At 70.0% G+C, this 42,268-nt stretch carries 40 protein-coding genes and 2 pseudogenes; 24 read left to right on the top strand and 18 right to left on the bottom strand.

Annotation, left to right across the window (positions count from 1 at the left end; genetic code table 11):
- Positions 1–75: 75 nt before the first annotated feature.
- From ABD883_RS09855 to ABD883_RS09840, 4 genes are all read right to left on the bottom strand, one after another.
- Positions 76–348, bottom strand: coding sequence for a DUF1016 N-terminal domain-containing protein (locus ABD883_RS09855; protein WP_345031746.1), 273 nt, complete (start codon positions 346–348; stop codon positions 76–78).
- A 58-nt stretch (positions 349–406) separates the two neighbouring features.
- The gene (locus tag ABD883_RS09850; RefSeq protein WP_425548432.1) at positions 407–988 is read right to left on the bottom strand and encodes a CueP family metal-binding protein; all 582 of its coding nucleotides are present in this window, start codon (positions 986–988) and stop codon (positions 407–409) included.
- A gap of 90 nt (positions 989–1,078) precedes the next feature.
- Entirely contained in the window at positions 1,079–1,858 is a 780-nt protein-coding gene (locus ABD883_RS09845; protein ID WP_345031740.1) for a cytochrome c biogenesis CcdA family protein, read from the bottom strand.
- Positions 1,855–2,469: a TlpA family protein disulfide reductase gene (locus ABD883_RS09840; RefSeq protein WP_345031737.1), complete on the bottom strand. Its 615-nt coding sequence runs from the start codon at positions 2,467–2,469 to the stop codon at positions 1,855–1,857. The genes ABD883_RS09845 and ABD883_RS09840 overlap by 4 nt, the downstream gene beginning before the upstream one ends.
- Positions 2,470–2,686: 217 nt before the next feature.
- On the opposite strand from ABD883_RS09840, the gene ABD883_RS09835 reads away from it, so the two are divergent.
- From ABD883_RS09835 to ABD883_RS09805, 7 genes are all read left to right on the top strand, one after another.
- Positions 2,687–3,619 (top strand): cation diffusion facilitator family transporter, encoded by a 933-nt coding sequence (locus ABD883_RS09835; RefSeq protein WP_094450692.1) that lies wholly within the window; start codon positions 2,687–2,689, stop codon positions 3,617–3,619.
- A 74-nt stretch (positions 3,620–3,693) separates the two neighbouring features.
- Complete coding sequence (locus ABD883_RS09830; RefSeq protein ID WP_345031733.1) at positions 3,694–4,407, top strand: response regulator transcription factor; 714 nt, start codon at positions 3,694–3,696, stop codon at positions 4,405–4,407.
- Positions 4,404–5,516, top strand: coding sequence for a sensor histidine kinase (locus ABD883_RS09825; protein ID WP_345031731.1), 1,113 nt, complete (start codon positions 4,404–4,406; stop codon positions 5,514–5,516). Before ABD883_RS09830 ends, ABD883_RS09825 begins: the two co-directional genes overlap by 4 nt.
- 95 nt (positions 5,517–5,611) lie before the next feature.
- Positions 5,612–5,935: a heavy-metal-associated domain-containing protein gene (locus ABD883_RS09820; protein WP_094450695.1), complete on the top strand. Its 324-nt coding sequence runs from the start codon at positions 5,612–5,614 to the stop codon at positions 5,933–5,935.
- Positions 5,936–5,968: 33 nt separating this feature from the next.
- The gene (locus tag ABD883_RS09815; RefSeq protein ID WP_345031727.1) at positions 5,969–8,188 is read left to right on the top strand and encodes a copper-translocating P-type ATPase; all 2,220 of its coding nucleotides are present in this window, start codon (positions 5,969–5,971) and stop codon (positions 8,186–8,188) included.
- The gene (locus tag ABD883_RS09810) at positions 8,185–8,820 is read left to right on the top strand and encodes a DUF305 domain-containing protein (protein ID WP_345031725.1); all 636 of its coding nucleotides are present in this window, start codon (positions 8,185–8,187) and stop codon (positions 8,818–8,820) included. The genes ABD883_RS09815 and ABD883_RS09810 overlap by 4 nt, the downstream gene beginning before the upstream one ends.
- Before the next feature lie 55 nt (positions 8,821–8,875).
- Positions 8,876–9,928: a type II glyceraldehyde-3-phosphate dehydrogenase gene (locus tag ABD883_RS09805; protein WP_345031723.1), complete on the top strand. Its 1,053-nt coding sequence runs from the start codon at positions 8,876–8,878 to the stop codon at positions 9,926–9,928.
- A 23-nt stretch (positions 9,929–9,951) separates the two neighbouring features.
- Here the strand turns inward: ABD883_RS09805 and ABD883_RS09800 are convergent, their stop codons facing one another.
- From ABD883_RS09800 to ABD883_RS09790, 3 genes are read right to left on the bottom strand one after another with little or no spacing between them, the layout of a single operon-like run.
- Positions 9,952–10,317, bottom strand: coding sequence for a beta/alpha barrel domain-containing protein (locus ABD883_RS09800; RefSeq protein WP_345031721.1), 366 nt, complete (start codon positions 10,315–10,317; stop codon positions 9,952–9,954).
- A 48-nt stretch (positions 10,318–10,365) separates the two neighbouring features.
- Positions 10,366–10,833: a beta/alpha barrel domain-containing protein gene (locus ABD883_RS09795; RefSeq protein WP_345031719.1), complete on the bottom strand. Its 468-nt coding sequence runs from the start codon at positions 10,831–10,833 to the stop codon at positions 10,366–10,368.
- A gap of 28 nt (positions 10,834–10,861) precedes the next feature.
- A complete protein-coding gene (locus ABD883_RS09790; protein WP_345031716.1) occupies positions 10,862–11,269 on the bottom strand; it encodes a four-helix bundle copper-binding protein in 408 nt (135 codons plus the stop codon).
- 221 nt (positions 11,270–11,490) lie between these two features.
- Here ABD883_RS09790 and ABD883_RS09785 point away from each other — a divergent pair, with 221 nt between their 5' ends.
- The 3 genes from ABD883_RS09785 to ABD883_RS09775 are packed head-to-tail and all read left to right on the top strand — an operon-like array spanning position 11,491 to position 12,283.
- Positions 11,491–11,700: a heavy-metal-associated domain-containing protein gene (locus ABD883_RS09785; RefSeq protein ID WP_345031713.1), complete on the top strand. Its 210-nt coding sequence runs from the start codon at positions 11,491–11,493 to the stop codon at positions 11,698–11,700.
- Complete coding sequence (locus ABD883_RS09780; RefSeq protein WP_175406998.1) at positions 11,697–11,852, top strand: hypothetical protein; 156 nt, start codon at positions 11,697–11,699, stop codon at positions 11,850–11,852. Before ABD883_RS09785 ends, ABD883_RS09780 begins: the two co-directional genes overlap by 4 nt.
- A complete protein-coding gene (locus ABD883_RS09775) occupies positions 11,852–12,283 on the top strand; it encodes a cation transporter (RefSeq protein WP_345031709.1) in 432 nt (143 codons plus the stop codon). The genes ABD883_RS09780 and ABD883_RS09775 overlap by 1 nt, the downstream gene beginning before the upstream one ends.
- 112 nt (positions 12,284–12,395) lie before the next feature.
- Here the strand turns inward: ABD883_RS09775 and ABD883_RS09770 are convergent, their stop codons facing one another.
- From ABD883_RS09770 to ABD883_RS09760, 3 genes are all read right to left on the bottom strand, one after another.
- Positions 12,396–12,716, bottom strand: coding sequence for a hypothetical protein (locus tag ABD883_RS09770; protein WP_345031706.1), 321 nt, complete (start codon positions 12,714–12,716; stop codon positions 12,396–12,398).
- A 59-nt stretch (positions 12,717–12,775) separates the two neighbouring features.
- A complete protein-coding gene (locus ABD883_RS09765) occupies positions 12,776–14,683 on the bottom strand; it encodes a metal ABC transporter permease (RefSeq protein ID WP_345031703.1) in 1,908 nt (635 codons plus the stop codon).
- Between the two features lie 151 nt (positions 14,684–14,834).
- Entirely contained in the window at positions 14,835–15,881 is a 1,047-nt protein-coding gene (locus ABD883_RS09760) for a metal ABC transporter substrate-binding protein (RefSeq protein ID WP_345031700.1), read from the bottom strand.
- Positions 15,882–16,082: 201 nt separating this feature from the next.
- On the opposite strand from ABD883_RS09760, the gene ABD883_RS09755 reads away from it, so the two are divergent.
- Together ABD883_RS09755 and ABD883_RS09750 are read left to right on the top strand one after the other, a co-directional pair.
- Positions 16,083–16,508 carry an acyl-CoA thioesterase gene (locus ABD883_RS09755; protein ID WP_345031697.1) on the top strand — a complete coding sequence of 142 codons (426 nt, stop codon included), beginning with the start codon at positions 16,083–16,085 and terminating at the stop codon, positions 16,506–16,508.
- A 137-nt stretch (positions 16,509–16,645) separates the two neighbouring features.
- Positions 16,646–17,517: pseudogene (locus ABD883_RS09750) on the top strand (phosphotriesterase family protein).
- Positions 17,518–17,617: 100 nt separating this feature from the next.
- On the opposite strand, the gene ABD883_RS09745 reads toward ABD883_RS09750, so the two are convergent.
- Positions 17,618–18,859 carry an aminotransferase family protein gene (locus tag ABD883_RS09745; protein ID WP_137320247.1) on the bottom strand — a complete coding sequence of 414 codons (1,242 nt, stop codon included), beginning with the start codon at positions 18,857–18,859 and terminating at the stop codon, positions 17,618–17,620.
- Between the two features lie 180 nt (positions 18,860–19,039).
- Between ABD883_RS09745 and ABD883_RS09740 the strand changes: the two genes are divergently transcribed.
- A complete protein-coding gene (locus tag ABD883_RS09740; RefSeq protein WP_137320246.1) occupies positions 19,040–19,984 on the top strand; it encodes an NADP-dependent oxidoreductase in 945 nt (314 codons plus the stop codon).
- A 25-nt stretch (positions 19,985–20,009) separates the two neighbouring features.
- Here the strand turns inward: ABD883_RS09740 and ABD883_RS09735 are convergent, their stop codons facing one another.
- On the bottom strand, positions 20,010–20,912 hold the full coding sequence (locus tag ABD883_RS09735) for a DMT family transporter (protein WP_175406996.1): 903 nt from the start codon (positions 20,910–20,912) through the stop codon (positions 20,010–20,012).
- The gene (locus tag ABD883_RS09730) at positions 20,834–22,669 is read right to left on the bottom strand and encodes a glycosyltransferase family 2 protein (protein ID WP_345031690.1); all 1,836 of its coding nucleotides are present in this window, start codon (positions 22,667–22,669) and stop codon (positions 20,834–20,836) included. Before ABD883_RS09730 ends, ABD883_RS09735 begins: the two co-directional genes overlap by 79 nt.
- Positions 22,670–22,799: 130 nt before the next feature.
- Here ABD883_RS09730 and ABD883_RS09725 point away from each other — a divergent pair, with 130 nt between their 5' ends.
- Positions 22,800–23,753 carry an SCO6745 family protein gene (locus tag ABD883_RS09725; RefSeq protein WP_345031687.1) on the top strand — a complete coding sequence of 318 codons (954 nt, stop codon included), beginning with the start codon at positions 22,800–22,802 and terminating at the stop codon, positions 23,751–23,753.
- A gap of 15 nt (positions 23,754–23,768) precedes the next feature.
- Here ABD883_RS09725 and orn read toward each other — a convergent pair whose 3' ends face one another.
- Positions 23,769–24,371, bottom strand: coding sequence for an oligoribonuclease (orn, locus tag ABD883_RS09720; protein WP_345031684.1), 603 nt, complete (start codon positions 24,369–24,371; stop codon positions 23,769–23,771).
- 211 nt (positions 24,372–24,582) lie between these two features.
- On the opposite strand from orn, the gene ABD883_RS09715 reads away from it, so the two are divergent.
- Genes ABD883_RS09715 through ABD883_RS09705 form a run of 3 tightly spaced genes read left to right on the top strand, consistent with a single transcriptional unit; the run spans position 24,583 to position 28,933 of the window.
- Positions 24,583–26,226, top strand: coding sequence for a DUF8094 domain-containing protein (locus tag ABD883_RS09715; protein WP_345031682.1), 1,644 nt, complete (start codon positions 24,583–24,585; stop codon positions 26,224–26,226).
- A 56-nt stretch (positions 26,227–26,282) separates the two neighbouring features.
- Positions 26,283–27,236, top strand: a complete 954-nt coding sequence (locus tag ABD883_RS09710) for a tetratricopeptide repeat protein (protein WP_345031680.1) — start codon at positions 26,283–26,285, stop codon at positions 27,234–27,236.
- 8 nt (positions 27,237–27,244) lie between these two features.
- Positions 27,245–28,933, top strand: a complete 1,689-nt coding sequence (locus ABD883_RS09705; RefSeq protein WP_137320241.1) for a DUF8094 domain-containing protein — start codon at positions 27,245–27,247, stop codon at positions 28,931–28,933.
- A gap of 48 nt (positions 28,934–28,981) precedes the next feature.
- On the opposite strand, the gene ABD883_RS09700 is transcribed toward ABD883_RS09705, so the two are convergent.
- Together ABD883_RS09700 and ABD883_RS09695 are read right to left on the bottom strand one after the other, a co-directional pair.
- Positions 28,982–29,371 carry a hypothetical protein gene (locus ABD883_RS09700; protein WP_137320531.1) on the bottom strand — a complete coding sequence of 130 codons (390 nt, stop codon included), beginning with the start codon at positions 29,369–29,371 and terminating at the stop codon, positions 28,982–28,984.
- Between the two features lie 65 nt (positions 29,372–29,436).
- The gene (locus ABD883_RS09695; protein ID WP_345031677.1) at positions 29,437–29,787 is read right to left on the bottom strand and encodes a hypothetical protein; all 351 of its coding nucleotides are present in this window, start codon (positions 29,785–29,787) and stop codon (positions 29,437–29,439) included.
- Between the two features lie 147 nt (positions 29,788–29,934).
- On the opposite strand from ABD883_RS09695, the gene ABD883_RS09690 reads away from it, so the two are divergent.
- Positions 29,935–30,846 (top strand): glutamate ABC transporter substrate-binding protein, encoded by a 912-nt coding sequence (locus ABD883_RS09690; RefSeq protein ID WP_137320239.1) that lies wholly within the window; start codon positions 29,935–29,937, stop codon positions 30,844–30,846.
- Here ABD883_RS09690 and ABD883_RS09685 read toward each other — a convergent pair.
- Entirely contained in the window at positions 30,840–32,228 is a 1,389-nt protein-coding gene (locus tag ABD883_RS09685; protein ID WP_345031675.1) for an MFS transporter, read from the bottom strand. The two genes, ABD883_RS09690 and ABD883_RS09685, sit on opposite strands and share 7 nt — an antisense overlap.
- 82 nt (positions 32,229–32,310) lie before the next feature.
- Between ABD883_RS09685 and ABD883_RS09680 the strand changes: the two genes are divergently transcribed.
- The 6 genes from ABD883_RS09680 (at position 32,311) to ABD883_RS09655 (ending at position 41,289) form a co-directional block, all read left to right on the top strand.
- On the top strand, positions 32,311–33,552 hold the full coding sequence (locus ABD883_RS09680; protein WP_345031673.1) for a cysteine desulfurase family protein: 1,242 nt from the start codon (positions 32,311–32,313) through the stop codon (positions 33,550–33,552).
- Complete coding sequence (gene mnmA, locus ABD883_RS09675) at positions 33,549–34,802, top strand: tRNA 2-thiouridine(34) synthase MnmA (protein WP_345031671.1); 1,254 nt, start codon at positions 33,549–33,551, stop codon at positions 34,800–34,802. The genes ABD883_RS09680 and mnmA overlap by 4 nt, the downstream gene beginning before the upstream one ends.
- A gap of 183 nt (positions 34,803–34,985) precedes the next feature.
- On the top strand, positions 34,986–36,965 hold the full coding sequence (locus ABD883_RS09670; RefSeq protein ID WP_345031669.1) for a prolyl oligopeptidase family serine peptidase: 1,980 nt from the start codon (positions 34,986–34,988) through the stop codon (positions 36,963–36,965).
- Entirely contained in the window at positions 36,962–38,086 is a 1,125-nt protein-coding gene (locus tag ABD883_RS09665) for a hypothetical protein (protein WP_345031667.1), read from the top strand. The genes ABD883_RS09670 and ABD883_RS09665 overlap by 4 nt, the downstream gene beginning before the upstream one ends.
- An 85-nt stretch (positions 38,087–38,171) precedes the next feature.
- The gene (ligA, locus tag ABD883_RS09660) at positions 38,172–40,670 is read left to right on the top strand and encodes an NAD-dependent DNA ligase LigA (RefSeq protein ID WP_295690909.1); all 2,499 of its coding nucleotides are present in this window, start codon (positions 38,172–38,174) and stop codon (positions 40,668–40,670) included.
- A gap of 190 nt (positions 40,671–40,860) precedes the next feature.
- Positions 40,861–41,289 carry a magnetosome magnetite crystal formation protein family gene (locus ABD883_RS09655; protein WP_137320233.1) on the top strand — a complete coding sequence of 143 codons (429 nt, stop codon included), beginning with the start codon at positions 40,861–40,863 and terminating at the stop codon, positions 41,287–41,289.
- Positions 41,290–41,588: 299 nt separating this feature from the next.
- On the opposite strand, the pseudogene ABD883_RS09650 reads toward ABD883_RS09655, so the two are convergent.
- Positions 41,589–42,268 (bottom strand): annotated as a pseudogene (locus ABD883_RS09650) (hypothetical protein); the annotation flags it as partial.

Raw genomic sequence — 42,268 nt, 5'->3', positions numbered from 1 at the left:
GGTGGAGTACGAGGCGATCATGAAACCCGCTGCGAACCTCGCAGCGTGAAACCCAAACTGACACTTAAACGTGCATCAGTCCCGTTCATATTGCAGGTTCCGGGGCGAGAAGCCCCGCATCTGCGGGAACTCGGCTCGCAGGTCTTCGGCTAGTCGGCTGATGGTTTTGCTGCCCCAGCCTTGCTGTTCTTGGCGGAGGAGAATTTCCTTCCCGATCGACCAGTACAGCTGGATCAGCTCAGTGTTGACCGTCCGCTGCGCCCGTGTCTGGGCCTGGTGGACACGCTGCTTGAGCGCCTCCAGCGTGTGGCGATAACCATCGGGAAGAGCGACATCTGCAGAAGCCATACGCCTTATTGTCCCGGCATCCGGGGTCTGCTGCGGGAATCGCTTCGCCCACCGGGTGTTAGACGAGTTGCAGGTCGGTGATGCAGGTGGCGCCTTCGTCGGTGGTGGTGAAGTCCGAGGTGCCTGTCCGGCCGTCGTAGCTGATCTCAATGGTGCCGTCGATGTCGCTGGGCACCCAGAAGCCGACGAACCCGTTGTCGAAGGTGGTCGCCTGCTCGTCGACCACGACGTCCCCAGTAGTGCTGTCGGTGATTTCGACGTCGACGGTTGCGTTGCTGAGCTCACCCTGGCAAGTGGTCAGGCTGTGATAGAAGCAGTCATGTGTCTGCTCGACGTAGGGGGCGATCGACAGATACGACAGGTTCTGCGGCAGGTCCAGGACCACTTCCTGCCTGTTGTCGGTCAGCACCAGCTCATCGGGATAGACAGATGCGATCAGGTCTGCTGGTCTTTCGGCTGTCTCGAGCCGGTCCAGATGATCGATGATCTCGACGGCATCCATGTCGTCGAGGTCGTAAGTGTTAAGGAACTCAGCCTGCGAGTCGGTGCTTGGTGATGGTTCGGCGTCTGCTGCCGGCGCGCATCCTGCCAGCACCAGCGAGAGTGTCGCTGCAGCGATCGCTACTCGTTTCACGTTCATCTCCTTGTCGTTCGGGCCGGTGCCCGAGGGTCAGCATGCGCAGGAGTGACGGCTGCCCACGCGTGGTCTCACTGGATGGTCGGGGGTGTGTCAGATGATGGTTTCGAAGCCGCCGATCATGCCTTGCAGGCTGTTGACCCATTGGGTCCAGACGCCGCTGACGAGCAGCACGCCGATGATGATGAGCATCGCCCCGCCGATCCGGCTGATCAGGAGGTGGTGGTCTCTGGCCCACTGCAGCCTGCCGGTGCCCTTGACGATGAGCACGGCCACGACGATGAACGGCACTCCCAGCCCGAGGCAGTACATCAGCGTCAGCAGGGCACCGCGCCAGATGCCGTCGGTGCCGGTTACCCCGAAGCTGGTCGACAGCGCCAGCACCGCCGCGAGTGTGGGACCCATGCACGGGGCCCAGCTGAACGCGAAGGTGGCACCCAGGGCGGGGGCGCCCCACAGCCCGGCCGGTGGACGCTTGGTGATGCGGGCGGTGCGCTGGAACATGCCGATCCCGCCCATGAACACGATGCCGGCGATGATGACGACCACGCCCATCACGCGGTTGAGGACATCGGCCCACTGGCTGAGCAAGACACCGGCGAGACTGAACGCCAGGCCCATCGACACGAAGACTGTGGCGAAGCCGGCAATGAACAGGGAGACCCCGATGACGACCCGGCTGATCTTCCGGTCGGTCAAGGCGGCGGCGCCCAACCCGGTGACGTAGCCGACGTAGCCGGGGACCAGCGGCAGGACGCACGGGGAGAAGAACGACACCGCCCCGGCCAGGATGGCCACCGGGATCGCCAGCAGCATCGGACCGGACAGGGCGGTCTGCGAAAAGGTCTCACCGATGGAGGCTGTGAGTGTCATGCCGACTCCTCCAGCACGTCACCAATCAACGCTTTAAGGGTCGACGCGTCCACAGCTCCCATCACCCGCGCCGCCGCCCTGCCCTGAGCGTCCAGGACGACGGTGGACGGGACCGCCTGCGCGGGCAGCACCGAACCGAGCGCCGCGACCCCGAGGCCGTCCTGATCGAGCATGGACGGAAACGTCAGATCGAACGTCCTGGCGAACGCGTCGGCGGCCGGTGCCTCATCGCGAACATTGATGCCCAAGAACTTCACGCCGTCTTCTTGGTACCGCTCGTAGTTGGCCTGCAACGCCGGTGCTTCCTTGCGGCACGGGGGGCAGGCCGCGTACCAGAGGTTGAGCACCACCGGGGCCCCACGCCAGTCGGCAAGGGCGAAGGCGGTGCCGTCGGTGTACTCGCCGGCCAACTCGATCGGCTCACCCCGCTCACCGATGGGGAGTTGGGTGATGACGCCGGCCCCGGAGATGTAGCCCTGCTCAGTGACCTCCGGCACCTGGTCGGCCAACTCGTCGGGATCGCTGCCGCACCCGGCCAGACCGAGCGCGAGGAGGACGGTCAACGAGCCTGACCGGCGGATCATCGAACGACGCGACAGAGGTGAGAGCATCCTTCTTCTTCGACTCGCAGGAAAACGATTCCCTCCATTCTGGTCGAGCTGCCGATGGTGAAAGGACCAGGCTTCTTGAAGATTTGACGAAGATTGCCCTGGTGACAGCCCCGTCGAGGTGAGGTGGGTTACATTCGGATTAGCGTGCGGCCCGACGATGCCGTGCGCTGTCTCCCCGGAAGTTCAATTCCCCTGACAGGTCAACGCGGAGGCCAGGATGAGCGAACACAGCGGACATCTGCCAGTCGACGGAGACCGCAAAGCCCTCCGGATCTCCGGGTGGCTGACGGGAGTGTATTTCGTCATCGAGCTGGTCATCGGGCTGTGGTCCGGGTCGGTCGCGGTGATCTCCGATGCCTTCCACACGTTCTCGGCTGTCGGCGGGGTGCTGATCGCGCTGGTCGCCCAGCGTCTGAGCCAACGCCCCGCCACTGCGCAGGAGACTTTTGGGTGGGCCCGCGCGGAGATCATTGGGGCGCTGTTCAACGGACTCTTCCTCGCCCTGATGGCCGCCTACGTGTTCTACATGGGTGCCATGCGGCTGGCCGATCCGATCGAGCTGCCCACCACCGTGATGCTCTGGGTGGCCACCGGTGGCATTGTCACCGAGCTCATCGCGTTCTGGTTGCTCTACCAACGTCAGAAGACGAACCTGAACATCAAGGGCGCGTTCTGGCACATCCTGCAGACCTTCGTCGGCAGCCTCATCATCATCATCTCCGCGGTGGTCATCCGACTGACAGGCTTCCTCGCGATCGACCCGCTGCTGGGCATGGTCTTCGGCGTGGTGCTGCTGTGGGCATCGTGGACCATCATCCGGTCAGCTCTGAGAATCCTGCTCCAGGGCACCCCCGAACACCTCGACCTGCCGGCAGCGATCACCGCGCTGGAGGAGATCGACGGGGTTGAGGACGTCCACCACGTGCACGCCTGGACCATCACCTCAGGGCGCACCGTCTTCTCCGCGCACCTGCACGTGGTCAACCCGGCCCAGCATGAGGCCGTGCTGGAACAGGCGACCGATTTGCTCACCGACCGGTTCGACATCTACTTCTCCACGCTGCAGATCGAGCGCACCTGCCCGGCCGAGGCCGCCACGAGCATCGACATCACCAGACCCCCCGAGCGCGGGACAGACCCGGGCATTTGAAGGTTTGACGAAGATTCCGGCCGCAGCGGGCGCTGAGGGCTGTGTGCCGCCAGCACTGGGGACAGACTGGGTACATGCGGGCTGAACGAACCGACCACCACTCTGGCGGACGCATCGTCGTTGCCGAGGATGAAAAGCCTCTGGCGCAGATGGTGGCGACCTATCTGAGCCGAGACGGCTTCCACGTTGAGCAGGCACACACCGGAGTCCAGGCGCTCGACAGCGTCAGGGCCGAGGAGCCGGACGTGCTGATCCTCGACCTCGGACTGCCCGGGCTCGACGGAATCGAGGTCTGCCGTCGCGTGCGGGCGATGTCGGAGTGCTACGTGCTGATCCTGACCGCCCGGGGGAGCGAGAACGACAAGCTCCTGGGGCTTGCCGCCGGCGCGGATGACTACATCACCAAACCCTTCAGCGTCCGGGAACTGGTCGCCCGAGTCCACGCCGTGCTCAGGCGTCCCCGCACCGGAAACCCACCCCAGGATTCCGTCCGCGTCGTCGGTGATCTCACCATCGACCTCGCCGGCCACGAGATCCGGCGGGCTGACGCGGTGCTTCCCCTGACGCGCACCGAGTTCAACCTGCTGGTCGCCTTGTCTGCAGCACCCAACCGCGCGCTCTCCCGCCGGCAGCTCATCGACGCCGTCTGGGACACGTCGTGGGTCGGCGACGAACGGATCGTCGATGTCCACATCGGCCATCTGCGGCGCAAGCTCGGCGAGGAGCCCGACGGTGGCGGCCTCATCGAGACCGTCCGCGGCGTCGGATACCGAATGGTGCCCCGATGAGACTGCGCAACTCCGGCTTGGCCGCCCGCCTGTTCGCCACCCAGCTGATCGTGGTGGCGGCAAGCCTGCTCGGAGCGGTGGCAGTCGCCACCCTGGCCGGGCCCCCGCTGTTCCACGAACACCTGGAGCTGGCCGGCATCCCGGGAGGATCCCCGGAACTGTTCCATGTCGAACAGGCCTACCGCGACGCGAACCTGATCACTCTGGCAGTGGCCCTGGGCACCGGTCTGGCCTGCGCGCTCCTGGCCAGCTTTCTGCTCTCCCGCACGATCCGCACCCCGCTGGAACAGCTCACCGCTGCGGCAGCCGAAGTTGCCCATGGCAACTACGACGTGCGCGTTCCGGTGCTCGGCGCCGGCGTCGAGCTCGATTCCCTGGCCCGGGCGTTCAACATGATGGCCGACCAGCTGACACGCACCGAGGAAACGCGGCAGCGCATCCTGTCCGACCTCGCCCACGAGATGAGCACCCCGGTCTCGGTCCTCTCCGTCTACCTCGAGGGGCTGCAGGACGAGGTCGTCGAGTGGAACCCCACCACCGACGCCGTGATGGCCGAACAGCTGGCACGCCTGACACGCCTCGTCGAAGACATCGACGATGTCTCCCGCGCCGAGGAAGGCCGGATCGACCTCGACCCGGCCCCCCTGCCCCTCGCCGACCTGCTCGAAACTTGCGCCGCCGCAGTCCGGGAGAACTATGCGGCCAAGGGAGTGACGCTCACCACCGCGGCCGACGCCGACGTCCTGATCGCCGACCGGCAACGGCTGGCACAAGTCCTCGACAACCTCCTGTCGAACGCCCTGCGCCACACCCCACCGAAGGGAACCGTCTCCCTCACCGCCACCGGCACCAGCGACACCGTGCTCATCCGCGTCACCGACACCGGCGACGGCATGACCGCCGACCAGCTCACCCACATCTTCGAACGCTTCTACCGCGGCGACACCGCCCGCGACCGCGACCACGGCGGCTCCGGCATCGGCCTGACGATCTCCCACGCCCTCATCGCAGCTCACGGCGGCACCCTCACCGCCTCCTCCGCCGGCCCCGGACACGGCTCCGAGTTCACCATCGAACTGCCCCGCACCCCTGGAAAGGCCTACCCGTGAGAACAAACACCTTTACTCACATACCCCCCGGGGGTATAGTCGGGGTTGTTGGAGGCTCTCTCCACCTCTCCGAGCCCACTAGTCAGGAGCACATCATGACCGCATCCTCCCGCCAGCTGCCCCTCGCATCGGCAGGATGTGCCTGCTGCGCACCAGCCGACACCGCCACTACAAACGCAACCGGCAGCAGTGCTGAGCCGGTCTCCACGGTCACGCTCGCAGTGGAGGGGCTGACCTGCCAGGGCTGCGCCTCGCGGGTAACCAACGTCGTGCAAACACTGGATGCGAACGCCCAGGTGGACGTCACGCTGGTGCCCCACGGCCAGTCCACTGTCACGGTGAACAGCAGCGCACCGGTGGACTCTGCGGCGCTGCAATCGGCGCTTTCCGCGGCCGGTTACCCCGCAGCAGAAGCCTGATCGGCTACCCATCCCCGACTGTGAAGGACAACGATGAGCAATCCGGAGCACCACCACCAGCACCACGACGATCACCTCGACGCGGGCAGCCACGGACAGGCGATGCCGCAGGGACACGGGCACTCAGCCCTCGATGAACGCCCGGCACCGGCCCACGGTGGTCATGCCGGGCACGACCATGACGAGCATGCAGGCCATGGGGAGCACGCCGGGCACAGTGTTGCGATGTTCCGGAACCGGTTCTGGGTCAGCCTGATCCTGTCGGTGCCGGTCGTCATCTTCAGCCACATGGTCGCCGACCTGCTCGGCTACCAGGTGCCCGAGTTCTTCGGCTCGGCCTGGATCGCCCCGGTGCTGGGCACCGTCATCTACGTCTACGGCGGCATGCCCTTTCTCAAGGGCGGGCTCAATGAGCTGAAATCACGGCAGCCGGGGATGATGCTGCTGATCGCGATGGCCATCACGGTGGCCTTCGTCGCCTCCTGGGCCACCAGCTTGGGCATCGGCGACTTCATGCTCGACTTCTGGTGGGAGCTGGCGCTGCTGGTCACCATCATGCTGTTGGGGCACTGGCTGGAGATGCGCGCACTCGGTGCGGCATCCGGTGCGCTCGACGCGCTGGCCGAGCTGTTGCCCGACGAGGCGGAGAAGGTCACCGAGTCCGGGATCGTCACCGTCCCGATCGCCGAACTGCAGACGGGTGACACGGTGTTGGTCCGGTCCGGGGCCCGGGTGCCTGCCGACGGCCGCATCATCGACGGGCACGCCGAGTTCGACGAGTCCATGATCACTGGTGAGTCCAAACCCGTCCCGCGTGAGCTCGGTGACAAGATAGTGGCCGGCACCGTCGCCACGGACAACGCGGTGCGTCTAACCGTGGAAGCCACCGGCGGCGAGACTGCCCTGGCCGGCATTCAGCGGATGGTCGCCGACGCGCAGGCATCGTCGTCGCGGGCGCAGGCGCTGGCCGATCGTGCCGCAGCGCTGCTGTTCTGGTTCGCGTTGGGGGCCGGCATCATCACTGCGCTCATCTGGACGCTGCTGGGCGCGCCCGACCAGGCCGTCATCCGCACCGTCACAGTGCTGATCATCGCCTGCCCGCACGCACTCGGACTGGCAATTCCGCTGGTGATCTCTATCTCGACTGAGAAGGCCGCCCGGTCGGGCCTGCTCATCAAGGACCGGCTCGCGCTGGAGCGGATGCGCTCGATCGATATCGTGCTCTTCGACAAGACGGGCACTCTCACGCAGGGCGCCCACGCCGTCACCGGGACCGCGCATGTGTCAGGAATCAGCGAAGGCCGCGTGTTGGCGCTGGCCGCCGCCGCCGAGGCCAACAGCGAACACCCGGTGGCACGTGCGATCACCGCAGCGGCAGCCGAAAACCCGGAAGCGGCCGCGGCGCGCCTGCAGGCACGCGAGTTCACCGCCGCCGCCGGTCGCGGGGTCCGCGCCGTCGTCGAGGGTTCCGAGATCACCGTGGGCGGTCCCAACATGCTGCGCGACTACGGACTGGAATCACCAGCCGAGATCGCAGCCGATGTCGAGGAATGGACGCAGCGCGGTGCCAGCGTCCTGCACATCGTCCAGGACCGGACCATTATCGGCGCGGTCGCCCTGGAGGACCAGGTGCGGTCGGAATCCCGGGCCGCGGTCCACGCCCTGCAGGAACGCGGTGTGAAGGTCGCGCTCATCACCGGTGACGCGCAGCAGGTCGCCGACGCCGTCGGCCGCGACCTCGGCATCGACGAGGTCTTCGCCGAAGTGCTCCCGCAGGACAAGGACTCCGCCGTCATCGACCTGCAGAACAGGGGACTGTCGGTGGCGATGGTCGGCGACGGCGTCAACGACGCCCCCGCCCTTGCCCGGGCCGACGTCGGCATCGCGATCGGGGCCGGCACCGACGTGGCGATGGAATCGGCCGGCGTCGTGCTGGCCAGCGACGACCCGCGAGCAGTGCTGTCGATGATCGATCTGTCGCGGGCCAGCTACCGCAAGATGATCCAGAACCTGGTCTGGGCGACCGGCTACAACGTCCTCGCCGTCCCGCTGGCCGCCGGAGTCCTGGCCCCCATCGGGTTCGTGCTCTCCCCGGCCGTCGGCGCGATCCTGATGTCCCTGTCGACGATCATCGTCGCGCTCAACGCACAGCTGCTGCGCCGCACCGAACTCAACCCGGCATGGCTGGCACCGACCCCCGCCGAGACGTCCCGACCAGAAACCGTCCACCACAAAGGAAAGGTCACATCATGAAGCGCACACCACTGGCAGTTGCGGCAGCCGTCGCCGGCACGCTGATCCTCTCGGCATGCGCCGGGAACGCCGACCCCGCCGGCACAGGGGAAGATCCCGCCCCTGCGACCTCGGTCGTCACCGATACCGCCGGCTCCGAAGGAGAGATCTCCGAGGAGCACAACGATGCCGACGTGATGTTCGCGCAGATGATGATCCCGCACCATCAGCAGGCCGTCGAGATGAGCGAGACCCTGCTGGCCAAGGACGACATCCCGCAGAACGTCGCTGACTTCGCCCAGGGAGTCATCGACGCGCAGGGGCCCGAGATTGACCGGATGAACGCCATGCTCGAAGCCTGGGGCCAGGAACCCATGGGCGACATGGGTGACTCGGGCGGTCACGGCGGTCACGGCGGCATGAGCGGGATGATGAGCGAAGACGACATGCAGCAGCTCGAAGACGCCACCGGCACCGAGGCCGCGAAGCTGTACCTGGAGCAGATGACCAGACACCACGAGGGTGCCGTCGAAATGGCCGAACAGCAGGTGTCCGACGGGCAGAACCCGCAGGCGATAGCGCTGGCCGAGCAGGTCATCGAAGACCAGGAAGCAGAGATCCAGGAGATGAAGACGATGCTCGACGAACTCTGACCCGCGGGCGACGAGCCCACCGTGGGACACGCGCACCACCTCGAAAGGAATGAGCATGGACACCAAGATCAAAGTCGCGGTGAACGGGTACGGGGTCATCGGCAAACGCGTCGCCGACGCCGTCCGGGCCCAACACGACATGGCACTCATCGGCGTCAGCGACATCACCGCCGACTATCGGGTCGCGGCCGCCGCCGCGCGCGACATCCCCGTCTTCGCCTCCACCTCTGAGGCCCATCAGGAAATGCGTGCCTCCGGGCATGCCCTGGCAGGTGAGCTGCCTGACCTGCTCGATCAAGTCGACGTCGTCGTGGACTGCACCCCGGCCAAAGTCGGGGCGGGAAACCTCGACCTCTACCGAGCTCATCACGTGAGATCGGTATTCCAGGGCGGGGAGAAGCACGATCTCACGGGGCACTCCTTCGTCGCCCACGCCAACTACAGCTCCACCCGCGGCCGCGACTCCACCCGGGTCGTCTCGTGCAACACCACCGCGACCGTGCGCACCCTCACCGCGCTGAAGAACGTCGGGCTCCTGTCAAAGGCGCGCGGCGTGCTCATCCGGCGGGCGACCGACCCCTGGGAGTCCGACCACTCCGGGATCATGAACACGATCGTCCCTGAGGGACGCATCCCCAGCCACCAGGGGCCCGATGCCCAAACGGTGGTTCCCGACCTCGACGTCGTCACCATGGCGGCGAAAGGAGCCCATACCCAGAACCACCTGCATTACTGGACAGTCGAGCTCACCCGTCCCGTCGAGAAGGCCGAGGTCCTCGAGGCGTTCCGGGCGGTGCCCAGGATCGCCTTCGTCCGGCGCTCCGACGGCATCGTGGCGGTCAACAGCACCGCCGAGCTGATGCAGGACCTCGGCAGGCCCCGCGGGGACATGTACGAAGTCGCAGTCTGGGAAGACATCCTCACCGTGGAAGGCACCGAACTGTTCTGCACGTACACGGTCGATAACCAGGCCATCGTGACCCCGGAGAACATCGACGCCATCCGAGCCCTGGCGGGTTCGGTCGAGGACGGTGACGATTCCATTCGCCGCACCGACACCGCGTTGGGGGTGCGCCGCGATTTCGTGAAGTCGTTTGCCCACCACTGACCTTCTGCCCCCGACCGCGTGCGTCAGGTGCGTGATGCGGCGACGATCGACGCAATCGCTGCATCCAGTGCCGCGGTGAACTGCGCATCGGTCTGATCCGCGGCCAGTCCTTCCGTCAGGGCGCGGGAGAAACTGGCGATCATCCCATGGTTGCGGTCCAGGCGGGTGTTGGCGTCCGCGCGGGAATAGCCGCCCGACAACGCCAACACCCGCACCACCCGCGGATGGTCCACGAACTCACGGTAGTGATCATCACGCTCGGGCAGGGTCAGTTTGAGGATGACCGGCTGATCCTCGCCGAGCCCGTCGAGCTCTTCCCGGATGGCAGTTCGCAGCTGGTCCTCGGCCCCTGCCTTGTCGGGAGAGTGGATGTCGACCTCGGGCTCCACAATGGGCACCAACCCGAACCGCAGAACCTGCCGAGCGATGGCGAACTGCTAGGCGACGACGGCATCCAACCCCGGTCCGGGCATCGTGATGACCGAGCGCATCTTCGTGCCGAACATGTGCCTGCTCACCGCGCGGGTCAGCAGGGCGTCCAGCTCGGGGATGGGCTTCATGACCTGGGCACCGTGGGCCTGCGTTGCCAGTCCCTTGTCGATCTTGAGGAACGGCACGATGCCCTTCACCTCCCACAGGTACTCACCCGTCTGACGCCCGTCGATCTCCCGGTCCATGGTGTCTTCGAACAGGATCGACCCCAGGATGCGATCACCGTTGAAGGCCGGACTGGTGATGACACGGGTGCGCATCCGATGCACCAGATCGAACATCTCCGCCGGGCTGGAATAGGAATCCTCGCTGATCCCATAGAGCCGCAGCGCCTGCGGCGTGCTGCCCCCACTCTGATCCAACGCCGCGATGAAACCCGCGCCACTCCTGACTCGGGTGAACATGTCGTCCACCCGGGCCGAATCAGAGCCGTGCTTCATCTCAGGCCAAGGCCTTCAGCAACGCGGCACACGCCTCTTCGCACCGTCGGCACGCCTCAGCACAGATGCGGCAGTGCTCGTGCATCTGAGCGTGCTTTTCACACTCCTCCGCACACGCCCGGCACACCGTCCGGCACGTCTCCACCAGGGACCGGATGACTTCCGGATTCGTGCCGGTCAACCGCGAGAGCACGTTGCCCGTGGCGATGCAGATGTCCGCGCAATCCAAATCGGCGCGGATGCACGCCGCCAGGTCGGCCACCATCTCTTCGCTCAGACACGCATCCGCACAAGCCGTGCATGTCTGCGCACACTCGAAACACGCCGCGATACAGGCGGCGAGCGTATCCTTGTCAACCCCCTGCGCACCTGCAGGATGGGTCTCAATCATCGAAACTACATGCGACATGGAACTCTCCTTCCACTTCGACCAGGCGCAGCGGAATCCGCGCCCTACTGCGACCGTACGCGCGGACCCTGGACCACCTGAACCCCGCGAGCCTTGAAGAGTCAGTGAAGATCCACCCGGGCGCCCTCCCCGACCCGCAATGCCCCTTGACCCCTATACCCCCGCCGGGTATATTTCGATCAGCGATACCCGTCGGGGGTATTCAACGGAGGAGGTTCGACATGGCTACCAACACGTTCTCTGTGACCGGTATGACGTGCGGTCACTGCGAGATGTCGGTGCGGGAAGAAGTCGAGGAGATCGCCGGCGTCACCGATGTCGAGGTCTCCCACGAGACCGGACAGCTCGTCGTCACCTCGGAAGCCGGCGTCGACTCCGCGGCGGTCGTCGCGGCGGTCGAGGAGGCCGGCTACCAGGCGGTGCCTGCGTGAGTGCCGGCATCCGCCTGACGCTGTACGCGGCCGTACTGCTGGCGGTCTTCACCGCCGCGTACGGCGCGGGCAGCGCCTTCATCCCCGACTCCCTCGTGGAGTCCTGGATGCAAGACGTTGAGCAGGACCACCACGAGAAGGAAGGTGCCTGATGGCCGTCCAGCCCGCCGACACATCGCTGGCTCGCGACTCCGAACCGCAGACCGTCGCCGTGGAGCTCGACATCGAGGGCATGACGTGCGCCTCGTGCGCGAACCGGATCGAGCGCAAGCTCAACAAGCTCGACGGTGTCAGCGCCAGCGTCAACTACGCCACCGAGCAGGCCCGGGTCACCGCACCTGCCGGGTTCGACCCCCAGCGTCTGATCACCACGGTGGAGGACGCCGGCTACCGGGCTCAGCTCCCCACCACTGCCGGAACCGGAGACGACGGCGACTCCACTGAAGGGGACCGCAGGGACCGCGAGCTGGAGGTGCTGCGTCAACGACTGCTCATCAGCGTCGTGTTAGCGGTGCCGGTCATTCTCATCTCGATGATCCCCGCCCTGCAGTTCGTGACGATCTCGAGCACGAGGCCGAGCTGAGCGAGGTCGAGGGCGTAGGCCGCGACCGCGGCGATCAGCGTCGCTCCGCCGGTCGCCGCGATCGCGGCAGACCGCTCGAGCAGGCCGTAGAGGACGAAGCACGCCCCGATCGTCAGCCATGAGGCGATGGCGCGCGTGCCGGGAACCATGCCGAGCAGCGTCCCACCGGCGATGAGGAGGACGACGACCCCGAGGTACCCCACCGCGGTCCGGACAGGCGCGGCGGGTGCGCGCCGAACCACCAGAAGGCGATGCCCGCCACCGCGGCGGCCATGACGACGAAGTACGCGAGGTAGATCGGTGAATCCGGATCGTCGACGACCGCGTAGAGCACCGCCCCGCCGAACGACACGAGCGCGACGAGGGCGAGGAGGAGCCAGTTGTTCCTCTCGGATCCGGTGCGTTGCGGGGAGTCGGTGCGCGTCGAGTCCATGCCTCCCGAGGCTAGTCAGCGGTCGGTGGGACCGTCCAACTCCGCGCGAGCACGTCGTCTCACCGCGCGGTCGGGTCGCTCGGGTCGTCGTGCAGGCCGTGCACCGGATCCGGGAGGACCTCCGGGAGCTCGGTGTCGGGATCCTCGTCCCCGTGGAGCGAGCCGAGGCCGTAGGCGACTTCGAGGTTGCGGCGGGTGAGCGCCTGCTCCGGCGGGCCTGAGGCGAGCACCCGGCCCGAGGTCAGCAGCACATGGTCGGCCGCACGCGCCTCCTCGAGATCGTGGGTGGTCATGACGACGGAGTGGCCGTGCTCGTGCTCGGCATGGATGATCCGGTCGATCGTCCGCGCGGACACGATGTCGAGCCCGGTGAGCGGCTCGTCGAGGAGGAGCGCGATGTGGTCCTGCGCGAGCGCCTGGGCGACGTACACGCGCTGGCGCTGACCACCGGACAGCTCCGAGAGGTGTCGGCGCGCCAGATCGGTGATCCCGAGCGCCTCCATCGCCTGCTGCACACGCTGCCGGTCGTGCCGCCGGAACGGGCGGAACCAGCCGAGCGTCGAGTAGCGGCCCATCGCCACGACCTCGCGCACGGTGAGCGGGATGCCGGCGGGCACCTCGACGGCCTGCATGACGTAGGCGACCTTGCGCCAGCCGAGCGCGGGCTTCGCCCCGAGCACCCGCAGGCGCCCGGCGCGCGGCGGCATGAGGCCGGCGATCGCGTGGAGGAGCGTGGATTTGCCCGAGCCGTTGGGGCCGATGATCGCGACGACGTCGCCCTGCCGCAGCGTGAACGTCGAGCGTGCGGTCGCGATGTGCTGCCCGTAGGCGAGCACGATGCCCTCGGCCTCGGCGAGCGGCACCTCCGCCGGGGTGAGGACGTGCTCGGGATCGGTGAAGGACTCGTGGAGCCGGGAATCCGGAGCCCGGCGCCCGGCGACCCCGTGCCCGGTGCCGTGCCCCGCCCGGTCGCCCCCGGGATCCTCACGGCTTCCGGTCGCCGGCACCGCGGCCGGCCCGGCGGCCGCGGTGCCGCTGTGCGGGTCGAGCACCGACGCGCCCGGCGCCCGGCGCTCCGGCGCGGAGCCCGGGGCGAGCACCGAGTCCGCGCTCCCGGCGGAGGGCTCGCCGCGTCCGACGGTGCGATGGCGCACGGCCTGGTCGAGCTGGCGGATGATCAGGGTGAGGAAGAACAGGGCGATCGGCACGAGGGCCATCGTCGCCGAGCCCGCGGTCCCGAGGTGGAAGCTCAGCAGCAGTCCGGCCCACACGGAGAACACTGCGATGAGCGTCGACCACGCGAACATCTGCGGCACGGTGCGCGACAGCAGCGAGGCCGTGGCCGGCGGGCCGACGAGCAGCCCGAACACGAGCATTGTGCCGACCGAGCGGAAGCCGACGATGACGGCGGCGGCGATGAGCACGAGCAGGAGCACATGGATGATCCCCGGCCGCATCCCCAGCGACTGCGCCTTGCTCTGCGAGAACGCGAGCGACAGCAGCGGACGGTAGAGGATCGCAGACGCGAGGAGCACCGCCACGGCGGGCACGAACATGCCGCGCAGCACCTCGGGCGTGACGCCGAGCGCATCGCCGAACAGGATCCCGGTGAGACTGCCGGTGTACTGGTCCATGGTGGAGATGATGACGACGCCGAGCGCCATCATCGCGACGAACAGCAGGCCGATGCCGGTGTCCTCGTGGAGCGGCGTGGCCCGGTGGATCCACTCGATGAGGAGCACCATAGCGACGATCGCCGCCGCCGCGCCGAGCGCGGGGGAGACGTCGAGGAGCATGGCGACGGCGATGCCCGGCAGGATGCCGTGGGCGAACGCGTCGCCGAAGAAGCTCATGCCGCGCAGCACGAGCCAGACGCCGACGACCGAGGCCATGACGGCCGAGATCAGACCGCCGATGAGCGCGCGCTGCTGGAATCCCAGCGCGAAGGGTTCGGTGAACCATTCCATAGTCTGCGAGCCAGTCCTGGTGGATCGGGCCGCCGGCCGCGGGCGCGACCGGCGGCGGTGCCGACGGGGTGGGGCCGACGAGGTGCGTGCCGTCCGGAGGACGGCTGCGGCCGGGCCTGCCCTGTCCGTTCCGGCAGGGCCGGTGCGGAACTCAGGCGAGCGCCTCGGCGATCTTCGTGGCGTTGTCCACCATCATGCCCTGATACGTGGCCGCCGCGGAATCCGCCGGGCCGACGCTGCCGACGTGGAGCTCGACGACGGACACATCGGTGCCGACCTCCGCGGCCACGGCGTCGATGAGCGGGGTCGAGGCGGCGGTGTTGGAGAAGATCACCGGCACCCCGGTGTCCTCGATGACGGAGGTCAGCTCCGCGAGCTCGGCCGAGGACGGCTCGGCGTCCGTCGAGCCGCCGGGCACCACGACGCCGGCGACCTCGAAGTCGTAGGCCGCGGCGAAGTAGCCGAACGCCTCGTGGTCGGTGATGAGGACCCGCTTCTCCGCGGGGATGTCGGCGAGGATCTCGCGCACCTCGGCATCGGTGTCGGTGAGCTCCTGCTCGACCTTCTCGCCGCACTCGGTGTACTGGGCCTCCCCGGTCTGCTCGGTGAGGGCCTCGCCGATGATGTGGGCGGCGGTGGCCATCCGGCTCGCATCCAGCCAGAAGTGAGGATCCTCGGAGCCGTGGTCGTGGCCGGCGTGGGGATCCGCCTCCCCACCGGGTGCCGCAGAGTCCTCCTCGTGGGCGTGATCGTGACCGTCCTCGGCGTGCTCGTGGCCTTCGTGCTCCTCGTGGCCCTCCTCGCCGTGGTCGTGCGCCTCGCCGCCCCAGGGGATCGGGTCGACCTCGGGCGCCACCTCGAGCACGGTGGCACCGTCCTCGGCGGCGTTGGCGAGCGCGGACTCGAGCCCGCCCTCGAGCCCGAGCCCGTTGGCGATGACGAGTTCCGTGCCGGCGAGCTCGGCCACCTGGGCCGAGGACGGCTGGAAGGTATGGGGGTCGTCGCCGGGGCCCATGAGCGAGGTCGAGCTCGTCCCGGCGCACTCGGTGATCTGCCCGAGCACGCTGCCGAGCGTGCTCGAGGTCGCGATGGCGACGGGGTCGTCACCGGGCTCGGCGCCACCGCCGCTGCCGCAGGCGCTGAGGGCGAGGAGCGGGACGGCGAGCACGGCGGGGACCACGCGGCGAGAGAGCATCATCAATTCTTTCTGATTCGGAATACCGCCGATGAGCACGGCGCTGAGTGCGAATATAGACCCCCGGCGAGGCGGGCAAAAATAGTGAGATAGGGATATGCGCATCCGTTTTCCCGCCCGGGCGCCCAGGCTGCGTTCGCCGGGCGCTGTGCGAGGATGGAAGAGGCGCCCGGGGCGGGCGTCGGGACGATGCGAAGGAGCACAGTGACGACCCACATCATCGACGTGCCGCTGCGGTGGCGCGATCTCGACACCAATGGCCACGTGTACCACGGGACCTATCTCACCCTGCTCGACGAGGCCCGCTCGACGTGGCTGCGCAGCGGTCTCGCGCTCGCCGGCGCGGACAGCCATCTCATCGCCCGCCTCGAGATCGACTACGTCTCCGAGCTCACGGTCGACGCGGGCACCGTGGCCGTCGAGTGCGCGATCGAGCGCCTGGGGACCACGAGCCTGCGCACTGCGGAGACCATGCGGACTCCCGACGGCACCGTCGTCGCCCGCTCCCATGCCGTCGTCGTGTTCTGGGACCGGGAGACCCGCCGGAGCGCACCGCCGTCCGCGGAGGACCGGGCCCGGCTCGAGGCGGCGCTCGCGGACCAGCAGGCGCAGCCGCCTGTGGAGCGCTGACCTCACTCTCCGTCCAGAATCCGCCCGCCGACCGGCGATCCGTGGTCCTGCCCTGGTGGGCGACCGTGATCCAAGATGTGACGTGGATCACCGGCGGCGGCCATCCGACCGTCGCGTCCACTCGATGAGGAGACGGTATGGCACAGGTGCAGACGGTGACGGGACCGATCGACAGCGCGGACCTCGGATGGACGCTCGTCCACGAGCATGTCTTCGTGCTCGGCGAGGAGCACCGGATCAACTATCAGGACTGGGACGAGGACGCCCGCGTCGCTCAGGCGCAGCGGGATCTCCAGGAGCTCAAGGAGCTCGGGATCGACACGATCCTCGACCCCACCGTGCTCGGGCTCGGCCGCTACATCCCGCGCATCCAGCAGGTGGCCGCCGGCACCGACCTGCAGATCGTCGCCGCGACGGGCCTCTACACGTACAACGAGATCCCATTCCAGTTCCACTACACCGGTCCCGGGCTCCTGTTCGACGTGCCCGAGCCGCTCGTCGATCTCTTCGTCCGCGACCTCACCGAGGGGATCGCCGACACCGGGGTCCGCGCGGCCTTCCTCAAGTGCGCGATCGAGGAGCAGGGCCTCACGCGCGGCGTCGAGCGGGTGATGCGGGCGGTCGGCGAGGCATCGGCGCGGACCTCACCAAGGTCGTCATCGGCCATTCGGGCGACACCACCGACCTCGACTACCTCATGCGGGTCGCGGACAAGGGCTCGCTGCTCGGTATGGACCGGTTCGGCCTCGACGTGCTCCTGCCGTTCGAGCAGCGCGTCGACACCGTGGCCGAGCTCGTGCGCCGCGGGTACACCGACCGGGTGGTGCTCGCCCACGACGCCTCGTGCTTCATCGATTGGTTCGACGCCGAGGCGAAGGTCCAGGCGGTGCCGAAGTGGAACTTCCGCCACATCAGCGAGGACGTGCTGCCGGCGCTGCGCGAGCGCGGGGTCACCGAGGCCGACATCGACATGATGCTCGTGGCGAACCCGCGGCGCTACTTCGAGTAGGAGCTGCGGGCCTACCGGAGAAGGCGGGCCGAGCAGCAGCTGACAGGGCCCCGGCGAGCACGACTGCTCGCCGGGGCCCTGTCGTGGTGGCGGTGAGGCCTCAGCCCTCCGCGACCGACTCGCGGATCGCCGACACGGTGAGCGCGAGGTCCTCGGGCTCGGCGACGAAGGGCGGGGAGATCTGCAGCGCGTTGTCCGGCAGCGCCCGGAGGATCACGCCGCGCTCCGCGGCCCGGCGCACGATCGTCTCGCTGACGAGGTCCTCGGTGAACTTCACGGCGCCGAGGAATCCGGCCCGCGAGCGCACCTCGGCGATCCCGTCGACGCCCACGAGGGTGTCGAGCTCCGTGGCGAGGACGTCCTCGAGCTTGCCGGCACGGTCGACGAGGTCCTCCCGCTCGAGCACGTCGAGGTTGGCGTGCGCCACGGCGCAGGCGGTGGCGTGCCCGGAGTAGGTGACGCCGTGCCGGAAGGCCGGCGCCTCCTCGCCCCCGGTGAAGAACGGCTCCCACACGCGCTCGGCGATCTGGATCCCGCCGAGCGGCGCGTAGCCGGAGGTCAGGCCCTTGGCCATGGTGTGGATGTCGGGGTCGAGGGAGTACCGCTCCGAGGCGAACATCTTCCCGGTGCGGCCGAACCCGGTGATGACCTCGTCGGCGATGAAGAGGAAGCCGTGCTCCTTCGCCAGGCGCTGCACGGTCTCGAAGTAGCCGTCCGCGGGCCCGATGACGCCGCCGGCGCCGATCACCGGCTCGGCGACGAACGCGGCGATGCGCTGCGGGCCGATCGCGAGGATCTGCTCCTCGAGGCGCGCCGGGTCGTTCGCCGACACCCGGACGGTGTCGGGCACGAGCGACTCGGTGCCGTAGCCCTCGCGGTTGGGCTCGAGGCCGGCGATCGCGGTGCCGAAGGCGTGGAGCCCGTGGTAGGAGGTGTCGCGGGACACGATGACCGTGCGCTCGGTCTCCCCGACGGCCTGCCAGTAGCGGCGGGCGAGCTTGCAGGCGACGTCGATCGCGTCCGAGCCGCCGGAGTTGAAGATCACCTTGGGGTTCTCGATCGGCGACATCGCCGCGAGCCGGTCGGCCAGGGTGCGCGCCGGCTCGTTGATGAACCGTCCGAAGGTGTGGTAAGTCTCGAGCTCGAGCATCTGCTTGTAGGCGGCCTCGGCGAGCTCCGTGCGGCCGTGGCCGATGTTCGCGTACCAGAGGCTCGCCGAGCCGTCGAAGTACTTCTTCCCCTGCGCGTCCCACACGTAGGAGCCCTCGCCCTTGACGATCTCGATCTGGGAATCCATGACCGACGGCATCTGCGCCTGCCCGTTCCATACCCGATGCGCCATTGTGCGGTCCTCCTCGACTCGATGTGCGCTGCGGCGTGCGCCTCGTGCTCTGCGGCGTGCGCGCTGCGATGCGTGCTGTCCCGTCCAGTCTCGCCCGCCCCGTTCGGCGGGTCAATCCCGGCATGCGGAACGCGGCGCGGGATGAGGAATGCGTGCGCGCCCGCCGTGGTTGCCCAGGGTATGAAGGTCATCGGAGTCACCGAGTTCGGAGGGCCCAGCGCCCTCGCCGTCCACGACGTGCCGGAACCCCACCCGGGTCCGGGCGAGGCGCGCATCCGCGTCCACGCCGCAGCCGTCAACCCCACCGACACGACGTTCCGCGCCGGGGTGCAGGACGTCAGCAGCCTCACCCCGCCCTACGTCCCCGGCATGGATGCCGCCGGAGTCGTCGACGAGGTCGGCGAGGGCAGCGCCTGGCAGGTGGGCGAGGAGGTCATGACGATGGCCGTCCCGGTGAGCGAGCACGGCGGGGCCTACGCCGAGCTCCTCGTCGCCGCCGACGACGCGCTCGTGCGGATCCCGGAGGGGGCGAGCCTGCAGCAGGCGGCCACCCTGCCGATGAACGGCCTCACCGCGCTCCAGGCGCTCGCCAAGCTCGAGCTCTCACCCGGACAGACGCTCGCCGTCACCGGGGCGGCCGGCACCCTCGGCCAGTACGCGGTGCGCCTGGCGAAGCGCGCCGGCCTCTCGGTGATCGCCGACGCGGCGGACAAGGACCGCGCACTCGTGGAGTCCGCGGGCCCGGATCACGTGGTCGAGCGCGGCGACGATGTCGCCGACCGGATCCGGGCGATCGTCCCCGACGGCGTCGACGGGCTCATCGACGCCGCGGTGATGGACGAGAAGGCGGTGCCCGCGGTGCGCGACGGCGGCGGCTACGCCGCGGTGCGGTTCTGGAAGGGGACGGGGGAGCGCGACATCCGGTTCCGCCGCACGGCCGTCGTCACCGAGTACGGCTCCCGCGCGCTGCTCGAGGACCTCCGCACTGCGGTCGAGGACGGCACCCTCGAGCTCGTCGTCGCCGACGTGCACCCGCCGGAGCAGGCCGCCGAGGCGCACGCCCGGTTCGAGCAGGGCGGTGTCCGCGGACGGCTCGTCCTCGACCTGGCAGTCTGGGCCGACTGAGCCCAGCGCACCTGGGTCAGACGTCTCAACCCGGGGAGCCGGACGGGGCGGGCGGAGTCCCCGCCGCCTTCGGCCGGCGTGAGGTGATGACGACGCCGGCGACGATGAGCATCCCGCCGAGCACCTGGATCCCCGTGATCGGGTCGCCGATGAAGAGGCCGATGATCGCGGTGAAGAACGGCACGAGGTTGAGGTAGACCCCGGCGCGCGCCGCCCCGATCCCACGCACCGCGAGGTTCCACATGAGGTAGGACAGCGCGGACGGGAAGATCCCGATGTAGACGACCCCGAGCCACGTGATCCCGTCCGCTGGGCCGGGTGCCCCGAGCACCAGCGTCGCCGGCACGAGCACCGCCGAGGCGAAGAGCGCCTGGACGGCGGTCGCCGACACCGGCGGGGAGGTCAGGAACCGGCCGAGCACCGTGTAGACGACGAACACGCTCACCGCGACGAGCATGAACAGGGTGCCGATGCCGAGGTCGAGCCCGACCCCGCCGCCGTCGAAGCGCACGAGCACGATCACCGCGCCGAGCAGGGAGAGCGCGAGCCCGAGCACCGCCGTCCCGGTCAGCCGCTCCCGGGCGACGAGGACGGCGACGACCGCGATGAGCGCAGGGCCCACCGAGTTGAGCAGCGAGGCCGACACCGAGGAGGTGTGGGCGAGCGCCAGATAGGTGAAGAGCGCGTAGCCGATGAGCCCGAGGCAGCTGAGCAGCACGTGGAGCCGCCACTCGGCGAACACCGCCTTCCAGTCCGGCTTCTCGACGAACGCGGCGAGGACGAACAGCGGCACGGTCGCCAGCACCCAGCGGACCGTGGTGAGGAAGAGCGGGGAGACGGAGTCGGCGATCAGTCCGCCGACGACGAAGTTGCCCGCCCAGAACGCGTTGGCGAGGACGAGGAAGAGGTAGTACCGGGCATCGCGCACAGCCCCACTGTACCGGGCATCGCGCACAGCCCCACTGTACCCAGCCGCACCTGCCCGGCTGCAGGGATCCCGGCCCCGCCGCCGGCGACCTTCTCGGTGACCTCGAACCGCTCCCGGTACCGGCCCAGCAGCAGTCTGCTCTGGGAGTACAGCGCGGTGGTCGCGTTGTAGCCGAGGATCGTCGCGGGGTAGAGGAGCCACTGGGCGAGCATCGCGACGCTGCGCGCCGGCCCGTAGCGCACGGGGCGCGGCGGCAGGAGGTTCCAGAACACGACGAGCGAGATCAGCAGGCTGATCATCGCGATCTGCTGGATCATCCCGACGAGCAGCGGCATCTGGCTCACCAGCGCATCCGCACCCCCGGTCCGGCGCATGATGAGGAACGGGGTCCAGCCGCCGAGCGCGATGATCACCGACACGCAGGCGAGCGTCACGTGCCCCTCGAGCAGGGTGAGGAGGTGGAGGGTGCTCCGCAGCAGCGGGACCCGCCGCTGCGCGCCGAACACGCCGGCGGCGACGTAGGCGATGTCGGAGGCCCCGTAGGACCAGCGGCTCAGCTGCCTGAATTGGGCGCCCATGGTCTGCCGCAGGGTGCCGGCCAGGACCGCGTCCTGGTGGATCGGGACGTGGATCGGCACTACCGCGTAGTCGCCCTCGAAGTGGAAGTACGAGCGCCAGAACTGGTGGCCGTCCTCGACGATCGTGCGGGTGGACCAGAAGCCCATCTCGACGAGCGCATCGAGCGGCTGGGTGTGCGAGGCGAAGTTCCGCAGCGAGAACGGCCGCACCGTGCACGTGAGGTTCCAGAAGCAGTTCGCCGAGGCGATGACGCGGGTGACGGCCGGGGCGTCCCAGATGTTGCTGAGGTACAGGCTGATCGGCTGGAAGGCGCGTCGCTTCCGCTCGAGGCAGGCGATGTACTCGTAGGCGACGTAGTCGAAGTAGCTCTCGTACGGCTTGTTGTCGCAGTCGAGAGTGGTGACGAGGACGGACTCCGCGGCGACCCCGCGCCGCACGGCGAGCGCCTGGAGGTGCTGTCCGGCATGCGTGATGTTCGCGCCCTTGCCGGCGATCTCACCGGGCAGGTCGCGCGGGTGCCGTACGAGCTCGAAGACCGCGAAGCGGTGGCCGAACTCCGCGCGCAGCCGCTGGGCGGTGTGCTCCATCTCCGCACCGCCGCGCTCCTCGTAGGCGAACACGATCCACATCTGCTCGCCCGGCGTGGAGCTGCAGGCCAGGGTGCGCAGCGTCGGGGCGATGACCGAGTACGACTCGTTGTACGCGGCGACGACCACCGCGTGGACGAGCGATGCCGGGTGCGGGTAGCGCTCAGGGTGCGCGGCGACCTGCGCGAGGAGCGCACGGTGCCGCTCGGCGCGGAAGGCATGGGGCGGGCTCGCCGGCACTCTCCGGCCCTCGAGAGTGCGTCCGATGTCGCGGAGCCGAGCGGCCCAGTCGATGCGGGCCGAGGCGCGGAACCGGGTGTAGCCGCGGGCGAGGTCGACCGAGCCGCGGATCGCGCGGAGGAACATCACCCCGACGACGCACAGCACGTAGACCGCTCCCGCCCGTGGCGACACGAGAGGCACGAGGAAGACGAGGAGGATCGCGGAGATGCTCACCGCGCCGGGGAGGATCTCGAACGCCCGGTAGAGCCGGCTGCGGGCCCCGAGCGGGATCTCCAGGTCGGCGGGCCCCACCCGCGAGCGGGGTGCGGTGGGGAATCCGGTCCGGGCGTGCGGCGGCAGGACGGTCATGGGACCAGGGTCGGACCGGCAGCGGTGCACGCGGTGGCGCGGACCTGCCGAACAGATGAAATCTGCTTGTACGACCGGTGCGCCGGGCCGGGAGGTGGTGATGCGGATCACTGCTCAGTAGGGTGGGCACATGGTGAACTCCCAACGGCGCGACCTCATCCGCCGACTGTCCAAGCGCGTCGAATCCGTCCACTCGGCCACGTACTTCGCCCGCCCCGTCGGCGAGGCGATCGCCGGCACCGGGGTGACGCACCCCTCGGCGATCTACTTCGCCGGGCGCGCAGCCCCGCTCGGCCGGGTCCCGGCCTCCGTGGTCGCGGCGACCTTCTACAGCTTCAACCCGGCCTACATCCGCCGGTTCGTGCCGGAGTGCTGGGACACCGCCGCCCCGGAGACGGTGCACGCCGCGCGCCTGGCCGGGGTGGAGCAGTTCCTCGCCGGCGCCTTCGGACCCGAGGCGCCGGGCGGTCGCAGCCCGGAGCTGCCCGCGCTCGCCCAGCACCTCGTCGACGCACTCGACCCTGTGCTCACCGCTCTGCTGCCCGACGGCCGGACGCTGTTCGCCGCCCACCAGGAGGCGCTCGCGCCGGGCGTGCAGGCCCAGGATCCCGCCGTGCAGCCGTTCCTCGACCTGTGGAGAGCGGCGACGCTGCTGCGCGAGTACCGCGGGGACGGGCACATCGGCGCCCTCATCACCCACGACCTGTCCGGGCTCGAGGCGATCGTCCTCCACTGCCTCACCGGTGCCTCGTTCCGTCCGTCCGCCGCGCGCAAGAGCCGCGGCTGGTCGGAGGAGGAGTGGAACGCCGCGGTCGAGTCGCTGCGCGAGCGCGGACTCGTGCTCGGTGCCGGGGACGAGGCCCGGATCACCGACGAGGCCGCGGCGCTGCGCGAGGAGATCGAGCAGGCGACCGACGCCTCGGTCGCGCTGTCGTGGGAGGCGCTGTCGGACGAGCGCCTCGCGGAGCTCGACGGGCAGGCGAAGGACTTCGCGAAGATCCTCGTCGCCCAGGGTGCGTTCCCGCAGAAGCTGTTCGCCACCGGCTCGGGTCTCACCAGCCGGGAGCAGGCCGACCGGGCGTAGGCGCGGGTCGGCGCCTCAGCCCTGGTCGGACGACACCCGGCGGGCGGCGGCGATCGCCTCGTCGCTCGTCGGCCCCTCGGTGCGGAAGACGATCTCGCGGTAGTAGGCGAGTTCGGCGATCGAGTCCTTGATGTCGCCGAGCGCACGGTGGCCGCCGGTCTTCGCCGGGGCGTTGAAGTAGGCCTTGGGGAACCAGCGCTTGGCGAGCTCCTTGATCGAGGACACGTCGATGATCCGGTAGTGCAGGTGGTCGACGAGCTCGGGCATCTGCACCGACAGGAAGGTCTTGTCGGTGCCCACGGAGTTGCCGCCGAGCGGGGCCTTCCCCGGCTCCTTGACATGGGAGCGGATGTAATCGAGGACGGTGTCCTGCGCCTCGGCGACGGTGACCCCGTCGTCGAGCAGCGGGAGCAGCCCGGAGGTCGTGTGCATCCCGGTGACGAACGCGTTCATGTTGTCGAGCGCCGCCTGCGAGGGCTTGACGACGACGTCGACGCCCTCGTCGACGATCCCGAGGTCGAAGTCCGTCACCAGACAGGCGACCTCGATGAGCTCATCGGTGCCGACCTCGAGGCCGGTCATCTCGCAGTCGATCCATACGATTCTGTCAGTAGCCACGCCTCGATCCTACGTCGTCGACCGGTGAGGACACCGGAGGCGAGCCGGTGTGAGGTGCGCCACGGGCGCTGTCATCGAAATGTCAGGCGGGGTGTGTACTATCGACTGCCGTCCTCCGGGGCAGGGTTCCGCACGCTCGGCGGACCCGTCATCTAGACTGAGGAACGCGCACGCGGCGGATGCCCTGCGCGGCTACGACGAAGGGGAATGCGTGCGCTACGTTGTCTCGGGACTGCTCATCGTCGCCGGTCTGATCGTCGGCGCGATCGGCATCCTGCAGCAGACCGTCTGGGCACCGGACGAGACGATCACGGCCTCCGCCTCGCTGAGCGAGCCGGGCCCGCTGCTCGTCATCGAGCCGGGGGTGCTCAACCTCTACGACACGCCGGCCACGCTCACCGTGCAGGGCGAGGGCGAGCTCACGCTGTCGCAGGCCTCGAAGGAGAACATCGACATCTGGGTGGGGGAGACCCCGCACTCGCGCATCACCGGGCTCGCCGACGAATCGACCCTGGCGGTCGAGACCGGCGGCGGCGAGGGCGAGACCGCGAACCCGGCGAACGGCGACCTGTTCGAGTCCCAGCTCAGCGGCGAGGGCGAGATCGTCCTCGACTGGGACTCCGAGCCCGCGCGCACCGCGTTCCTCATCGCCTCCGACGGCGAATCGCCCGCGGCCTCCTCCATGGAGATCAGCTGGCCCAACCACGCCGAGACCCCGTGGGCGCTGCCGCTCATGATCATCGGCGGGATCCTCGTCGCGCTCGGCCTCGTGCTCGGCTTCATGGACCTGCGCCGCGCGCAGAAGGAGAAGCAGCGCCGGGAGGCCCGCCGCGAGCGGCGCCGCAGGCTCGCGGCGACCGGAGCCGCCTTCGCGATCGTCCCCGTCATCGCACTCGCCGGCTGCGGCGGACCCGCCGAGCTCCCGACGCCCGCGCCCTCGGACCCGCCGGAGTCCGCGCCCGCCGTCGTCACCGATGCCCAGCTCGAACGCGTCATCACGGAGATCGCGGACTCCGTCGCCGCGTCCGACGAACAGCGCCACGCCGATGCGCTCGCCGCCCGCGCGGCCGGGCCGTTCCTCGAGCAGCGGCAGTCCGCCTACGCCGTCAAGGACAAGTCGGAGGACTACGAGCTGCCCCCGGCCGTCGCTGCCGAATCGATCACTGTGAACTTCACCTCGGCGACGGACCAGTGGCCGCGCGTGACGAGCGCGATCACCTCCGACAGCGGGTCGGGCCAATCGCAGCTCCTCGTGCTGTCGCAGGAGAACGCGCGCGCCGACTACAAGCTGTGGTCGCAGAGCGTGCTGCTGCCCGGTGCGGCGATCCCCGAGGTCGCCGATGCGCGCCAGGGGTCCCAGCTCCTGGCACCGGACCAGGCGGGTCTGAAGAAGACTCCGGAGGACACCGTGCGCCAGTACGCCGACGTGCTCCAGAACGGCGACGACTCCCGCTTCGCCGGTGACTTCGCCGAGGACGCCTTCCGGAAGCAGGTGGAGCGCGCGCAGACCTCCCAGCGCGAGGCGCTGTCCGAGGGCAACGGCACCATCGAGTTCGAGTACGCCCCGGCCGAGGGCAACCAGCTCGCTGCCCAGCAGACCGCCGACGGCGGTGCGATCGTCACCGGGCTCATCACCGTGACGACGACGATCGCCCCGGAGTCCGTCGAGGGCCGCACCGGCTCGCTGACGATCCCCGAGCCGCAGAAGTCGATCGTCGGGGAGAGCACGACGAGCCGGAAGCTCGTGACGAAGAACCTCCAGGTCGTGTCGTTCACCGTCCCCGCCGACGGCAACGCGCAGATCGCCCTCGTCGGCGTCTCCGATGTGCTCGCCGACGCCGAGCTCGCCCGCTGATCCCACCCCGGCCCGCCGAACCATCCGCCCGCCGACACCGCCCGAAAGGACATCCCGTGACGCAGCCGCCCCAGCACCCGGACCCCCAGTCTCCTGCCCAGCCGCAGCAGGGGCTCGATCTCTCCGCTGTGCGCACCCAGCACGGCGCCACCGCCCCGACGACCGGTGACGCGGCCGGCGGTGCCCTGCCGGACAACGCCGTCGAGGTCCCCGCCCTCGTCTTCGACGTCACCGAGGAGACCTTCAACGACGTCGTGCAGCTCTCCTCCGACGTCCCCGTCGTCATCGACCTGTGGGCCGACTGGTGCGGGCCGTGCAAGCAGCTCTCCCCGGTCCTCGACCGAGTGGTGGCCGACCTCGGCGGCCGGGTGGTGCTCGCCAAGGTCGATGTCGACGCGAACCCGCGCATCCAGCAGATGTTCCAGGTGCAGTCGATTCCGACCGTCGTCGCGATCGTCCAGGGCCAGCCGGTTCCGCTGTTCCAGGGCGCGCAGCCCGAGCCCCAGGTGCGCCAGGTCTTCGACCAGCTCCTCCAGGCCGCCGCACAGGCCGGGATGACGAAGATCGCGGTGCCGCGCGGCCAGACCGCGGCCGAACCCGAACCCGCCCACCCGGAGGCGCTCGCCGCGCTCGAGGCCGGCGACCTCGACACCGCCGCCGAGGTCTACCGGAAGGCCCTCGCGGAGGCACCCGCCGACGAGGACGCGAAGGTCGGGCTCGCCCGGGTCGGCCTCCTCCAGCGCACCCGCGACCTCGACCCCCAGGCCGTGCGGGAGGCCGCGGCCGCCGACCCGCGCTCGGTGCCCGCCGCGCTCGACTGCGCCGACCTCGACCTCGCCGGCGGGCACGTCGACGACGCGTTCTCCCGCCTCCTCACCGTCTTCACGACGAGCGCGGGGGAGGAGAAGGAGACCGTGCGGGTCCGTCTGCTCGAGCTGTTCGAGGTCGTCGGCGGCACCGATCCGCGCGTCGTCAAGGCCCGCGCCCGCCTCATGCGGTCCCTGTTCTAGAGGACCGGATGCTGCGCCTCATCCTGGCCGCCGTGTGCGCGGTGATCGGACTCGCGGTGACCGCGCTCGCGGTCTCCGCGGTCGCGGTCACCGGCACCGACGACGTCACCGAGACCGAACCCTTCACCGTCGCCGACGGGACCTACGCCGTCGTGCTCGACGAGCAGCAGGTGCCCTACGAGGGGTCCACGGCGGCGATCACCGCCGAGAGCGACACCGAGCTGTTCATCGGCACCGCGAGCGGCGTCGACACCGAGAACTACCTCACCGGGGTCGCCCACGAGACGATCACCGGCGTCGAGTTCCCGGGTGTGCTGAGCCACCGGTCCGTCCCCGGGGAGCCGCAGCCGGTGACGCCTGCCGCGACGCGCGATTGGTGGCTGGCGAGCGACACCGGCACCGCCGTGTCCCATCGCTTCGACCTCGATGCCGCACCGCAGATGGTCGTCATCGCACCGGCGGACCCGGACGCCACCCTCGACGGCACCACGGTGAGGCTGAGCATGGACGTCGAGGGAGTGTTCGGCTTCAGCCTGCTCGGCTTCGCAGTCGCAGTGCTCGCGTTCGGACTCGCGGTGTTCTTCCTGCTCCGCTGGTGGAACACCCGGCTGCGCCCGCCGCCCAAGCTCCCCAAGCGCAAGGGCACAGGCGATGGCCGGGGCACAGGCAAGGGCAGTGGCGACCGCCCGGCACCTGCCCGGCGGCCCGGCAAAGGGTCCGGACGACTCGGCGGCACCGCGGCCGGCGCCTCGGCGATGGCCCTGGTGCTGTCCGGCTGCTCCCAGCTGCCCCTGCCGATCGCCCAACCCGCCGAGCCGGAGCTCACCCCGTACGAGCGGCCGGCGCTGCGCCCGGGCGATGCCGGGACCTTCATGACGGACTACACCGAGGCGCTCGACGCGACCCTCGCCGGGGACCAGGAGGAGCTCGACGGCATCCAGACCGGGCCGCTGCTCGGGCGCACCCGCGCCGAGGTGCTCATCGCCCGCGCCGAGGAGCAGACGCTGTCAGCAGTGGCCTTCACCGAGGTCGTCGCCGGCGGGCCGATGTTCGACGAGTACCCGATGTGGTTCATCGGGTTCGGCGACCCGGGGGAGGGCGAGTCCGTGCAGGCGATGCTCGTCACCCGCGAGTCCGCCGCCGAGGACTGGAAGGCCGCCCAGTCGCTGTTCGTCCCGCGCGAAGCCGTGCCCACCCTGCTCGCCGGCGGCGACGGCGCGGTGCCCCTCGCACCCGATGCGCACCAGGACGTGGCGGCGGCCGCCGCCGCGCAGCTCGACGGGTTCCTCGAGACCGGGACGCTGCCGGAGAGCCCGGTCGAGTTCGCCTACCCGACCGACACCTTCTCGAGCTTCCGCGAGTACGTCGACCAGTTCTCCGAGGGCGACAACGCCTTCGAGGACGTCGGGGTGACATGCGAGCCGTACACCGAGGTGCCGCTGAGCACCTACGCGCTCGAGACGGAGGCCGGTGCAGTGTCCTTCGGCGAGGTGCAGTGCACGATCACGCTCTCGGTGCCCGGGGACTTCTCGATCGACATGGGCACTGCCGTCGAAGCCGTGATGACGAACGACGGCGGCGGCAACACCGTGCAGATCGACGCCTCCCTGCCCTACCTGCTCACGAGCGCCGGCGCGGAGAACACCGTGTACGGCTCCGACTGGTTCCTCCTGTCCTCGCAGACCTCCGAGGACTGAGCGGGGCTGCGCCGCCGCGGGGACCGGGCCATCCGCGGCCGGACGGTCTCAGCCGCGCACCCGGCGGTCGACGCGTGCCAGCCACCACAGGCCGACGACCGGGAGCACGAGCGGGATGAATCCGTACCCGATCCCGAACCCGGACCACACGCTGGGGGCCCGGAACACCTCGGGATGGGTGAAGCTCAGCACACCGACGACGAGCACTCCGAGAAGCTCGATGAGGCAGGACGCGATCGCGATCCGGTGGGTGGTGCGGTTGCCGATGACCAGGCACACCGTGGCGATGATGTAGACGACCGCAGCGACGGCCGACAGCGTGTAGGCGGTCGGCGCCTCGTCGAACTCGCGGATGATCTGGTACCCGGCGCGCGCGGACGCGGCGAGGGCGAACACGCCGTAGACGGCGGTGAGCGCCCGGCCGGGACCGGAGTGCATGGCCGACCAGCCCGGCCGCCCACCGGTGGCCGTGCCGGTGGTGCCGGGTGCGGAGCGGCGCGTCCTCAGAGCCAAATCTGGTCCATCCTCTCGATCATGACGAACACGGTGACCGCCGCGGCGGCGACCACGGCCGGCCCCCAGCGGCTGAGCTCCGCGAACGCCCAGAACCCGGCGAGCGGGACGAGCAGCAGCGCGGTGAAGAGGTAGCCGAAGAAGAGCAGCGGATCGGTGCCGTCGGCCCGGCCCCACAGCGCGATCGACACGACGAGCTGCACGATGAGGAGCACGAGCAGGCCGCCGGTCGCGCCGAGCAGCCCCTCGCCCGCAGCGGTGTTCCGGATCGTGAGGACGAGCGCCCACACGGTGAGGACCGCAGAGTACGCGAAGAGCAGATAGGTCAGGGCAGTGAGCACCGGACCAGTCTACCGAGGGCGCGCAGCGGATCACGAAGGGGCAACGATCGCCACCAGGTCCCCGGAGGCAGGTGTGGTCGATGTCACAATCACTGCAGGGCCGCACGTGCGGTGCAGACTCGGGGACAAGGGGCACGGGAGATGGCGATGACGCGCACACGGTGGATCACAGCGCTGGCGGCGACGGGAGCACTCGCACTCGCGCTCGCGGGCTGCGGGCAGTCCGGCACTCCCGGCGGTGAAGGATCCGGAGAGGGCGGCGCGGCCGGCGGCGACACCCCGGAGTACACCGTCGCCGACGACTTCTCCCTCGAGGAGTCCGAGACCTGGAAGGCCGCGAGCGACCGCGGGACGATCCGGATCGGCGTCAAGTACGACCAGCCGGGGCTCGCCAACGTCGAGGTCGGCTCCGAGCTGCCCGAGGGCTTCGACGTCGAGATCGCGAAGCTCGTCGCCGCGGGGATCGGATTCGCTCCCGAGGACATCGAGTTCATCGAGACCGTCACGCCCAACCGCGAGCCGTTCCTCCAGCAGCGCACCGTCGACCTCGTCGTCGCGAGCTACACGATCAACGACGAGCGCAAGCAGGTCATCGACTTCGCCGGCCCCTACTACATGGCGGGCCAGGACCTGCTCGTCCTCTCGGATTCGGAGATCAACGGTCCCGACGACCTCGCCGGGACCACGGTGTGCTCCGCGGACGCCTCGACCACCGCGATGCGGATCGAGACCGACTACCCCGAGGCCGACCTCGTGACCTACGACGCCTACCCCAAGTGCATCAACGACCTGCAGGCCGGCAACGTCGACGCCGTCACCACCGACGACTCGATCCTGCGCGGGTACGCCGCACAGTACGGGGACGAGATGCGGGTCGTCGGCGAACCCTTCTCCGAGGAGCCCTACGGCATCGGCATGCCCAAGGACGAGCAGGAGCTGCGGACCGCGATCAACGAGATCCTCGAGCAGGCGCGCGAGGACGGCACCTGGGTCGAGGCCTTCGAGTCGACGCTCGGCGACAGCAGCGGTGTCGAGCAGCCGGCGACCGAGGACTACTGAGCCGAAGGCCGGTGAGCCGAGGGCTGCTGGGCTGAGGACTGCAGGGCCGGGGGCTGCCCGGCAGCCTGCCCGACGGCGGGCCGCTGCATCTGTGCGATGCGGGTCCGGCCCATCGTCAGGCCGATGAGGGCGAGCAGGCCGCCGATGACGAGGTAGACCGAGATCGGCCAGGTCGCGCCGTCGGAGATCTGGAGCAGCCAGGTCGACACCGAGGGGGACAGGCCGCCGCCGAGCACCGCTCCGACCTGGAACGACACGGACACGCCCGAGTAGCGGAAGCGCGGGGCGAACAGTGCGGTGAACCAGTACGCCATGGGTCCCCACACGATGCCGGCGAACGCGTAGCCGCCGACGATCGCGATCGTGGCACCCGTCGCGGTGGCCGAGGAGAAGAACCAGAAGAACGGGAACGCCCAGGCGATGAGGAGCACGGTCCCGATCCCCATCACCCGCGTCATCCCCAGCCGGTCACCCAGATAGGCGGCGGTGAGGCAGGTGACGAGGTGGACCGCGGAGCCGATGAGCCCGGCGGTGAGGATCGTCGAGCGCTCCATCCCGAGCGCCTCCGTGCCGAATGCCATGGAGAAGGTGTTGATGATGAAGATCGTGAGGTTGAAGCCCATGTTGAGGAGGATCCCGGCGAGCACGAACATGCCGGCGGTGCCCACCACCTCGACGAGGGGCGCGGCCGCCGTCGAGTCGGTGCGCTCGAGCGCGGTGAACTCGGGCGACTCGTCGAGGCGCAGCCGGATGTAGAGACCGACGAGCACGAGGACGGCGGAGGCGAAGAACGGCAGCCGCCAGCCCCAGTCGAGGAACGCATCCCCCGTGGCCGAGGCCGCGAGCGTGAAGGACAGCGTGCCGAGGATCGAGCCGAGCGGGGAGCCGCCGGTCGCCCAGCCGCCGTAGAACGACTTCGTGCCGGCCGGGGCGTGCTCGGTCACCATGACGAAGGCGCCGCCCTGCTCCCCGCCCATGAAGAAGCCCTGGAGCAGGCGGAGCGCGAGCACGATGAACGGCGCGGCGAGACCGATCTCGGCCGTCGCCGGCACGAGGCCGATGAGGAAGGTGCACACGCCGGTCGCGGTGAGGGTGATGACGAGCATCGACTTGCGCCCGAGGCGGTCGCCGAAGTGGCCGAATACGAGCCCGCCGAGCGGCCGTGACAGGAAGCCGGCGCCCATGGTGAGGAAGGCGATGAGGGTGCCGACGAGCGGGTCCTCGGTGACGAAGAAGACCTGGTTGAACACGATCGCCGAGGCGAGGCCGTAGATGATGAAGTCGTACAGCTCGATCGCGTTGCCGATGCCCGAGGCCAGCGCGACGCGCCGGACGGCCGAGCGCGGAGCGGCCTCGGCGGTCCTCGCAGGGGTGGAAGTCATGAGAGGAATGGTAGGACGAGGCCCGGCCGCGGCGTTCGGCGGGGTCGCCTGGTGGACGGGACGCCGCGTAGAATCGCCCACGATGCGCACCTACTTCGACCATGCCGCCACCTCGCCGATGCCGCCGGACGTGCTCGACGCGTACACCGCGGAGCTCCGGCGCGCAGCCAACCCCTCGTCCCTCCACGCGGAGGGCCAGGCCGCCCGGATGAGGATCGAGCAGGCCCGTGAGGACATCGCACGGGCCGTCGGCGCGAGCACCCCGGCCGAGGTCGTCCTCACCTCCGGCGGCACGGAGGCGGACAACCTCGCGATCAAGGGGCTGTGGAGGCTGCGCAACGCCGATGTCGGCAGCGCGGGTGACGCCTCCTCGGGCGAGGAGCCCAGCGGCGGCGAACACTCCTCGCCACCGCGCCCCCGCATCCTCATCTCCGCGATCGAGCACCCCGCCGTGTCCGAGGCTGCCGACTGGCTCACCGGGCTCGGTGCCGAGGTCGTGCGGATCCCCGTCGATGCCGACGGCCGCCTCGACCTCGCGGCGTACGAGGCGGCGCTCACGGCGGATCCGGATCGGACCGCGCTCGTGTCGGTGATGGCGGCGAACAACGAGATCGGCACGGTGCAGCCGATCGCGGAGGTCGCCGCGCTCGCCCGCGCTCACCGGGTGCCAGTGCACACCGACGCGGTGCAGGCATTCGGCCAGCTCCCGCTCGACTTCGCCGCAGTCGGCGTCGACGCGATGACGGTGACCGCTCACAAGATCGGCGGCCCGGTGGGCATCGGCGCGCTCGTGCTCGGCCGCGACCTGGCACCGGAGCCGGTGCTCCACGGCGGCGGGCAGGAGCGCTCCGTGCGCTCAGGGACCCTCGACGTGGCCGGGGCCGTCGCCTTCGCCGCCGCCGCGACCTCCGCGACCGCGGACCTGCCGGCCCGGGCGGGGCACATGGCCGCGCTCCGCGACCGGCTCATCGACGGGATCACCGCGGCGGTGCCCGAGGCCGAGCTGTCCGGCCCGCCCGGCGCGGGCCGGCTGCCGAACAACGTCCACTTCGTGTTCCCCGGGTGCGAGGGCGACACCCTGATCTTCGGCTTCGACGCTGCCGGCTTCGCGACCTCGGCGGGCTCGGCCTGCTCGGCCGGGGTGTCGCGGCCCTCGGAAGTGCTGCTCGCCTGCGGGCGCGACGAGCCGACCGCGCGCGCCTGCCAGCGCTTCACACTCGGCCCGGAGACGAGCGAGGCCGACGTCGATCGCCTCCTCGCCGCGCTGCCGGAGATCGTCGTGCGCGCCCGCCGGGCCGGGATGGCATCGGGGGCCCCGGCATGAGGATCCTCGCCGCGATGTCAGGAGGCGTCGACTCGGCCGTCGCCGCCGCCCGCGCGGTCGACGCCGGGCACGAGGTCGTCGGCGTGCACCTCGCGCTCTCCCGGATGCCGGGCACCCTGCGCACCGGCTCGCGCGGGTGCTGCACGATCGAGGACTCCCGCGACGCCCACCGGGTGGCGGGCCTGCTCGGCATCCCGTTCTACGTGTGGGACTTCTCCGAGCGGTTCAAGGAGGACGTCGTCGACGACTTCATCGCCGAGTACTCGCAGGGCCGCACCCCGAACCCGTGCATGCGCTGCAACGAGAAGATCAAGTTCGCCGCCCTCCTCGACCGGGCGCTCGCGCTCGGCTTCGACGCGGTCGCCACGGGCCACTACGCGGAGATCATCGAGGGGGCCGATGGCACCCCCGAGCTCCACCGCGGCCTCGATCTCAACAAGGACCAGTCCTATGTGCTCGGCGTGCTCACCGCCGAGCAGCTGCGCCACTGCTTCTTCCCGATCGGCGCGGCGACGGCGAAGGCTGAGGTCCGCGCCGAGGCCCGCGAACGCGGCTTCCCGGTGGCGGACAAGCCCGACTCCTACGACATCTGCTTCATCCCCGACGGGGACACGAAGGCGTGGCTATCCGACAAGATCCCCATGCGCCCCGGCCTCATCAAGGACACCGAGGGGGCCGTGCTCGGCGAGCACGAGGGCGCGATGACCTACACGATCGGGCAGCGCAAGGGCCTTCGGATCGAGCGGCCGGCGGCGGACGGGAAGCCGCGCTACGTCGTCGACCTCGACTCGCGGGAGAATACCGTGACGGTCGGTCCGCGCAGGGAGCTGTCCGTCGACCGCCTCGACGGGATCCGCACCTCGTGGTGCGGCGCGCCCCCGGCGGACGTCGGCTACGCGGAGTCCCAGGCGATCGACTGCGAGGTGCAGATCCGAGCCCATGCCGACCCGGTGCCGGCCCGGATGTGGCTCGGTGAGCTCATCACTGAGGTGGGGGACGGCGAGCACAGCGCTGAGGCGGAGGACGCCGAGGCGGAGGCGACCGCCACCGTGACGGGGGCAGGGGAACCCTCCGACCCCGCGGCCATCACCGTGCCCCGCTCCCGCCCGCCCGGCCGGCTCATGCACGTCGTCACCGAACGCCCCCTGTCCGGGGTGGCCCCGGGGCAGACCATGGTCGTCTACCGCGGCACCCGGGTGCTCGGCCAGTCGACGATCGATCGCGCGCACCGCAGCACCGCGGCGGTCTGAGGCCCCGCGCCGGCGGGTTGCCGGGGACGCCGCACCCTCACCGATGCCGAGGTCCAGATCGTCATGACCGACGGCGGTCGGCGGCCCCCCTGTTCTGCACCGCGGTCCCCGGTGACGGACCCCGGCCGGCCCCCGGCAGTGCCCCGGGGGCATGACGGCTGTCCCACTCGCTACTGTGGTGCCATGAGCACCGCACCGTTCGGATCCTGGGATTCCCCGATCACCGCCGCACACGTGGCCGCAGGGTCCGAGCCGATCCAGCGCGCCCGGTTCGCCGGCGACGCGATCTGGTACTCCCAGCGCATCTCCGACGAGGAGGGGCGGACCGGGATCTTCGTGTCCCGCACCGGCCGGTTCGGCGACGGGGAGCTCGTCCTCCCGTGCGGCCACAACGCCCGCAGCCGCGTCCACGAGTACGGCGGCGGGGCCTGGGAGATCGACGGACCCTCGGGCACGCTCTACTTCGTCAACGCGACCGGCCAGCGCGTCCACGCACTCGACACCACCGACCCGGGTGCCCGTCCCGTCCCGCTCACCCCGGCGACCCGGTCGACCGTGCGCTACGGCGACCTCGTGCTCAGCGGCGACCGGCTCCTCGCAGTCCGCGAGAGCCACCGCGCCCCCGGCGAGGTGCACCGCTCCATCGTGGCCATCGAGACCGGCGGGCCCGACGCCGGCGCGCTCGTCACCCTGGCCGAGGGGCCGCACTTCCTCGCCTGGCCGCGGATCTCACCGGACGGCCGCCATCTGTCGTTCGTCGGCTGGGACCACCCGCACATGCCCTGGGACGAGACCCGGGTGTACATCCAGGAGCTCTCCGAGGGGCGCCCGGTCGGGCCCGCGGTTGCGATCTTCGGACGTGCCGAGGAGTCGGTGCTGCAGCCGGAATGGCTCGGCAGCAGCACGCTCGTCGTCAGCGCCGACCGGACCGGCTGGTGGGAGCTCTACCGGCTCGACGTGCCGACCTTTCTCGCCCGCTGCCGGGGCGAGGCCGGGGCCCGACCGGCCGAGGAGGTCCCCCTGCTGAGCACCGATGGGGAGATCGGCGGCCCGCTGTGGTCGCTCGGCGACCGCTGGCACCTGCCGGTGGAGCACGGCAATCGGATCATCGCCGAGAGCCGGTACGGCACCTCCTCCCTCGTCTGGTCCGATGTCCGCACCGGCGAGCACCGGATCATCGACTGCGGGCTGACGAGCTTCTCGATCCAGGACTATCGCGAGGGCGCAGCCCTGCTCGTCGGGGGCAGTGCGCACCGGGTGAGCGGTCTCTACACCTTCGAGCTCGCGAGCGGCGAGCTGTCGCCGGTGGCACTGTCGAACGCGCGCCTCGCGCACGCCGACCACTATCCCACCGCGGAGCTGCGGGAGTTCGACGGCGTCCCCGCCGTCGTGTACCCGCCGCGCAGCCCGGGGTTCTCCGGACCCGCCGGTGAGGTGCCGCCCTATGTCGCGTTCGTCCACGGCGGGCCCACCGGGCAGGCGGTGCCGATGGTGTCGGCGCACCACGCCTTCTTCACCTCGCGCGGGATCGGCGTCGTCGACGTCAACTACGGCGGCTCGACCGGCTACGGGCGGGCCTACCGCAACCGGCTGCGCGGACAGTGGGGGATCGTCGACGTGCAGGACACCGTCACCGTGCTCCGCGGACTCGCCGCCGCCGGGGAGGCGGACCCGGACCGACTGGCGATCAGCGGCGGCTCCGCCGGCGGGTGGACCGTGCTCAACGCGCTGACCACGACCACCGATTTCGCCTGCGGGGCCTCCTACTACGGGGTCGCGGAGCTCACCCGGTTCGTCACCGAGACCCACGATTTCGAATCGCACTACATCGGCACGCTCGTCGGCCCGCTGCCGGAATCTGCGGAGATCTACGAGGAGCGCGCCCCGCTCAACCGGCTCGACGCGCTGTCCGCCCCGGTGGCGGTGTTCCACGGCGCACTCGACACCGTGGTTCCGCAGAGCCAGACGCGCCGGCTCGTCGCGGCACTCGAACGACTCGACCTGCCCTTCGTCGCGAAGGTCTACCCACGCGAATCGCACGGCTTCGTGCGGCCCGAGAACCTCATCGACTCCCTCGAGACCGAGCTCGGCTTCTACGGCCGCATCATGGGCTTCGACACCCCGGGCATCCGCCGGGTCCACCTGCGCGGGCGCGGCCGATGAGCGGGGATCCCACGTCCGGCGGCGGACAGCCGGTGATCGGCGGCGAACGGACGACGGCGACCGCGCCCCAGCGTGCTTTCTCGACCACCGGGGTGTGGCCGGGGGAGGACCCGCGGCAGGGTGCCTCGGCGTCGTTCGACGATCTCGCCGCCGGCTACCCGGCGATCCCGCTCACCGGTGCCCCGGCCCAGGGCGGGAGCCGCTGGGCCGTCGACGGGACGGGTGCGGCGGTGCGGCTGCTCGCGGAGCTGCCGGTCGACCTCGGCTCCTACGGCTGGCGGCTGAGCCGCGGCGAGGGGAGGGACCAGCGCGTCGAGGAGTCGCGGTTCGGCCGCACCCTCGATGCCGTGGGCGAATACGGCGAGGGCTATGGCGGCCGCACCCTGCTCACGCTGCCCGGGCCGTGGACGCTGATCCGGGCGCTCAGCCTGCCGGGCGGCACGCCGGTGCTCGGCGATCGCGGAGCGGTGCGCGACGTCGTCCAGGACTATGCCGCCGGCATCACCGCGGAGCTCGACCGCTGCGAGCGGCTGCTCGGCGCCCGGCCGCGGGTGCGGCTGTGGGAGCCGTCGCTCGATGCGATCCTCACCGGTTCGGTGCCCACGGTCTCCGGATTCCGCACGCTGCCCGCGCTCGCCGAGCAGTCGGTCACGGCGGCGCTCGCGTCGTTCCTCCGCCGGACCGGGCCGGACACGATCCTCGGACTGCCGGAGCTCGGCCACGTGCGGATCAGCGGCAAGGCCGTTGCCCACCGGCGGCTCCTCGCCGATGCCGAGGTCGGGGCGCTGAGCATCCCGCTCGAATCTCTCGAGTCGTTCGACGGGCGTCGCTGGGAGGCGGTCGCCGAGGCCGTCGATGCCGGGACCGAGGTGTGGCTGCGGCTGCCGGCGCGGGCCGGTGAGCGGCCGAGCGAGGTCACCCGCTGGGTGGATGCGCTCGCCGAACCCTGGGAGCGCATCGGGATGAACCGGGCGAGCCTGTCCGGATTCGGTATCCTCACCGGGTGGGAGCTGCCGGTCCGGCTCCCGCCGCTGCTCCCGGCCGACGCCTCGGTGCGGACCGCGCTCGGGAACATCGCGCTCGCGCGGCGCCTCGCCGATGCGCTCGCGGAGGAGTCGTGACCGGGACCGGAGCGGTGAGCGTGCGGGCGGCGTGGGTTCGGCCGGGGCGGACGGGCGCGAGACACCAGAACGACGGGGAGGCAGCATGACACGCTCGACGAAGCCGGCGGGCGACGAATCGACCGCCGAGGAGCCGATGGCAGCGGCTCAGGACGGTGCGGCCAAGGCCGCGGATGAGACTCCGGTGAGCAGCGCCTCGACCAGCGACGCCTCGGTCAGCGACGCCTCGGTCAGCGACGCCTCGGTCAGCGATGCCTCGGTCAGCGACGCCTCGGTCAGCGATGCCTCGGTCAGCGACGCCTCCGACGACACCTCGGACAGCAGCTCTGCTGATGTCGACCTCACCGACGCCTCGGCCCGTGCCCGGTACGCGCAGGAGCTCACGGCCGCGATCGAGGCGCATCGCGAGGCCTACTTCAAGCACGATGCGCCGACCGTGTCGGACGCGGAGTACGACGCGCTCATGGTGGCCCTGCGGGACCTCGAGGAGCGGTTCCCCGAGCTCGTCGACGACGCCTCGCCCACGCAGACCGTCGGCGGCGCCGTCGACACCTCGACCTTCGCGGAGGTCGAGCACCTGTCGCGCATGTACAGCCTCGACAACGTGTTCTCCCTCGAGGAGCTGCGGGCCTGGCGGGCGCGCACGGACAAGGCGGTGCCGGCCGGCACCCGGTTCCTGTGCGAGCTCAAGATCGACGGCCTCGCGGTCAACCTCCTCTACCGCGACGGCGAGCTCGTGCGGGCCGCGACCCGCGGCGACGGCCGCACGGGCGAGGACATCACCGCGAACGTGCGGACGATCGCCGACATCCCGACCCGGCTCGACACGGAGTTCCCGCCGGCGGAGGTCGAGATCCGCGGCGAGGTGTTCTTCCCCGTCGAGCGATTCACCGAGCTCAACGCCGCGCTCGTCGAGGCGGGGAAGGCGCCCTTCGCCAACCCGCGCAATGCCGCGGCGGGTTCGCTGCGCCAGAAGGATCCGCAGGTCACCGCTGCGCGCCCGCTCCACATGCTCGTCCATGGGATCGCCGCCTGGACCCCGGCGGGGCCGGATCATCCGGAGCCCGCCGCACAGTCGGAGGTCTACGAGCAGCTGCGGTCCTGGGGTCTGCCGATCAGCGAGTACTACCGGGTGCTCGGTGCCGAGTCGGAGGTCGAGGAGTACATCGACCACTACGGCGAGCACCGCCACGACGTGCTCCACGAGATCGACGGAGTGGTCGTCAAGGTCGACGACATCGGGACGCAGGAGGAGCTCGGATACACCTCGCGCGCCCCGCGCTGGGCGATCGCATACAAGTACCCGCCGGAGGAGGTCACCACCCGGCTGCTCGACATCCAGGTGCAGGTCGGCCGGACCGGACGGGTGACCCCGTTCGCGGTGATGGAGCCGGTGACCGTCGCGGGGTCCACGGTGAGCAAGGCGACCCTCCACAACGCGCACGAAGTCAAGCGCAAGGGCGTGCTCATCGGCGACACGGTGACGATCCGGAAGGCCGGGGACGTCATCCCCGAGGTGCTCGGCCCGGTGGTCGCGGCACGCACCGGGGACGAGCGGGAGTTCGTCATGCCCGCGGTGTGCCCGTCCTGCGGAACCGCGCTGCGGGAGATGCGCGAGGGCGACAAGGACATCCGGTGCCCGAACTCCCGGTCGTGCCCGGCGCAGGTCGCGAACCGGCTGTTCTACCTCGCGTCCCGGGCCGCTCTCGACATCGAGGCGCTGGGGGAGGAGGCCGCGCTCGCGCTCACGCAGCCGGTCGCCCCGGAGGTGCCTCCGCTGACGAGCGAGGCACACCTGTTCGATCTCACCGTCGAGGACCTCGCCGAGGTCGAGATCGAGCGGGAGAAGCGGGTCAAGGGCGAGCCGACCGGCGAGATCGAGCGCGTCAAGTACTTCTACACCAAGGAGGAGCGGTACGTCCGCGGGGAGAAGGCGGGCGAGCTCAAGAAGCCCTCGGTGCCGCGGGCGAACACCGTGAAGATGCTCGAGGAGATCGCTGCGGCGAAGGAGCGCCCACTGTGGCGCGTGCTCGTGGCGCTCTCGATCCGGCACGTCGGCCCGACCGCGGCGCGGGCGCTCGCGGAGCGCTTCCGCACGATGGAGGCGCTGCGCGGTGCCTCGTTGGAGGAGCTCGCCGAGGTCGAGGGTGTGGGTCCGACGATCGCGGAGAGCGTCGTCGAGTGGTTCGGCGTGGACTGGCACCGGGAGATCGTCGACACGTGGAAGGACGATGGGGTGGTCATGGCCGACCCGGAGCCCGTGGACTCCGACGTGCCGCAGACGCTCGCGGGGCTGACGATCGTGGCGACCGGGAGCCTCGAGGGTTTCACCCGCGACGGGATCAAGGAGGCGATCACCGGTGCGGGCGGGAAGGCCGCGAGCTCCGTGTCGAAGAAGACCGATTACGTGGTCGCCGGGGAGAACGCCGGCTCGAAGCTCGAGAAGGCGGAATCCCTCGGTGTGCCCGTGCTCGACGAGGCGGCATTCGCCAAGCTCCTCGCCGAGGGGCCGGCCAGCGGCGATGGCGACACCGCGGACGAGGACAGCGATGCCGCCGATCTGGATGCCGAAACCGGCAGCTGAGCCGGTTCGAACGTCATGAGCTGAGAGCACTGTGAACGGCCCCCACAATCCCCGCCACCCCGACAACCCCCAGCATGTCCCCGGTCCCCACCAGGGCTCTGGTCCCGAGCAAGCCTTCGGGCTCCACCGGAGCTCCGGTCTCGAGCCCGGGGGCAGGCACCAGCTCTCACCGGAAGCAGGGTCTGCTGCCATGCCCGGTGGGCCCGTCCCGGTGCAGCAGCCGACCGGGGCGCTGGGCAGGTGGCTCGGGCTCATCAGTCTGTGTGGGCTCGCCCTGCTGGGGAATATCTTCGGGATCATCGCGACGTCGATCGTCCACGCGAAGAGCAGGCACAAGCCGATGCTCGCGCGGCACAACGCCCGGAACGCCCTCAACTGGTCGATCAGCTTCGGCGCGTACACGGCGCTGCTCTTCACCATCCACTTCATCGTGCTCTACGTGGTGACGGCGGATGAGCCGTACACCGGCGGGTTCTTCCCCATCGCCACCGCGATCGCGATCTGGATGGCCGTCGGTGTCTATCACGTCATCGGCTCGATCGTCTGCGCCGTCAAGGCGGCGAACGGCTCGGTCGCCTGGCTGCCCGGAACACTGCCCTGGGTCGGCAGCCCCCGCTGACGGGGAGCATCCACTGAACGCCAGATCCACTGAACGCCGGCATCCGCTGAACGCCAGTCGCCCTGCTGAGGAGTGGTGTCTGTTGACCGGTGACCTCCGGTGATCGGTCGCCTCCAGCTGATCAGCGGGCTCAGTTGATCAGCGGCGTCAGTCGATCGTCAGCCCCCCCCCCCAGATTGAAAGCCTTCTGACCGGCAGCCTTCTGATCGGCAGCCTCTGCTGGTTGGAGCAGCAGCGGATCTGCACATCTCAGGGTCGGATCGGTCTGGGGTGCGGGAGAGGTGCCGTCCCGTGTCGATTCAGAGGGGCGGCGGGTCGTCGTCGGCGTGCCACCAGGAGTCGCCGTCGTCGGCGGGAGATGCGGTCGATGTCTCCTCCGTGCTCCTGTCGTCGGACGTGCCGCTGAACAACGTAACGGAGTCCGTGAGGCGCGTGTCCTCTCGGCTGGCCGCGGGCGCGCGGTCGATCGTCGTGTCGGGTTGCGGCGCGGTGGCGTGCGGACGGTTATCCTCCGTCTCGGAGGCGTCGGAGGCGTCGGAGGCGTCGGGGTCCGGTTTCGGGACCTTCTCCCAGTACGCCCACGGATCGATGACCACGGCAGCGGCGGAACTGCCCGGCGTGCTGTCATCCGGATCCTGGTGCGGCGGACTGGCAGCTGGGCATACTCCGGGCGGTTGATCGGGCGGCCCGTTGCCGGGGCCGTGTGGTGGTCCGGTGTTCGGGGTGTCCGGCGGGTCGTCGTCATCAAAGTCACGCGGCGGTCCGCCATCGGGAGGACTCCGTAGGTCGTCGTCGCCGTCCGACAGTTGGGTGCCCGGGGTGTCCGGGTTGTCGTCGGGTTCGTTCGGCGGCGGATCGGGCTCGTCGGGGTCGGGGTCTTCGGGGTCGGGGTCGGTTAGGGCGTGTCCGATAAATGGTGTAGCCACGCAATAGCCGCGTTGAGTACGACTGCTGCGCGGTAGACGATGGCGAGTTTGTC

Origin of the sequence: Brevibacterium pityocampae, from assembly GCF_039541555.1 — a bacterium.
Lineage (GTDB): Bacteria > Actinomycetota > Actinomycetes > Actinomycetales > Brevibacteriaceae > Brevibacterium > Brevibacterium pityocampae.
The sequence above is the reverse complement of the archived record's forward strand: the minus strand, read 5'-3'. Positions and strand labels throughout refer to the sequence as shown.

Excerpts from the sequence above, each read along its gene's own strand:
- ABD883_RS09665 (WP_345031667.1), top strand. The coding sequence starts at position 36,962 with ATGAGCGGGGATCCCACGTCCGGCGGCGGACAGCCGGTGATCGGCGGC.
- ABD883_RS09815 (WP_345031727.1), top strand. The coding sequence starts at position 5,969 with ATGAGCAATCCGGAGCACCACCACCAGCACCACGACGATCACCTCGAC.
- ABD883_RS09825 (WP_345031731.1), top strand. The coding sequence starts at position 4,404 with ATGAGACTGCGCAACTCCGGCTTGGCCGCCCGCCTGTTCGCCACCCAG.
- ABD883_RS09670 (WP_345031669.1), top strand. The coding sequence starts at position 34,986 with ATGAGCACCGCACCGTTCGGATCCTGGGATTCCCCGATCACCGCCGCA.
- ABD883_RS09830 (WP_345031733.1), top strand. The coding sequence starts at position 3,694 with ATGCGGGCTGAACGAACCGACCACCACTCTGGCGGACGCATCGTCGTT.
- ABD883_RS09730 (WP_345031690.1), bottom strand. The coding sequence starts at position 22,669 with ATGACCGTCCTGCCGCCGCACGCCCGGACCGGATTCCCCACCGCACCC.
- ABD883_RS09705 (WP_137320241.1), top strand. The coding sequence starts at position 27,245 with ATGCTGCGCCTCATCCTGGCCGCCGTGTGCGCGGTGATCGGACTCGCG.
- ABD883_RS09770 (WP_345031706.1), bottom strand. The coding sequence starts at position 12,716 with ATGGACTCGACGCGCACCGACTCCCCGCAACGCACCGGATCCGAGAGG.
- ABD883_RS09820 (WP_094450695.1), top strand. The coding sequence starts at position 5,612 with ATGACCGCATCCTCCCGCCAGCTGCCCCTCGCATCGGCAGGATGTGCC.
- ABD883_RS09690 (WP_137320239.1), top strand. The coding sequence starts at position 29,935 with ATGACGCGCACACGGTGGATCACAGCGCTGGCGGCGACGGGAGCACTC.
- ABD883_RS09700 (WP_137320531.1), bottom strand. The coding sequence starts at position 29,371 with ATGCACTCCGGTCCCGGCCGGGCGCTCACCGCCGTCTACGGCGTGTTC.
- ABD883_RS09785 (WP_345031713.1), top strand. The coding sequence starts at position 11,491 with ATGGCTACCAACACGTTCTCTGTGACCGGTATGACGTGCGGTCACTGC.
- ABD883_RS09855 (WP_345031746.1), bottom strand. The coding sequence starts at position 348 with ATGGCTTCTGCAGATGTCGCTCTTCCCGATGGTTATCGCCACACGCTG.
- ABD883_RS09740 (WP_137320246.1), top strand. The coding sequence starts at position 19,040 with ATGAAGGTCATCGGAGTCACCGAGTTCGGAGGGCCCAGCGCCCTCGCC.
- ABD883_RS09655 (WP_137320233.1), top strand. The coding sequence starts at position 40,861 with ATGCCCGGTGGGCCCGTCCCGGTGCAGCAGCCGACCGGGGCGCTGGGC.
- ABD883_RS09840 (WP_345031737.1), bottom strand. The coding sequence starts at position 2,469 with ATGCTCTCACCTCTGTCGCGTCGTTCGATGATCCGCCGGTCAGGCTCG.
- ABD883_RS09765 (WP_345031703.1), bottom strand. The coding sequence starts at position 14,683 with ATGGAATGGTTCACCGAACCCTTCGCGCTGGGATTCCAGCAGCGCGCG.
- ABD883_RS09845 (WP_345031740.1), bottom strand. The coding sequence starts at position 1,858 with ATGACACTCACAGCCTCCATCGGTGAGACCTTTTCGCAGACCGCCCTG.
- ABD883_RS09805 (WP_345031723.1), top strand. The coding sequence starts at position 8,876 with ATGGACACCAAGATCAAAGTCGCGGTGAACGGGTACGGGGTCATCGGC.
- ABD883_RS09685 (WP_345031675.1), bottom strand. The coding sequence starts at position 32,228 with ATGACTTCCACCCCTGCGAGGACCGCCGAGGCCGCTCCGCGCTCGGCC.
- ABD883_RS09745 (WP_137320247.1), bottom strand. The coding sequence starts at position 18,859 with ATGGCGCATCGGGTATGGAACGGGCAGGCGCAGATGCCGTCGGTCATG.
- ABD883_RS09680 (WP_345031673.1), top strand. The coding sequence starts at position 32,311 with ATGCGCACCTACTTCGACCATGCCGCCACCTCGCCGATGCCGCCGGAC.
- ligA (WP_295690909.1), top strand. The coding sequence starts at position 38,172 with ATGACACGCTCGACGAAGCCGGCGGGCGACGAATCGACCGCCGAGGAG.
- ABD883_RS09810 (WP_345031725.1), top strand. The coding sequence starts at position 8,185 with ATGAAGCGCACACCACTGGCAGTTGCGGCAGCCGTCGCCGGCACGCTG.
- ABD883_RS09725 (WP_345031687.1), top strand. The coding sequence starts at position 22,800 with ATGGTGAACTCCCAACGGCGCGACCTCATCCGCCGACTGTCCAAGCGC.
- mnmA (WP_345031671.1), top strand. The coding sequence starts at position 33,549 with ATGAGGATCCTCGCCGCGATGTCAGGAGGCGTCGACTCGGCCGTCGCC.
- ABD883_RS09775 (WP_345031709.1), top strand. The coding sequence starts at position 11,852 with ATGGCCGTCCAGCCCGCCGACACATCGCTGGCTCGCGACTCCGAACCG.
- ABD883_RS09790 (WP_345031716.1), bottom strand. The coding sequence starts at position 11,269 with ATGTCGCATGTAGTTTCGATGATTGAGACCCATCCTGCAGGTGCGCAG.
- ABD883_RS09850 (WP_425548432.1), bottom strand. The coding sequence starts at position 988 with ATGAACGTGAAACGAGTAGCGATCGCTGCAGCGACACTCTCGCTGGTG.
- ABD883_RS09835 (WP_094450692.1), top strand. The coding sequence starts at position 2,687 with ATGAGCGAACACAGCGGACATCTGCCAGTCGACGGAGACCGCAAAGCC.
- ABD883_RS09760 (WP_345031700.1), bottom strand. The coding sequence starts at position 15,881 with ATGATGCTCTCTCGCCGCGTGGTCCCCGCCGTGCTCGCCGTCCCGCTC.